This window comes from Thermosynechococcus sp. PP555 (assembly GCF_031583225.1).
GTDB lineage: Bacteria > Cyanobacteriota > Cyanobacteriia > Thermosynechococcales > Thermosynechococcaceae > Thermosynechococcus.
Map to the genome: position 1 here is coordinate 2,128,714 of NZ_CP134168.1, position 57,671 is coordinate 2,186,384.

52 protein-coding genes, 3 tRNA genes and 1 CRISPR repeat array (2 of these 56 only partly in view) are annotated in these 57,671 nt (G+C 53.0%); of the genes, 29 read left to right on the forward strand and 26 right to left on the reverse strand.

The features are described 5' to 3' along the window. The 4 genes from RHH27_RS10525 to RHH27_RS10540 form a co-directional block, all read left to right on the forward strand. Nucleotides 1–1,077, forward strand: the 3' portion of a protein-coding gene (locus tag RHH27_RS10525) for a hypothetical protein (protein WP_310742738.1). 519 nt of this gene lie to the left of the window's left edge; the window shows 1,077 of its 1,596 coding nt (coding positions 520–1,596); the start codon falls outside the window, past its left edge; it ends in the stop codon at nt 1,075–1,077. Nucleotides 1,078–1,657: 580 nt separating this feature from the next. Continuing rightward, nucleotides 1,658–2,236 carry a hypothetical protein gene (locus RHH27_RS10530; protein ID WP_302678236.1) on the forward strand — a complete coding sequence of 193 codons (579 nt, stop codon included), beginning with the start codon at nt 1,658–1,660 and terminating at the stop codon, nt 2,234–2,236. Continuing rightward, the gene (locus RHH27_RS10535; RefSeq protein WP_302678237.1) at nt 2,220–2,510 is read left to right on the forward strand and encodes a hypothetical protein; all 291 of its coding nucleotides are present in this window, start codon (nt 2,220–2,222) and stop codon (nt 2,508–2,510) included. The genes RHH27_RS10530 and RHH27_RS10535 overlap by 17 nt, the downstream gene beginning before the upstream one ends. 28 nt (nt 2,511–2,538) lie before the next feature. Further along, a complete protein-coding gene (locus RHH27_RS10540) occupies nt 2,539–3,036 on the forward strand; it encodes a hypothetical protein (protein WP_302678238.1) in 498 nt (165 codons plus the stop codon). A gap of 1,301 nt (nt 3,037–4,337) precedes the next feature. Here RHH27_RS10540 and RHH27_RS10545 read toward each other — a convergent pair. The 4 genes from RHH27_RS10545 to RHH27_RS10560 all read right to left on the reverse strand — a co-directional run bounded on the left by RHH27_RS10545 (nt 4,338) and on the right by RHH27_RS10560 (nt 8,425). Continuing rightward, nucleotides 4,338–5,234, reverse strand: coding sequence for an LD-carboxypeptidase (locus RHH27_RS10545; protein ID WP_206200090.1), 897 nt, complete (start codon nt 5,232–5,234; stop codon nt 4,338–4,340). 1 nt (nt 5,235) lies between these two features. Beyond that, nucleotides 5,236–5,772, reverse strand: a complete 537-nt coding sequence (locus RHH27_RS10550; RefSeq protein ID WP_302678239.1) for a DUF2808 domain-containing protein — start codon at nt 5,770–5,772, stop codon at nt 5,236–5,238. A 3-nt stretch (nt 5,773–5,775) separates the two neighbouring features. Beyond that, nucleotides 5,776–6,297, reverse strand: coding sequence for a transcriptional repressor (locus tag RHH27_RS10555; RefSeq protein WP_206200092.1), 522 nt, complete (start codon nt 6,295–6,297; stop codon nt 5,776–5,778). Nucleotides 6,298–6,493: 196 nt separating this feature from the next. Then, nucleotides 6,494–8,425 (reverse strand): transglycosylase domain-containing protein, encoded by a 1,932-nt coding sequence (locus tag RHH27_RS10560; RefSeq protein ID WP_399372871.1) that lies wholly within the window; start codon nt 8,423–8,425, stop codon nt 6,494–6,496. 175 nt (nt 8,426–8,600) lie between these two features. Between RHH27_RS10560 and tyrS the strand changes: the two genes are divergently transcribed. From tyrS to RHH27_RS10580, 4 genes are read left to right on the forward strand one after another with little or no spacing between them, the layout of a single operon-like run. After that, complete coding sequence (tyrS, locus tag RHH27_RS10565; RefSeq protein WP_206201686.1) at nt 8,601–9,827, forward strand: tyrosine--tRNA ligase; 1,227 nt, start codon at nt 8,601–8,603, stop codon at nt 9,825–9,827. 57 nt (nt 9,828–9,884) lie between these two features. Then, nucleotides 9,885–10,214 carry a hypothetical protein gene (locus RHH27_RS10570; protein ID WP_149819198.1) on the forward strand — a complete coding sequence of 110 codons (330 nt, stop codon included), beginning with the start codon at nt 9,885–9,887 and terminating at the stop codon, nt 10,212–10,214. Between the two features lie 8 nt (nt 10,215–10,222). Next, nucleotides 10,223–12,961 (forward strand): pitrilysin family protein, encoded by a 2,739-nt coding sequence (locus RHH27_RS10575; RefSeq protein ID WP_302678240.1) that lies wholly within the window; start codon nt 10,223–10,225, stop codon nt 12,959–12,961. Nucleotides 12,962–12,965: 4 nt separating this feature from the next. Then, nucleotides 12,966–13,688 (forward strand): cytochrome c biogenesis protein CcdA, encoded by a 723-nt coding sequence (locus RHH27_RS10580; RefSeq protein WP_206200096.1) that lies wholly within the window; start codon nt 12,966–12,968, stop codon nt 13,686–13,688. A 295-nt stretch (nt 13,689–13,983) separates the two neighbouring features. Next, a CRISPR array of direct repeats spans nt 13,984–16,036; the repeat unit is 36 nt; unit sequence GTGCTGGGATTCTTTCCCAGCCGAATTAATGGAAAC. Between the two features lie 57 nt (nt 16,037–16,093). Here the strand turns inward: RHH27_RS10580 and RHH27_RS10585 are convergent. Continuing rightward, a complete protein-coding gene (locus RHH27_RS10585; protein ID WP_302678241.1) occupies nt 16,094–17,314 on the reverse strand; it encodes a F420-0:Gamma-glutamyl ligase in 1,221 nt (406 codons plus the stop codon). A gap of 75 nt (nt 17,315–17,389) precedes the next feature. Here RHH27_RS10585 and RHH27_RS10590 point away from each other — a divergent pair, with 75 nt between their 5' ends. After that, nucleotides 17,390–18,166: a DUF1350 family protein gene (locus RHH27_RS10590; protein ID WP_302679163.1), complete on the forward strand. Its 777-nt coding sequence runs from the start codon at nt 17,390–17,392 to the stop codon at nt 18,164–18,166. Nucleotides 18,167–18,214: 48 nt separating this feature from the next. After that, the gene (gene trpB, locus RHH27_RS10595; protein WP_302678242.1) at nt 18,215–19,456 is read left to right on the forward strand and encodes a tryptophan synthase subunit beta; all 1,242 of its coding nucleotides are present in this window, start codon (nt 18,215–18,217) and stop codon (nt 19,454–19,456) included. 1 nt (nt 19,457) lies between these two features. Here trpB and asnS read toward each other — a convergent pair whose 3' ends face one another. From asnS to RHH27_RS10610, 3 genes are all read right to left on the reverse strand, one after another. Next, a complete protein-coding gene (gene asnS / locus RHH27_RS10600) occupies nt 19,458–20,846 on the reverse strand; it encodes an asparagine--tRNA ligase (protein ID WP_302678243.1) in 1,389 nt (462 codons plus the stop codon). Nucleotides 20,847–20,857: 11 nt separating this feature from the next. Next, nucleotides 20,858–23,170, reverse strand: coding sequence for an endonuclease MutS2 (locus RHH27_RS10605; protein WP_302678244.1), 2,313 nt, complete (start codon nt 23,168–23,170; stop codon nt 20,858–20,860). Between the two features lie 146 nt (nt 23,171–23,316). Then, the gene (locus RHH27_RS10610; protein ID WP_302678245.1) at nt 23,317–24,276 is read right to left on the reverse strand and encodes an FHA domain-containing protein; all 960 of its coding nucleotides are present in this window, start codon (nt 24,274–24,276) and stop codon (nt 23,317–23,319) included. A 195-nt stretch (nt 24,277–24,471) separates the two neighbouring features. On the opposite strand from RHH27_RS10610, the gene RHH27_RS10615 reads away from it, so the two are divergent. After that, entirely contained in the window at nt 24,472–24,948 is a 477-nt protein-coding gene (locus tag RHH27_RS10615) for a Dps family protein (protein WP_302678246.1), read from the forward strand. Here RHH27_RS10615 and RHH27_RS10620 read toward each other — a convergent pair. Together RHH27_RS10620 and RHH27_RS10625 are read right to left on the reverse strand one after the other, a co-directional pair. Further along, a complete protein-coding gene (locus RHH27_RS10620; protein WP_302677638.1) occupies nt 24,945–25,319 on the reverse strand; it encodes a hypothetical protein in 375 nt (124 codons plus the stop codon). The two genes, RHH27_RS10615 and RHH27_RS10620, sit on opposite strands and share 4 nt — an antisense overlap. Before the next feature lie 81 nt (nt 25,320–25,400). After that, a complete protein-coding gene (locus RHH27_RS10625; protein ID WP_310745001.1) occupies nt 25,401–28,568 on the reverse strand; it encodes an EAL domain-containing protein in 3,168 nt (1,055 codons plus the stop codon). A 372-nt stretch (nt 28,569–28,940) separates the two neighbouring features. Between RHH27_RS10625 and RHH27_RS10630 the strand changes: the two genes are divergently transcribed. The 3 genes from RHH27_RS10630 to mutL are packed head-to-tail and all read left to right on the forward strand — an operon-like array spanning nt 28,941 to nt 31,982. Beyond that, nucleotides 28,941–29,156, forward strand: a complete 216-nt coding sequence (locus tag RHH27_RS10630; RefSeq protein WP_206200107.1) for a DUF2555 domain-containing protein — start codon at nt 28,941–28,943, stop codon at nt 29,154–29,156. Further along, on the forward strand, nt 29,143–30,360 hold the full coding sequence (gene coaBC / locus RHH27_RS10635; protein WP_302678248.1) for a bifunctional phosphopantothenoylcysteine decarboxylase/phosphopantothenate--cysteine ligase CoaBC: 1,218 nt from the start codon (nt 29,143–29,145) through the stop codon (nt 30,358–30,360). Before RHH27_RS10630 ends, coaBC begins: the two co-directional genes overlap by 14 nt. Beyond that, nucleotides 30,348–31,982: a DNA mismatch repair endonuclease MutL gene (mutL, locus tag RHH27_RS10640; protein WP_302678249.1), complete on the forward strand. Its 1,635-nt coding sequence runs from the start codon at nt 30,348–30,350 to the stop codon at nt 31,980–31,982. The genes coaBC and mutL overlap by 13 nt, the downstream gene beginning before the upstream one ends. Here the strand turns inward: mutL and RHH27_RS10645 are convergent. After that, nucleotides 31,979–32,470, reverse strand: coding sequence for an NADAR family protein (locus tag RHH27_RS10645; protein WP_302678250.1), 492 nt, complete (start codon nt 32,468–32,470; stop codon nt 31,979–31,981). The two genes, mutL and RHH27_RS10645, sit on opposite strands and share 4 nt — an antisense overlap. Before the next feature lie 239 nt (nt 32,471–32,709). On the opposite strand from RHH27_RS10645, the gene psb27 reads away from it, so the two are divergent. Further along, nucleotides 32,710–33,114: a photosystem II protein Psb27 gene (gene psb27, locus RHH27_RS10650; protein WP_206200110.1), complete on the forward strand. Its 405-nt coding sequence runs from the start codon at nt 32,710–32,712 to the stop codon at nt 33,112–33,114. Nucleotides 33,115–33,119: 5 nt separating this feature from the next. After that, nucleotides 33,120–33,830: a M15 family metallopeptidase gene (locus RHH27_RS10655; protein ID WP_302678251.1), complete on the forward strand. Its 711-nt coding sequence runs from the start codon at nt 33,120–33,122 to the stop codon at nt 33,828–33,830. A gap of 14 nt (nt 33,831–33,844) precedes the next feature. On the opposite strand, the gene rpmB is transcribed toward RHH27_RS10655, so the two are convergent. The 6 genes from rpmB to RHH27_RS10685 form a co-directional block, all read right to left on the reverse strand. Then, nucleotides 33,845–34,081 (reverse strand): 50S ribosomal protein L28, encoded by a 237-nt coding sequence (rpmB, locus tag RHH27_RS10660; protein ID WP_149819231.1) that lies wholly within the window; start codon nt 34,079–34,081, stop codon nt 33,845–33,847. 80 nt (nt 34,082–34,161) lie between these two features. After that, on the reverse strand, nt 34,162–34,800 hold the full coding sequence (locus tag RHH27_RS10665; protein ID WP_149819234.1) for an LON peptidase substrate-binding domain-containing protein: 639 nt from the start codon (nt 34,798–34,800) through the stop codon (nt 34,162–34,164). 59 nt (nt 34,801–34,859) lie between these two features. Beyond that, a tRNA-Leu gene (locus RHH27_RS10670) sits at nt 34,860–34,943 on the reverse strand. Between the two features lie 62 nt (nt 34,944–35,005). Next, the gene (locus tag RHH27_RS10675) at nt 35,006–35,452 is read right to left on the reverse strand and encodes a hypothetical protein (protein WP_206200112.1); all 447 of its coding nucleotides are present in this window, start codon (nt 35,450–35,452) and stop codon (nt 35,006–35,008) included. Nucleotides 35,453–35,568: 116 nt separating this feature from the next. Beyond that, a complete protein-coding gene (pcrA, locus tag RHH27_RS10680; RefSeq protein ID WP_302678252.1) occupies nt 35,569–37,890 on the reverse strand; it encodes a DNA helicase PcrA in 2,322 nt (773 codons plus the stop codon). 353 nt (nt 37,891–38,243) lie between these two features. Further along, a complete protein-coding gene (locus RHH27_RS10685) occupies nt 38,244–40,613 on the reverse strand; it encodes a dynamin-like GTPase family protein (RefSeq protein ID WP_302678253.1) in 2,370 nt (789 codons plus the stop codon). 155 nt (nt 40,614–40,768) lie between these two features. Between RHH27_RS10685 and menB the strand changes: the two genes are divergently transcribed. The 8 genes from menB (at nt 40,769) to RHH27_RS10725 (ending at nt 49,179) form a co-directional block, all read left to right on the forward strand. Further along, nucleotides 40,769–41,605: a 1,4-dihydroxy-2-naphthoyl-CoA synthase gene (gene menB / locus RHH27_RS10690; RefSeq protein WP_302678254.1), complete on the forward strand. Its 837-nt coding sequence runs from the start codon at nt 40,769–40,771 to the stop codon at nt 41,603–41,605. Between the two features lie 42 nt (nt 41,606–41,647). Further along, a complete protein-coding gene (locus tag RHH27_RS10695) occupies nt 41,648–41,896 on the forward strand; it encodes a Ycf34 family protein (RefSeq protein ID WP_149819240.1) in 249 nt (82 codons plus the stop codon). Nucleotides 41,897–42,051: 155 nt separating this feature from the next. After that, on the forward strand, nt 42,052–43,371 hold the full coding sequence (locus RHH27_RS10700; protein WP_302678255.1) for a TrkA family potassium uptake protein: 1,320 nt from the start codon (nt 42,052–42,054) through the stop codon (nt 43,369–43,371). A gap of 4 nt (nt 43,372–43,375) precedes the next feature. Further along, nucleotides 43,376–43,900: an SRPBCC family protein gene (locus tag RHH27_RS10705; RefSeq protein ID WP_302677624.1), complete on the forward strand. Its 525-nt coding sequence runs from the start codon at nt 43,376–43,378 to the stop codon at nt 43,898–43,900. 9 nt (nt 43,901–43,909) lie between these two features. Further along, entirely contained in the window at nt 43,910–44,671 is a 762-nt protein-coding gene (locus RHH27_RS10710) for a hypothetical protein (protein WP_302678256.1), read from the forward strand. A 95-nt stretch (nt 44,672–44,766) separates the two neighbouring features. Further along, the gene (clpB, locus tag RHH27_RS10715) at nt 44,767–47,478 is read left to right on the forward strand and encodes an ATP-dependent chaperone ClpB (RefSeq protein ID WP_302678257.1); all 2,712 of its coding nucleotides are present in this window, start codon (nt 44,767–44,769) and stop codon (nt 47,476–47,478) included. Continuing rightward, nucleotides 47,475–48,347: a ParA family protein gene (locus RHH27_RS10720; RefSeq protein ID WP_302678258.1), complete on the forward strand. Its 873-nt coding sequence runs from the start codon at nt 47,475–47,477 to the stop codon at nt 48,345–48,347. The genes clpB and RHH27_RS10720 overlap by 4 nt, the downstream gene beginning before the upstream one ends. A 40-nt stretch (nt 48,348–48,387) precedes the next feature. After that, a complete protein-coding gene (locus tag RHH27_RS10725; RefSeq protein WP_310438029.1) occupies nt 48,388–49,179 on the forward strand; it encodes a ParB N-terminal domain-containing protein in 792 nt (263 codons plus the stop codon). Here the strand turns inward: RHH27_RS10725 and RHH27_RS10730 are convergent. Next, on the reverse strand, nt 49,176–49,415 hold the full coding sequence (locus RHH27_RS10730) for a hypothetical protein (protein WP_302678260.1): 240 nt from the start codon (nt 49,413–49,415) through the stop codon (nt 49,176–49,178). The two genes, RHH27_RS10725 and RHH27_RS10730, sit on opposite strands and share 4 nt — an antisense overlap. A 140-nt stretch (nt 49,416–49,555) precedes the next feature. Between RHH27_RS10730 and RHH27_RS10735 the strand changes: the two genes are divergently transcribed. Next, nucleotides 49,556–49,768, forward strand: coding sequence for a hypothetical protein (locus RHH27_RS10735; protein ID WP_310742742.1), 213 nt, complete (start codon nt 49,556–49,558; stop codon nt 49,766–49,768). A 25-nt stretch (nt 49,769–49,793) separates the two neighbouring features. Here RHH27_RS10735 and RHH27_RS10740 read toward each other — a convergent pair whose 3' ends face one another. Then, complete coding sequence (locus RHH27_RS10740) at nt 49,794–50,324, reverse strand: DUF192 domain-containing protein (RefSeq protein WP_302678262.1); 531 nt, start codon at nt 50,322–50,324, stop codon at nt 49,794–49,796. Beyond that, entirely contained in the window at nt 50,305–50,994 is a 690-nt protein-coding gene (nblR, locus tag RHH27_RS10745) for a response regulator transcription factor NblR (RefSeq protein ID WP_149819255.1), read from the reverse strand. The genes RHH27_RS10740 and nblR overlap by 20 nt, the downstream gene beginning before the upstream one ends. A 65-nt stretch (nt 50,995–51,059) precedes the next feature. Between nblR and RHH27_RS10750 the strand changes: the two genes are divergently transcribed. From RHH27_RS10750 to frr, 3 genes are all read left to right on the forward strand, one after another. Further along, nucleotides 51,060–51,133 (forward strand) — tRNA-Arg (locus RHH27_RS10750). A gap of 52 nt (nt 51,134–51,185) precedes the next feature. Beyond that, nucleotides 51,186–51,914 carry a UMP kinase gene (gene pyrH / locus RHH27_RS10755; protein ID WP_302678263.1) on the forward strand — a complete coding sequence of 243 codons (729 nt, stop codon included), beginning with the start codon at nt 51,186–51,188 and terminating at the stop codon, nt 51,912–51,914. Beyond that, the gene (gene frr, locus RHH27_RS10760) at nt 51,901–52,449 is read left to right on the forward strand and encodes a ribosome recycling factor (RefSeq protein ID WP_149819259.1); all 549 of its coding nucleotides are present in this window, start codon (nt 51,901–51,903) and stop codon (nt 52,447–52,449) included. Before pyrH ends, frr begins: the two co-directional genes overlap by 14 nt. Nucleotide 52,450: 1 nt before the next feature. Here the strand turns inward: frr and RHH27_RS10765 are convergent, their stop codons facing one another. The 3 genes from RHH27_RS10765 to RHH27_RS10775 are packed head-to-tail and all read right to left on the reverse strand — an operon-like array spanning nt 52,451 to nt 55,077. After that, nucleotides 52,451–53,089, reverse strand: coding sequence for a histidine phosphatase family protein (locus RHH27_RS10765; RefSeq protein ID WP_206200125.1), 639 nt, complete (start codon nt 53,087–53,089; stop codon nt 52,451–52,453). A 52-nt stretch (nt 53,090–53,141) separates the two neighbouring features. Then, nucleotides 53,142–54,311: a SpoIID/LytB domain-containing protein gene (locus RHH27_RS10770; protein WP_302678264.1), complete on the reverse strand. Its 1,170-nt coding sequence runs from the start codon at nt 54,309–54,311 to the stop codon at nt 53,142–53,144. Nucleotides 54,312–54,348: 37 nt separating this feature from the next. Then, nucleotides 54,349–55,077 carry an HpsJ family protein gene (locus tag RHH27_RS10775; protein WP_302678265.1) on the reverse strand — a complete coding sequence of 243 codons (729 nt, stop codon included), beginning with the start codon at nt 55,075–55,077 and terminating at the stop codon, nt 54,349–54,351. Between the two features lie 214 nt (nt 55,078–55,291). Between RHH27_RS10775 and glmU the strand changes: the two genes are divergently transcribed. Continuing rightward, the gene (gene glmU / locus RHH27_RS10780; RefSeq protein WP_302677618.1) at nt 55,292–56,641 is read left to right on the forward strand and encodes a bifunctional UDP-N-acetylglucosamine diphosphorylase/glucosamine-1-phosphate N-acetyltransferase GlmU; all 1,350 of its coding nucleotides are present in this window, start codon (nt 55,292–55,294) and stop codon (nt 56,639–56,641) included. On the opposite strand, the gene RHH27_RS10785 is transcribed toward glmU, so the two are convergent. The 3 genes from RHH27_RS10785 to pyrF all read right to left on the reverse strand — a co-directional run. Beyond that, a complete protein-coding gene (locus RHH27_RS10785; protein ID WP_206200129.1) occupies nt 56,638–56,970 on the reverse strand; it encodes a hypothetical protein in 333 nt (110 codons plus the stop codon). The genes glmU and RHH27_RS10785 overlap by 4 nt on opposite strands. A gap of 54 nt (nt 56,971–57,024) precedes the next feature. Then, a tRNA-Val gene (locus RHH27_RS10790) sits at nt 57,025–57,096 on the reverse strand. A 53-nt stretch (nt 57,097–57,149) separates the two neighbouring features. After that, nucleotides 57,150–57,671, reverse strand: the 3' portion of a protein-coding gene (gene pyrF, locus RHH27_RS10795) for an orotidine-5'-phosphate decarboxylase (RefSeq protein WP_302678266.1). Its footprint extends 183 nt past the window's final position; 522 of the gene's 705 nt are visible here — the last part of the coding sequence; the start codon falls outside the window, past its right edge — the gene reads right to left on this strand; it ends in the stop codon at nt 57,150–57,152.

The window sequence follows — 57,671 nt, forward strand, 5'->3', positions numbered from 1 at the left end:
GCCTACTTCGCTTTTGTTAAGCTTTACCAGTCAAATCGCGCCTTATTTCATTTGTGGCGGGATTTGGCCGGCACTGCCTTAGATAGCGTCGTGCCTGGTCAGCTAAGTTGGACAGAATATGTAAAACAGAGACAAGCCGACGGAGGCTACCTTTCGTTTGCGGGGTTTATCGAAGAGTCCGTTGAGACGTTAAATCCAGTAGCTGCTGCCTTTTTCGAGGAATTTTTCGAGGAAGTTTTCGAGGGGTGCTTTGAAGCCTTGTACGTAGTCGGTGGGTCTGCCGAAGCTTGGATTGCCGAGCAAAGAGTGCAGCAGCAAATCCAGGCACAGCAAAAGGTTGTGCAAGTGATTCCCAACCGCGAAATAGAGAAGGAATCTGTGATCCTAGCGGGCGATACCCAAAGCCTTAAACCCGCCATTACCTCCGTCTTGGCAACCTATCAGCTCGTTGAAAACCGCGATGTGGGGGCGATAGTTGGCCAGCCAGTGCCGGATTATCTTGCGGCTAACCCGCAAAGTCTCCGGATAATCATCGAGATGATGAGTGTTCCTGAGCCACCTTGGACAGATCTACAAAGGGGCGGCCGTCGAGCCAAGCGCGTCACTATCGCCGTCCCAGATTTGGACAGAACCAAACTGGACTGGGAAAAAATAAAATTCGCCGTTGGGGGCGAGAATGGTTACCTCTATGGGCGCTTTCGCGCCACTGCTTTTCTAAGCAACGGTCGGCAAATGGCTGTTTATTGCGCTAGCGAAGAGGAGGCTGAGCAGTTAATGGCTAGGCTCCTGACCCTATCCCAAGCTGAGCTGCTGCGGCTCTCAATAACTGAAGAAAAGCGAGAGGGTGAATTAGCAAAGCGGCCTGGGCTTCTGAAGCAAGTAGTTCGGGTGTATCCGGCCTACTTCACGATCCTCAATCGCCGCGAGTACTTTGCCCCTAGGGAGGGGGAGACCCGCCAAAGTCTGCGCCAAAACTACCAAGATCGGAAGGTTAGAATTCCGCTTTACCCTAAGCAAAAGCCTGATTGGGCCGATCAGGCGATCGCGGATCTTTTGCGCTTTGGGACTGTTCGTTAAATTTTTTTAAGACTAGGGGTTAGGCAATCAGGTGAGGCTGTGAGTGTTTTGGAGAGTTGCCTAACCCATAGGGGGGCACAGTTTTTTTTTGGGGCGCGCCGGCACTAGGTTCTGCTTGCCGAACCCCAATTGATTTCAGTTGCAGGGGCAGTTACTGATGGTGGTGTCGAGTTCTGTACTGAACCATGCCCGCAGATTTAACCTTTAGCCAGCTTGCCAGTGCGTTGCCTTCTGGTAGCGTCTTAGAAGACCAAAACTACGGGGTAGTCCTAATCCCTTCCGCGATTTCCGGCGATACCATCGATGAGCTTAGCGATAGCGGTGTTGTGGAGACGCTATTTAAGCTTATCCGCGCCGCAGGCTCAGCTCAGACGGCCGCTAATCAAAATGCGCCCGCGGGCCAGCGGCTCAATGCGTTTCCGCCCCTAGTGCCTTCGACTCCCACAATTGCTGCGGACGGGCAAATCCGCACTCGAATGACCGCTAGCATTGTCGCGGAGATGCCGGTAGACCCGAATGCGGCAGTCGGGCCACAACAGTAATCTGAATTTGGCTTAGTTGGGTTAGGAGGGAGTCCGCTATGGGACGGATCAAGAGGGCTTGGTATTACCAGAGAAAAGCTGATGCTGCTGAACGTCGGGAGCAGGCCTTGCGAAACCGGCAGCCCAGTGAGAAGCCTTATGCCCCACTGGAAAACAGGAAAGAGGCAGTCTATGCTTCGTGCCTGTTGACTAAAGCGGGCAGCAACAACTCTAGAAGCTCACTAGTCTTTAAAGTCAAGTATCCAGAAGTGGGTGGACTTACTGCCGTAAAGCTGGGCCTGTTCGAAGTTTCCGAGTATAAGGAAGCCCCCTCCGTGCGCAAGTCGGCTATTTACCCGACTACCGTTCGCTGGTACCAAGGAACCGCCACTCCCACTCGCAAAAGAACACAGTGGGGGACTTCTTGGATCCAATACTACGAAAACGCTCAGGGAGGAAACCAATCGCACTATTCTTCTCCTATTTCGGCCAAACAAAGCCACGTAACTCCTGCAGAGCAAATTGCAACATTTAACTCGATCTTTGAGGGTGCGGACAAACAAGCCCTCTTGGGCGGCAAGAATGGCCGAGCTTATCTCATTATGGAAAGGCTACGCGGCTATGGAACCTCAATTTAATGACCAGGGTATTGACTTAGAAGAGGCTTGGCGGCTCGAACACTTATTTGCGGTTCCTGCTATCTGGTATCCCTGGATGAACGAAGAAGAGTGGGAAGAAGAAGTTCGAAGAATGCTAACTCGTTCTAAAGCTACCCACGATTTCATTGACGGCAAAATCGATCCGGAAGATTTCGCGTGCGTTCTGGCCGAGACCGGGGTGGCAGAGCCTTACGAGCTTGCAAGCCGCTGGGAGGAAGGCTTTTCGTTCCTAACTGCCTCTTATCTTCTCTGAAATTAATTTTGGTTAGGGTGAATTGACCGTGAGCGGGCCTTACGTAGCGAGTAACTGGCGCCGCGCCAACTGGCAGTTGCTCGCGCGAGTTAGCGGCGACGCGGGGTGGAGCGAATATCCCGACGAGAATGGAAGGCTTGGGGTTTACTCGTTTGCTACCGAAGCCAATATTTTGCTGGTGGGTGTTGGCTCGGTGCTTGCGAGACCACACTGGCAATACGGCGGGATGCTTCGGGGAGGCTATCCAATCGCCGGTCAGCGCGATCGCCAGTTCGGGACCTTTGCTGCCTTCGCGGAGTATAAGCTCTACCTACGGCAGTACCGCATTGTTTACCTGCCCCCTACCTATGACGGGACTTATGTTTGGGAGATTATTCCTCCTTACTGGTTCGGAGACTGCCAGTACGAGATCTATCAATGGGCTGGAGAGTATTTCGTACCAGATCAGGCTTACATCGATAACCCTCCAGACGTTGGGAGCCCGTTCTCTAATGGGGGCGGAACGGGATCGACTAATAGCGACTGATTTTGGAGAGGAAACGCATGGTAGTTGGATACTGGGAGCTACTTATGGAAGATCAAGTAATCGAGCTGCTAAAAATCCTCTCCAGACTGGATACGCGATTAGAGCAGCTAGACTCGGATCTGAACGAAATTAAAAACGATGCGAAGTTTAAGCAGCTACTCATAGTTATCCTCTTGAGCTCGATGCTCGGAGTTAACCTACTTAAAAGCTACACCTTTCAATCAGTAGAGGGTTTGTTAAACGATGGTTCACCTACTGTGCCTTCCAACAGAAATTCGCGATAACGGGCTAATTCGATGGAATCTTTGGCTAGTTAATGGCGATCGGCGGGTGGATCGGGTCAATGTGTATTCCGGTGCTCCTAGTGCTCAGATCCTGAACAGTGGTAGTTCTGACTATCCCGGGTCTTTAAGACCTATTCCGCCTGGGAAATACCGCCTCGGCCCAATAGAGTACCGTGCCGAGGGTTGGGGACCTGGAATTGGCCAATACTGGGTAGATCTGCTGCCTATAGCAGGCACCCGCACTTATGGCCGTTCCGGCTTTGGCTTGCATCTAGATAGCAATTACCACACGCCTAACGGTCGTGGCTCTGCCGGGTGTATTGTGACGCCCCACCAGCGCGATTTAGACCGCATACTAGGGTGGCTGCGGTCTCAAGCTCGGCCAACATACTTGGAAGTCCATCACACGCTAGATATAGGGGAAGTTAGGAGTAAATACACTGTGGATAGAGTCCGCAGGGCTTGGCTGGAGTTAATTAGCTGGTGCGAGGGAACGTCCGGCCCAGATGGATACCGAGTCTGCTTTACCGGTGTCAAGTTCGACGGGTTTCAAGACCACCCCCGAAAGGTTCACTGTGCAGGCAGATTGTGCAGTGACGCGGCGGGGAAGTACCAGTTCCTGTCTTCGACTTGGGATGAGTGTCGGAAAGCCCTACAGCTGCCGGACTTTTCTCCAGACAACCAAGATCAGGCTGCACTCTACCTAATTGATAGGAGAGGAGCCTTGGAAAATATCGATAAGCTCCAAGTAGCGAACGCCCTAGACAAGCTATCTTGGGAATGGGCTAGTTTGCCCAACAGTCGGGGAATTGGCCGTTATGGCCAACCTGTTAAGACCTTAGACCAAATCAACGCCAAGTTAAGTGAGCTGCTTAAGAAATAGCGACTCGGAAACTCCTGGGCAATCTTATCACCCAGATTTTCATTTCATTGTTTGCCCGCGATCGCCTTCTGCTTATGAGTGGGATTAGTTTTTACCAATCTCGGCACTGGCAGAGGTGGTATTTTGATTTTGGGTCAGAGCAATAGCCGCAAAGAGCCGCGATCGCCATCTAGCTCAGCTGCCACCCCCACCGGTAATGCAGCATTGACCCCCTCATGGCCAAAGGGCAAGTCACTGACAATGGGAAGCCCCAAATCCGCCAAGCGATCGCCCAAAACCTCAATCACGCGAAAATTGGGTTGGGTGGTGGGATCCTCACAGCGACTAAAACGACCGAGGGCAATCCCCTGAATCTGATGCAACACACCACTGCGGCGCCACTGCGTCAACATGCGGTCAATGCGATAGGGGGCTTCACCCACATCCTCTAGGGCTAAGATCACATTCTCAAAAGAAGGACAATCAGGCGTCCCCAGTAAATGAGTCGCGACTGTTAAATTCCCCACCAAAAGACGACCCTGCACCACACCGCCCCCCCAACCCGTTCCCAAGAGCGGCTCTAGGGGTTTGCCCCGCACCAGATCAAAAAGCCGCTGCTGACTCCAAAGGGGTTCTGCCGCCAGCGTGGTGAGTACTGGGCCATGGACACCGGCCACCCCTTGGTTAGCATAGCTCCACAGCAAAGCCGTAATATCCGAAAAACCAATCAGCCATTTCGGCGATACCGCTGGCCACTGCCACTGCTCCAACAGACGAGTCGCTCCAAATCCGCCCCGCCCGCAGAGAATACCCTTAATAGAATCATCTTGCAATAAGTGCCGCAGGCGATCGCGCCGCTGTTGATCGGCACCCGCAAGGTAGCCCCAGCCGGCAAAGGCCGCCTCATCGACAATCACCTCATAGCCCTGAGCTTGCCAACAGGCCACTCCCTGCCAAAAAGGTTCCCTTTGGCGGAGGACACCACTAGGAAAGGCGACGGCAAGGCGATCGCCCGGCTGAAGCGGCGGCGGTAATGTTGCAAAGACGGTCACGTTAGAAAAAATTAGAATTGCGGTAAAACTGCAAGCGCCCCGTGCCGATATTTTGACCTATGGCGCGATCTCCCCCCCGAGGAAAGGCTGTCACAGCAAAAAGATACGTCCCATCCCATTGGGGATTGCGCACAGGAGCAACCTCAACCCGCAGGTACCACCCCGGTGGCACAGGGGGATCAAAGGTCACTGTGAGCAGCGCTGAATGGCCATCAAAGGTCACCTTGCCCAAGGGAATCGGCTGGCGGGAGCGATCGCCGATAAAAGCACGGGTACGTTGGGGCAAAAAGTAAATCGTCTCAATGCCGGGCAGTTGTTGAATGTCGAGCCGGGCAAGGGGTTCGCCTGCGGTGGTCGGTATCTGCACAATGAAGTTGTAGGTGGTATTCGTTAGCCACACTTGAGGATAGCGGGTATTGGCTTCAACAAAAATGGGTGGCTGATCAAAGGCCACCCGACCATCGGGAAACTCAACCCCTAGGCTCTGAGGGGGCAAAGCAGCTATGCCAACAAGGGCGATCGCGAAGGGTCGTCGCATCCCTTATTTACCCCGCGAGGGGGGTTCTGTGCCGTGGGCGATCGCGCTACTACAGACCCAGTTTTCCGGCAGGCCGGGGTAACCGCGCCGCAACGCCTCTGGACAAATGGTATAGATCGTCAGTTGGCAATCAATCAATTGCACACCATACTTCTCCGTCTGCTTCAGAGCCTGCTTGAGAATCGTATCATTGTCGAACTCCATTGTGCGGTTGCATTGCACGCACACCATGTGGTGATGGTGGTGCGGAGACATTGTATTGAGTTCGTAGTGCTTGTGTCCCTCGGCCAGTTCCAACTCCCGCAGAATACCCATCCGTGACATCAACTTCACAGTGCGATAAACGGTGGATAAACTAATGGAGTGTCCCTGTTTACGCAACTCATGGTGCAGGTCTTCAGCACTCAGGTGGTTGCCCTTAGGCAGATTCTGGAAAATATTGAGAATGGTTTCTCGCTGTGGCGTCAACCGCCAGCCCTTCTCGTTCAGTTCTGCCTTTAAGGCTGCTGCTGTATAAAGTGGCATAGGAGATTCGCCTGATCTGCCGATATTTGGTTTGCATGATAGCCGACAACAAGTGTCATTTGCAACAACCACAGCTTATTGAGAATAATTACAATAGTTTTACTGAACTTTCTGCAAATGAGTTGCAACGCCCAAGCACAACCCAAGCAATCATCAATGGGTTCAATGGCGCAGAACCCAGTTCAAAAACCAATCCTTAATTTGTTTGCCGCTGCGGCTTGGGTCGCTGGAACTTCGACATCGGGGTAAAGTCTTCGACGGGCACATCCTTGAGTGCCTGACTCATGAAATCCCGCCAAATGGGTGCCATAAAGCCACCCCCCGTTGCCCCCTGCCCGAGGGGCGCATAGTTGTCATTCCCTGCCCAAACCGCGGCTGAGAGTTGCGGCACATAACCGACAAACCAAATATCCCGCTCAGAAGAGGTGGTGCCTGTTTTCCCTGCGGCGGGTCGGCCAATGTTGGCACCTGTGCCTGTCCCACTGGTGATCACACTTTTCATCGTGTCATTGATGGCTGCGGCCGCCCAAGGATCCAGCACCAGTTTGGGGCGAGGGGTGTGATCCAAGAGCAAATTGCCATTATTATCCGTAACTTGAATAATCGTCGTGGTGGGGGATTGCCAGCCATTGTTGGCGAATGTGGCATAGGCAGCGGCCATTTCCAAGGGCGTCAGATCCACCGCCCCCAGAGGTAGAGAAACCACAGGAAGCATGGGACTGGTAATGCCAAGGGTACGGCAAATTTCAATAACGCGCTCAATACCCACCTCTTGGCCAAGAACAATGGCAGGAATATTGCGGGACATGGCCAAAGCCATACGCATAGACATCCCACCCATAAAGGAGCCATCGTAATTTCGCGGCACATACCACCCACTGCCATCGCGATACCTAACGGGTGAGTCGTTAATTCCAGAATCGGGCGTATATTTGCCACTGGCATAGGCAGCATAAAAGACAAAGGGCTTAAAGGCAGACCCCGGCTGACGCATCGCTTGGGTGGCGCGATTAAACTGACTGCGGTTGTAGTCCACACCGCCGACAAGGGCTTTGACATAGTGCGTTCGTGGATCTACCGCCGCCAAAGCCAACTGATCGGCGCGCACACCACTGCCCCGTAGGGTTTGATAGCCGCGTTGGATTGCCTCTTCGGCCATTTTTTGCACCTTGACATCAAGGCTACTTTGTACCCGCATTCCCCCACGGATGACCGCTTCACGACCAAACTGGCGGGTCAACTCCTGTAACACAGCATCGGTAATCCAAGGACTGCGACTGCGCTGGAAGGAGGTAATTTCCCCCAGCTTGATCGGTTCTTGGGCAGCAGCAGCGGCCTCTTGGGGGGTGATCCAATCCAATTCCACCATCCGATCCAGCACCAATTGCTGCCGTTCTTTGGCGAGGTCAAAATCCACAAAGGGGCTATAGGCCTCGGGCGCTTGGATAATGCCAGCCATCATGGCAGCTTCGGCAAGCGTGAGATCAGCGGCATTTTTTTTGAAGTAGCTTTGGGCGGCGGTTTGTACGCCGTAAGTGTTATGTCCCCAATAGACTTGATTGAGGTACATCTCCAAAATTTCATCTTTGCTGAAGATCTGCTCGAGGCGCATGGCCAGGACAGCCTCAGCCACTTTACGACTAATGGAGCGATCTTGAGACAAAAAGAGATTTTTCACCAATTGCATCGTCAGGGTAGAGCCACCCTGTACGGTACGCCCCGAGGTGAGGTTGACCATTAAGGCACGGGAAATACCAATGGGATTAATACCGCGATGCTGATAGAAGCTACTGTCTTCGATCGCCATCACAGCCAGCTTCAAACTGGGCGAAATTTCGCTGAGGGGAACGACTTCGCGGTTTTCTTCATCGTGAAGGCTGACAAGGAGGGTGCCCTTAGCATCGTAAATGTGCGTCGTTTCACTGGGAATGTAGCCCCGCAGCGATCGCACATCCGGCAAATTCCGAAAGCTAATCGCCAAGCCCAGCAGCCCCCCGCCGATTGCCGCACAACCAAAGGTCATCCCGACAAGGAAGGTACGGTTAGCAATTCGCAGGACCCCACGCCAGAAGTTTTCATCTTGGGGGCGGGTTTGGGAGGGGTGTTTGCCAAGGGTAGTGGTGGACACGACAGTCGCTTCCTGACGCCAATTATTTTTTGCTTCGTATATGATTTTTTTATTGGGATAAAAGTAAGGGATAGCAAGATTGCCGCGCGATCGCAATTGATTGCTATCATAGCCATCCTAGACCAGAAAATGTCCTCGCCCAAATCGAATGCCCAATCCAATGCCCAATCAAGTGATGTCTTCAGACCTTGAGGCCACAATTGCACGGCTGCAGCGCGGCGTTGTCGAAACCTTTCCCCATGTCCCTGATTCCACCAAACCCGAAGAAAATCTCTGGGTCTATTTGCGGCAAATGGAGCGCCCGCTGCGAATTAAGCTTGGCATTGATCCCACGGGCAGCGAAATTCACCTCGGTCATAGCATTGTCCTGCGCAAGTTACGCCAGTTTCAGGATGCGGGGCACTGTGCCGTGCTGATTATTGGTGACTTTACGGCTCAAATTGGCGATCCCACAGGGAAGTCGGAGGTGCGCAAACAACTCACCCCTGAGGAGGTGGCAACCAATGTGCAAACCTACCTTGAGCAAGTGAAGCCCATTTTGGATTTTGAGACCCCCGGCCGCTTAGAAATTCGCTACAACTCGGAGTGGCTCGCCAAGCTGGACTTGCGGAAAATTCTCGAGCTACTGGGAACGATGACTGTTGGCCAAATGCTGGCCAAGGAGGGGTTTGCCGAACGCTACGCCAAGGAAACGCCCATTTTTCTCCATGAGTTTCTCTATCCATTGATGCAGGGCTATGATTCAGTGGCGGTGGCGGCAGATGTGGAACTGGGGGGTACCGATCAAAAATTTAACATTGCTGTGGGTCGCGATTTACAGCGCCATTTTCGCTTGCCCACCGTGCAATTTGGTCTGCTGATGCCGATTTTGGTGGGGACGGACGGAGTACAGAAAATGTCGAAGTCCCTTGGCAACTATGTGGCGCTTACGGAGTCGGCAGCCAGTATGTACTCCAAGCTGGAGAAAATTCCCGATGCCTTGGTGAACCAATACATTGAGTTGCTCACGGATTTGCCCTTGGACAGTTTACCCACCAATCCCCGCGATCGCCAGAAGGCCTTGGCCCTAGAAGTCGTGAGTCAGTACCATGGGCGCGATCTCGCCCTGCAAACCCAAGCGGAACTAGCCGCGATCGTCACCCAAGGACAAACGGCACAGGCGGGATCGATTCCAGAGTATTCCCTTGGGGAGTTTCAGTTCCCTGTGAAGCTGACTTATGTGCTCAGTCACACCAAACTCTGCCCCAGTAGCAGCGAAGCGCGGCGACAGATCCAAGGGGGTGGGGTGCGTCTCAACGGCGAAAAAATTACGGATGTGGACTTTACCCTCACGGCACCGGAACCCTATGTGAACCAAGTGCTGCAAGTGGGTAAGAAAAAATTCCTGCGCTTTGTACCTTAGGTGGCAGTTGGCATTCTCTGCCAGAATGAAGATGAGGTGGTGCAGAGAATGTGTAGGATGAGCGAGCAGGAATTTCAAGCCAAGGTACTCAGCGAGTTGCAGGCGCTGCGTGTAGATGTGGAGAAACTCGGCACCGATGTTGAAAAACTACAAACGGATGTCGAAAAGCTCCAAACTGATGTGCACAAACTGCAAGGGGATGTGAGTGAGTTAGCCACTCAGGTGAAAAATCAAGAGTACAAGTTTGAAGTTTATCAACGGGGAACCGATGCCATGGTGCGGATGGCAACAACGATCATTATTGCGGCGGCATCCGTTGTTGTTCTGGCGAGTCTTTCCCCGGCGATTACAGCACTTGTGAGCGCGATCGCCCACCAAGGGAATTAACTACAACGATGACCCTAGGGCTGGTTCCACAATTCGTTAAGATCTTCTTATTTATTGGCTTGATGCTCTTGAGTACCAGTTTGGCTGTGATTTTTCCCCTGAACCCCGTCGCAGGACTCAGTAGTGGTGTGACCAAAACCGTTTTAGACAATGGCCTCACGGTTCTGATTAAAGAGATTCCCACCGCCCCTGTGGTGAGTTTGCAGGTGTGGTATCGCGTGGGTTCGCGCCATGAGCCCAAGGGGGAAAATGGGATTGCCCACCAACTGGAGCATTTGATGTTTAAGGGCACCAAGAGCCGTCCCGTCCAGTTTGGTCAGTTGTTTTATGCCCTTGGCAGTTCTTCCAATGCCTTTACCAGCTACGACATGACCGCCTACCACCATACGGTGCGCGCTGACCAACTAGAACCACTGCTGATTCTCGAGGCGGATCGCCTGCGCAATACCCTGATGACCCCCGATGCCCTTGAGAGTGAAAAACGGGTGGTGATCTCGGAGCTGCAAGGCTATGAAAATAGTCCTGAATATCGCCTCAGTCGAGCCGTGATGGCCGCCCTCTATCCCCATCATCCCTACGGCTTGCCAGTGGGGGGAACGGCCAGTGATGTGGAGCAGTTTACGCTGCCAGCGGTGAAGAGTTTTTATCACCAGTACTATCGTCCTGATAATGCGGTTGTGGTGATTGCTGGCGATGTCCGTCCCCCAAGGGCACTGGAACTGGTCAAGAAAACCTTTGGGCAGATTCCTCGGCCAACCGACCCTCTAAAGTCTCCTTCATTACCGCCGCCAACGGCAGGTCAAGCCCAGCGAATTCGCCTCACAGAACCGGGAAGTGCGCCGCTATTACAGATTTTGGTACCCATTCCAGCGATGACCCATCCAGATCAGGCGGCCTTGGATGTGCTGGATATGCTCCTCAGTGGCGGACGCAGTTCGTACTTGTATCAGGAATTGATGGAAACGGGTCAAGCCAGTTCGGCCTACTCCTATGTGGCCGCGTTACAGGCGGGGGGCTGGTTTGAAATTGGCGCGATCGCGGCCCCGGAGCAATCCCTTGAGACCATTGAGCAGACCATTGGCCAGATTCTCAACCAGCTGGCAGAGCGTCCCTTGAGTGCCGCTGAACTGCAACGCGCCAAACAACAGCTCAAGGCCAACTTTATCCTGCGCAATCGCGACATTGATGCCCAAGCCAGTCAACTAGCCAACGATGAAACCCTGACGGGAGATTACCGCTTTAGCGATCGCCACCTTGCGGCCATTGAAAAAGTCACGGCTGCGGATGTTCAACGAGTGGTGCAAACCTACTTTGGGCGCGATCGCTGGATTGTGGGGGAATTTATTCCCAGTGAATTTGCCGATGTTGAGCTTTCAGGTCGGCCGGGTGCCCAAACCACCGCCCATAATCTTGTCGGTGAGCCTGTAGATCCGCAAACCATTGCCGCCTATTTACCCCAAGGGAGTGGGCAGGCTGCCCCTGAGGTCAAAAGCAACGGGGTGGAAACCTTTACCCTGAAAAATGGCCTGCGGGTGCTCTTACTCGTGGATCGCAGTACACCAACGATTACGCTGGCGGGGCGCATTGACGCTGGAACGGCCTACGATCTCTTGACCCAACCGGGGGTGGCTCACCTGACGGCTGCGAACCTGCTCAATGGCACGCGGCGCAAAAATGCCCTGACGCTGGCACAAACCCTTGAGGATCGTGGCATTAGCCTAGAATTCAGCGCCTTCCGCGATGGAGTGGATATTGAGGCCTATGCCTTGGCCAGTGAGCTACCCATCCTCTTGCAAACCCTTGGTGAAGTGCTTCAAGAAGCCACCTTCCCAGAGTCGGAGTTTCAGCTCAGCCGACAACGCTATCTCACGGCTCTGAGTCTTGAGGCGGATGATCCTGTGCGCTGGGGGCGCCGCGTCCTGCAAGAAACCCTCTATCCCGCCAATCATCCCCTGCATCCCTTTGCCACTCCTGAATCTGTACAAGCAATTCAACGCCCAGACCTGTTGAACTTTTATCGTGCCGCCTATACCCCCGATCACACGATTTTGACCCTCGTGGGAGATTTTGACCCTGTGGAGGTGCGATCGCGCCTCAATGAAATTTTTGGCTCGTGGCAACCCCAAACGGATCCCCTGTCCCTAACCTTTCCTGCAGTTTCACCGCCCGAGCAAACCCTCTTTAAGAATGCGGTGATTGCCGGTAAGAGCCAAGCGATTACCTATCTGGGGACGCCGGGGATCGATCGCCGCGATCCTCGCTTCTACGCAGCGATGCTGATGAATCACATCCTAGGGGGAGACACGCTGGCCAGTCGCTTGGGCACAGAGATTCGCGATCGCCAAGGGTTGACCTATGGCATCTACAGCTTCTTTAGTGCCAGTCGTCAAGCAGGGCCTTTTATCATTCAATTGCAAACCGCCCCTGAGGATACCGCCAAGGCCATTCAGGCCACCTTGCAACTTCTCAGGGATGCCCACCGCCAAGGATTCACCGCCGCCGAACTCGGAGCCGCCAAGCGCAGCCTCAGTAATACTTACCTTGTCGAATTGGCCAATGTGGATGTGGTGGCGCGGACGCTTGTAGGGAATGCCAGCGTGGATTTACCCCCAGAAGAACTCCAGCAGTTTAGCGATCGCCTGCAGCAGGTGACCTTGGATGAAGTTAATCACACTCTGCGGGATCTGATTGATCCAGAGCGACTGGTGATTGTCACTGCCGGTCCTAGTGTTTCCTTTAGCCCCTAGAACGATGGCCAGCTTAACCTTAGGACTTTACCACCTAGAACAGTGGGCCAACCAATGGGTGACGGCTCAACTGAGTGATCTCACCGTGATCAGTGTCGGTATTGTGTTTCTGGCGGGACTGCTCACAAGTCTGACTCCCTGCACCCTTTCGATGCTGCCAATTACTGTCGGGTACATCGCCGGCTACGCTACAAAGCAAAATAGCTCCGTCTTGCGCCAGTCTCTTGGGTTTGCCCTTGGCCTCGCAACCACCTTAACCCTGTTGGGGATGATTGCTGCTGTTGCTGGTCGCATCTATGGTCAGGTGGGCTGGGGGTTAACGATCGTGGTGAGCTTGGTGGCGATCGCCATGGGCTTAAATTTGCTCAATGCCTTGCCCCTGAGCTTTCCCCGCAGTCGCTTCCTAGAGGAACTGCCGGCTCGGGTTCCTGCGGGGTTGCAAGCTTATACCCTAGGGGCAACATTTGGCCTTGTGGCAGCACCCTGTAGTACGCCGGTCTTGGCAACGCTGCTGGCATGGGTGGCCACAACCCAAAAGCTAGTGGCGGGGGCTGGTCTGCTGTTGGCCTATACAACAGGGTATGTCGCGCCGCTGATTTTAGTCGGAGTATTTAGCGGTGCCTTGCAAAGGCTCTTGGCACTGCGGCAGTGGTCGAGTTGGATTACCCCTGTGAGCGGTGTGCTCCTCATTGCTTTTGGCGTCATTGCTTTAGCCATTCGTCTTTAGTGCTCAAGCCAAAGGGGCAGTGGTTGGCCGATGGCGGTAGCCATGCAAGCACCTCTGGACAAAAATATCCTCTCAGCTCGGCAATTTTCTCAAACCCAGTCTCCACAACGCTTTGAGCAATTTCTAACAGATTTGGAGGTGCTTGAATTTTCCCGAAATTCAGTTCCAGAGTGACTTTCACGTCCTGTGACCCTACGGATCTAAAAATTTTACAAAAACAAAAAAATGATCCCGTCTAGGTGCTTGAAAATGACCTGTGCTATAGTAGTCGTAGAGCACCTTCTAGGAGGGTGCCGTGCTGGGATTCTTTCCCAGCCGAATTAATGGAAACGCATTTTGGCTAAAGATTCAATAAGTCGCCAGTTTGTGCTGGGATTCTTTCCCAGCCGAATTAATGGAAACCTAGTCGTACACTTTTAGAAGTTTTGCCACTACCACGTGCTGGGATTCTTTCCCAGCCGAATTAATGGAAACATCTTTCTTTGGATACCCGTTTTGTAGTTAAAGCAAGTGCTGGGATTCTTTCCCAGCCGAATTAATGGAAACGATACCGCTTGCAGGAAGATCAATTACAGATCTCATAGTGCTGGGATTCTTTCCCAGCCGAATTAATGGAAACTCGGGGATTGTGTACCCCGCAAGGAATTCCCGCTCGGAAGTGCTGGGATTCTTTCCCAGCCGAATTAATGGAAACTCGTGGAATAGGTATCGAAAAGAGTTTGAGTTATTGTGTGCTGGGATTCTTTCCCAGCCGAATTAATGGAAACCAACCTCTGAATATTTGAAATACGCAAAGAAAGAAGATGTGCTGGGATTCTTTCCCAGCCGAATTAATGGAAACAACCAATATCCACTTGATTAAGTCTTCTTCGGGCGGCGGGGGGTGCTGGGATTCTTTCCCAGCCGAATTAATGGAAACTATAGAAAAGAAAATATCACATGTAATTGTAAAATGTGGTGCTGGGATTCTTTCCCAGCCGAATTAATGGAAACGCATCTGTATACCAATTAATCACCGCCTCGCGTTTGTGCTGGGATTCTTTCCCAGCCGAATTAATGGAAACTTAATCACCGCGTCTGTTGTGAGATTCAAAATATGTGCTGGGATTCTTTCCCAGCCGAATTAATGGAAACATTAATAGGCACAAAAAAATCCCCCCTCCCTTGGCGTGCTGGGATTCTTTCCCAGCCGAATTAATGGAAACAAGAAATGGGCAAAAAATTTTCAGAAAAGTTTAATGTGCTGGGATTCTTTCCCAGCCGAATTAATGGAAACTCGGGGATTGTGTACCCCGCAAGAAATTCACGCTGTGCTGGGATTCTTTCCCAGCCGAATTAATGGAAACTAGATACTTTTGAAAGTCTTTATCAAGATTTTTTTGGTGCTGGGATTCTTTCCCAGCCGAATTAATGGAAACTGATACACGCGGAAGAACAGTGCTAATAAACTGGGGGTGCTGGGATTCTTTCCCAGCCGAATTAATGGAAACGAGACCCATAAGTAATTTCCTCTTGAGTAAACTACGTGCTGGGATTCTTTCCCAGCCGAATTAATGGAAACGAACGTCTAGATAAACATGATTGTTTTCAATGATTTTTGTGCTGGGATTCTTTCCCAGCCGAATTAATGGAAACCTAGGTTTCCAGTTTTCAGGGATTTGTCCCTGAGCAAGTGCTGGGATTCTTTCCCAGCCGAATTAATGGAAACGGGTAAAGTAAAAGCAATTCATCGTAAATTTCTTGATGGTGCTGGGATTCTTTCCCAGCCGAATTAATGGAAACTGCCTTCAAGAAAGCGATAATTGTAAAATCGAATGTGCTGGGATTCTTTCCCAGCCGAATTAATGGAAACGGGTAAAGTAAAAGCAATTCATCGTAAATTTCTTGATGGTGCTGGGATTCTTTCCCAGCTGAATTAATGGAAACAGTTTATCGTGATAAAAGATATCTAGTTCTGAGCTGTGCTGGGATTCTTTCCCAGCCGAATTAATGGAAACGTGTTTGACCGCCCATAGCGGTCAGCAAAAGATAGTGCTGGGATTCTTTCCCAGCCGAATTAATGGAAACTACTCAACTAAAGCGGTAAAATCCCGCTGAACGTGCTGGGATTCTTTCCCAGCCGAATTAATGGAAACAAATGCTGGCTGATTATGTAGATATTGCAACTAAGCGTGCTGGGATTCTTTCCCAGCCGAATTAATGGAAACGTCTGAGCATTTTTTCACATCGCCTTTATAAGTAAGTGCTGGGATTCTTTCCCAGCCGAATTAATGGAAACACGATCTCGCGCCGCCTTCAAATCCCGCTCAATTGTGCTGGGATTCTTTCCCAGCCGAATTAATGGAAACCCGCAATGTTTTAAAGAAACAGAATTATATTTTTCTTCGCAATGTTGGCCATAAGAGCTAATGCATCTTGTCTAGGAAACCCTCAGTCGAGCTCGGAGAAACACCGCAAGGCCGGATTAAGACAATGGGTGTTTGCTCATCGGCATTACCGGCGGGGTTTTTCTTCAGAGCAGTCGTGAGGAAGTGAGGGGAGACTCCTTGGCTAGCGGCAAGCACCTTGACTGCCCCTAGGTCGTTAACATCCACAATGGCGATGCCCAAACCCGTTTTTGCTGCTAGATCCTCCACGACGGCTTGGGGGTTAACAGGTCCCATAACAATAAATTGATCGTAGGGGGGCAGAGTACCTGTCACATCGTCAATGAGGCGGGCTTGTTCGCCAGCCAATTGATAAAATCCGCCCTTGTGGCCAAAGACTTTGGCGATCGCCCCCCCCAAAAAGGCCAAGAGTACCCGTAGCGCTCCCACTTCCTCCACTAGCGCTTGCATGCCACAGGCGGTGGCCAAACTTGAGGTGGGCAAGAAAAACTGACACACCCGCGTTGCTACCCACCCCGGTTGCATTTGTGCCGGATCCTTGAGGCGACCTTGGATAATGGCAAGGGGTGTTTCCCCAATGGCAACAATGTCTCCAGGTTGGGCATGGGGCATCACATAGCGATTGAGCACCTCTAGGGGAATATCCAACGGCGTCAGTAAATGGGTGCGAATGGGGAGTACCTGACATCTCTCCGCCTGTCGCCACACACCTGTATCTCCCGTGGCCGGAAACTTGAGGGGGATAAATTCATGGTGGGTTTTGGCAAAGCGACCGTGGGGGCCATAGGCAATGTAGTGAATCTTGACCCAAGCAGCCTTGACCTCGCTCACGCCAATTCCCTGCAAATCCACACAAATCTCGACATTCGTTTGCTTGGTGGACTTGACGATATAGGCAAACCAATAGCCATCGGCACGGGGGGGAAACTCTGGCTCCGGGTGGCGGGGGATGACCTGCACATCCGTCTGAATCATATCGACACGGCCATCGGACAATAGCACCACCTCTGCCCGTAAGTCTGGCACCATCACCTCAAGGCCACGGTGGGGGTTGCTCAGTCCCAATAGCCCGACAAAACGGTAGTGGGTTGGCTCATAGATTTCCAGATTCCAAGTGGCACCGATCACTTCAAGGGGATGGGCTGGCCGCCGCCGATACCGCCATTCCAAGGCCAAGAAGATCAAAGCCGCAATGGCTCCGAGGACTGCTGCACCACTGCCAACGATCGTCTGAATCATTTCTTGGGCTCTCCCACCGCATCTCTTGTATTCGCTAGATTACTAGCAGTGAGGTATCTTTTGGAGTCATTGATTTTGCAGTGGCAAGAAGTTCGCGGCAATTGGTTGTATATTCCCCCGCGCCCCTTGGGGTGGATTCACTTTCTCGGCGGCGCCTTTGTGGCCACCGCACCCCAAGTAACCTACCGCCGTCTGTTGGAGCATCTTGCCGAAGCCGGCTATGGCATTATTGCCACGCCCTTTGTGAACACCTTTGACCATGGGGCGATCGCCCTCGATGTGCTAAATAAACTCGACTATGCCCTTGATTGGTTGATCTATCGCCGAGGCTACCCAGCGGCATTGCCCATCTATGGTTTGGGACACAGTATGGGCTGCAAGCTCCACCTGCTGATCAATAGCCTCTACGATGGCGATCGCGCCGGCAATCTCTTCATGGCCTTCAACAACTACCCCGCCAGTCAATCCATTCCTTGGATAGAAAACCTTGCCCCCGTGGGTGTCGAATTCAGTCCCAGCCCGACAGAAACCGAAAAACTGATTCAAGAGCGCTATCCTGTGCGCCGTAATCTCTTGATCCGTTTCCAAGAGGACGATATTGACCAAACAGCCCGCCTGCGCAGTCTCCTCAGAGCCAAATTTGGCGATATGGTCACTGCCTTGAAGCTACCGGGGAATCACCTCACCCCCCTCAGCCAAGGACTCAAGTGGCAAGTCGGCGCAGAATTTTCTCCCCTAGATGCCGTCGGCCAGTGGATCAAGCAAAGTCTCTTTCCCGAAATGCAGATTCTGGAGGAGTGTCTGTTGGAGTGGCTCAATCCCCTAGGCACTGCCCGCCGTTCCCGCCCGTAGCGTGGCACAATCACATAAGGAACCCTTGATGAAAAAAGGACTTTGCCCGTGACTGTTGCCCCCTCTGCTGCCCTCAGTGCTGCTGCTCGCCCCGATTCCCGCGGTCGCTTTGGTCGCTTTGGTGGCAAGTACGTTCCCGAAACCTTGATGCCCGCCCTCAGTGAATTGGAGGCGGCCTTTGCCCACTATCGCCAAGACCCTGATTTTCAAGCCGAATTGCAGCAACTTCTGCAAGACTATGTGGGTCGTCCTAGTCCCCTCTACTTTGCCGAACGCCTCAGTGCCCACTATGCCCATGATCAAGCCCAACCCCAGATCTATCTAAAACGGGAAGACCTCAACCATACGGGTGCCCACAAAATCAACAATGCCCTCGGTCAAGTGCTCCTTGCCAAGCGCATGGGCAAACAGCGCATTATTGCGGAAACGGGTGCTGGTCAGCATGGGGTAGCCACGGCAACCGTCTGTGCCCGCTTTGGCCTCCAATGTGTGATTTACATGGGGGTACAGGATATGGAGCGGCAGCGGTTAAACGTGCTGCGGATGCGTCTATTGGGAGCAGAAGTGGCGCCCGTCAGTGCCGGTACAGGAACCCTGAAAGATGCCACCTCCGAAGCGATTCGCGATTGGGTGACGAATGTTGAAACCACCCATTACATCTTGGGTTCAGTGGCGGGGCCCCATCCCTACCCGATGCTGGTGCGGGAATTCCATGCCGTCATTGGGGCAGAAACGCGGCGGCAGTGCCTTGAGAAATGGGGCGGGCTGCCCGATATTTTGCTCGCCTGTGTTGGCGGCGGCTCCAATGCCATGGGACTCTTCCATGAGTTTGTTGAGGAACCGCAGGTGCGCTTAATTGGTGTTGAAGCTGCGGGTCAAGGGGTGGACACGGGTCACCATGCTGCCACCCTCACCAAAGGGGAAGTGGGGGTACTCCACGGTGCCATGAGCTATCTCTTGCAGGATGCCGATGGTCAGGTGGTTGAGGCCCACTCCATCAGTGCCGGTTTAGACTATCCGGGCGTGGGGCCAGAGCATAGCTACCTCAAGGACATTGGTCGGGCAGAATACTACAGTGTCACTGATGCTGAGGCCGTGGCTGCCTGTGTGCGCCTAGCTCAGTTGGAGGGAATTCTCCCTGCCCTCGAAACCGCCCATGCCTTGGCCTATCTGGAAACGCTATGCCCGCAATTGACAGGGCAGCCGCGCATTGTCATTAACTGTTCAGGACGCGGCGACAAGGACGTGGAAACGATTGGCCGCTATTTTGAGGCACAGCAAGCCCCCTGAGCTAGAACTCCGCATTCCCCGGTGTACGCGGAAAGGGAATGACATCGCGGATATTGTCCATGCCCGTCATAAACTGCACCAACCGTTCAAATCCTAAACCAAAGCCGGCATGGGGGACACTGCCATAACGGCGTAAATCCAAGTACCACCAGTAGGGGGCAGGGTCTAGGCCTTGGCTCACAATTCGCTCCTGCAGCACGTCAAAGCGCTCTTCCCGCTGGGAGCCACCAATGATCTCGCCAATTTTGGGGGCGAGGACATCCATTGCTGCTACAGTTTTGCCATCGTCATTGAGGCGCATATAGAAGGCTTTGATGGCAGCGGGATAATCATAAACAATCACGGGGCGCTGGCAGTATTCCTCAGCAAGGTAGCGCTCATGCTCCGATTGCAGGTCTAGCCCCCAAGCCACGGGAAATTCAAAGGCGCGGCCACTTTTTTCTAGGACTTGAATGGCTTCTGTGTAACTAAGGCGGGCAAAGGGTTGAGTTGCCATCTGTTCGGCGGTGGCCATGACGCTATTGTCAATGCGCTCCTGAAAGAAGGCCATATCCTCACTGCAGTGGTCAAGGACATGGCGAAAGACAAACTGCAAAAAGGCCTCCGCCAGTTCCATATCTCCCATCAGCTCACAGAAGGCCATCTCTGGCTCCACCATCCAAAACTCGGCAAGGTGACGCGAGGTATTGGAGTTTTCAGCGCGGAAGGTGGGACCAAAGGTATAGACATTGGTAAAGGCTGTGGCCATAATTTCTGCCTCCAGTTGGCCACTGACGGTGAGGTAGGCACGACGACCAAAAAAGTCTTGACTGAAGTCAATATTCCCCTCTGGGGTTTTGGGTGGCTGCGCTAAATCCAGGGTGGTGACGGTAAAGAGTTCCCCAGCCCCTTCGCAGTCACTGGCGGTAATGATCGGGGTGTGTACCCACAGGAATCCCCGCTCCTGAAAGAACTGGTGAATGGCAGTGGCACAGGCATTGCGCACGCGCATCACCGCGCCTAGGGTATTGGTTCGCGGTCGGAGATGACCAATGGTGCGTAGAAATTCAAAGCTGTGGCGTTTCTTTTGCAGGGGATAAGTTTCTGGATCGGCACCGCCCCAAAGGTGAATCTGCTGGGCATGGAGTTCAATGGTTTGGTTTTTGCCGGGAGAACGCACCAGTTCGCCACTGAATTCTGCGGCAGCCCCTGTGGTCAGGTCTTTAATGGCTGGCGTTGCTGCTGCCACGGTGTTGGGAATGACCACCTGCAATCCGGCTAGGGTTGAGCCATCGTTGACGTTGACAAACGTACATTCCTTGAGTTCGCGTTTGGTGCGCACCCAGCCCTTGACGGTGACGCGATCGCCCACTTGACCTTGATGAAGAATGTCCTTAATCCGCTGCTGCATGGGTCTTGTTCCTATAACTGCACAATGGTTACTCCCCGGCCACCCTCTTCAGGAGGCGCAAGGTGATAGCTTTGAACGCTGGGGTGCTGATCTAAAAATTGATGCACAAACTGGCGGAGGGCACCACTGCCGTGGCCGTGGATAATCCAAACCGTTCCCTGCTGGCGGTTGAGAAATTCCTCTAGGAGAGGTTCCGCCTCATGGGTGCGCTTGCCCCGCAGATCGAGGGTACGGCTCTCTGTGCGAATGGCGGGTGCTGGGGTGCGAGAAGGGGGTGGGGGGGGAGCTTGAGCTGGGTCGGACTTGGGTTTAGATGGTGTGCGTACCGGTTCGCCCTTGAGGGACTCTACGGCGTGGGGCGGCACAGTAAATTTCACGGAACCCACTTGGACGACAATATCCCCCTGCTGGCTGACACTGAGGACTTCGCCCACCTGTTGCCATTGGGGCAAGCGAACGCGATCGCCCGGTTGAGGAATAAAGCCAACGGGCGGAGGTGGTGGTAAGTAAGTTTTCTCAATCTGATGCAGCGCCGTTTGGGCAGCTTGTACCTGTTCGGGACTGTTGGCGCGTTGCAGTTGAGCAATGACTTTGGCAATTTCCTGCTGTGCTCTACGAAGAGCTGTGCGTACCTCTTCTTCCAATTGTTGACGAAGTTGCTGCTGGCGTTGTCGCAGTTCCTGCGCTTTGGTGGCAATTTCTTGGTAGAGGGCTTCAGTATCGCGAAGCAGGGTTGCCGCAGCGGTGGTTTTCGACTCCTGCACTTGGCGTTGTGCCACTAGCCCGCTAATCATCTCGTTGACACTGTTGCTGTCACCGCTTAAAAAGGCCTTGGCACCTTCAACAATACTGGGATGTAGCCCCAACCGCTGGGCGATCGCTAGGGCATTAGACTGTCCCGGTATGCCCCACAGCAGCCGATAGGTCGGGGCAAGGGTGGTCTCATCAAACTCAACGGCGGCATTTTCAAAGCGGCTGTCCTGATACTTGAGGGCTTTGAGTTCGCCATAGTGGGTGGTGGCAAAGGTGAGACTGGCGTGGTCTGCCAGATAGCGCAACAGGGCGATCGCTAGGGCTGTACCCTCACTGGGATCCGTGCCGGCCCCCACTTCATCGAGGAGCACCAACGTATTGCCCCCTGTCATCTCGAGCTCTGTGAGAATATCGCGGATATTGCAGATATGACTGGAAAAGGTGGACAGGTTTTGGGTCAGGGACTGCTCATCCCCAATGTCTGCCCAAATCCCTGTAAACCAGGGCAACTCTATGGGCGCTGCCGCTGGCACATACAACCCTGCTTTTGCCATCAGTGCTGCCAAGCCCAAGGCCTTCAAGGTTGCTGTTTTGCCGCCGGTGTTGGGGCCAGTGATTGTCACCACCTTGGTGGGGGGGGGCAATTCAATGTCAATGGGCACCACGGTCTGTCCTTGCTCATGGTGCTCTTGCCACACCAAGAGGGGATGCCGCAACGCCTTCAGGTGCAGCCGCGTGTCACTGACAAACTGGGGTGGGTTGCCCTGCAACCAGAGACTATAGTGGGCACGGGCGACCGCCATATCGAGGGTGGTCAGCACATCGAGCAGATACCACAAATCATCACTAATCGTGGCCAACTGATCCGAGAGGGCTTGGCAAATGGTGCGTTCGGCCTCAGCCTCTTGATGGGTAAGTTGTTGCAGGCGGTTTTGCAGGTCAATGGTTTCTTGCGGCTCAATGTAGAGCGTGGCACCACTGGCGGAGAGATCGTGGACAATTCCCGGCATCTGGTCTTTGTGGGTGGCTTTGACTGCCAACACATAGCGATCGCGCCGTTGGGTGACCACCGCCTCTTGAATGGCACTGGCTCGCTGCTGCAGAATCTGCTGCAGTTGCTGCTGGATCTGGGCACGGCACTGCCGTTGCTGCTGGCGAATCTCAGCCAATTCTGGACTGGCGCGATCGCTCACTTGCCCTTGATCAGTAATACAGCGGTAGATTTCTTGAGCCACCTCAGGATAGGTGCGAATGCCGGCCACCAGTTGCTGAAGCGCCGTGAGTTGCGCGTGTTCCTCAATTTGACGCCGCTGTTGCCGCGCCGCACTCAACAGGTGGGCGATCGCCAGTAGCTCCATTCCCTGCAAACAGCCTTGGCGATCCAGCCGCGCCAGCGCCGGTTCAATATCTGTGACTTGGCTAAAATCGAGGTGCACTTGGTGCACCGTTTCCAGGGTAATCACCTCAGTGGTTTGAGCCAACAGCACTTGACTGGCTGCTTGGGTGCCCCCTAGAATCTCTCCCCCCTGCAGCTGGCGCATCCCCCGTTTGGTAGCAGCAAACGTTGCCAACTGCTGACAGAGACGCGGCCACTCCAGCCGCCCTAGGGATTTGTCTAGTGCACTAACTTGTGACGTGAGAACAACCAATGTTCGCTATCTGCTGAAAACACTACTTTCACTGACTGTAGCACTGCTCACCAATCCGTGCAGCGGTTCTAGAGAACCATCCCCGACGACATCTCCGCATCCACGGCATCCTGCAGTTTCAGCAGGGTACTGGTGAGGGCTTCAGGATTGAAGTAGGTCCATTCGATGGCTTGGGCGATCGTTTGCAATCGCTCGGTAATACTCGTGAGATCTCCAAACAGATTTTCGCGCGGCAAGCCCGCAAAGAGTGCCATCGCGCCTTGGTTGACCGCCCACTTGCACTCCGATTCATGGACACGGGTGCGCAGGCCACTGAGGAGAATGACATTCATTTCTGGATAGCGCTGGCGATACTGGCGACAAAAATCGTAGGGATTGGTTTTTGGCATTCCCAAATCGAGGAGCAAGAGGCTGACTTTGCAGTTGAGGGACTCCACATGGGCAATAATTTTTTCTAACTCAAAGTGGGATGTTGCCCAAATCGTCGAAATCCCTTGGGAGTTCAATAATTCCCGCCACATTTCCCCTTGGGTACGCGAAGAGTGGGTCATCAAGACCGTGACTTGGCCATTACTCCCATGGGAATGATTGGTGTAGGGGTGGGGACTCGGCGCATCCCGCAGGTCAATGTACTCTAGTTCTGACTCACCAATGGAAATGCGATCGCCGTGTCTGAGGAGATGGGGAGCGTGGATACGGTTATTGCCGATAAATGTCCCGTTCATGCTTCTGAGGTCGGTCAGCCGATAGCGATGATCCGCCTGCCGCTCAATACAAAGGTGATGCCGCGAACACCAGCGATCGGGTAGGACAATATCACAATCTTTACTTCGACCAATTTGCCAAACGGGTAACTGATCCAACACAATTGAACGTTGCATGTAAACGGAGTGCAATAATAGTCGGGGTGTTGGTGCCGCTAGAATCAGCTCACTGGGACGCATGAACCCCCACTGCTGTTCACCAGAACGGCTGGGTGCTTGTAGGTGTGGAACGTAGGTATTGGGGCGATTGGCTGAGGCGTCCATAGCAGCAGCTAAAAAACACTAAAATCATCAAACTTATTTTTATGCTGCCTATCCTAGCGTTGATGAGCAGCGAGGGACTACCTCCATCTTAGATGTCAATAGAATGGCAATAGCACCCTCTAGGTTGCTAAAACGTACTCGTTATGAGTATGATAAATAGACAGGACAGTTCGATAACTGTCAAAGGAGACCACTATGACTGCAACAATCACACTAAAAGAGCAAGTGCTAGCCACCCTGAAACGGGAACAGGCCAATGCGGTTGTCCTGTATCTGAACTATAAAAAGTACCACTGGCTAACCTATGGCCCCTTGTTTCGGGAGTTGCACCTGCTGTTTGAAGAACAGGGAACAGAAGTCTTTGCCATGATTGATGAACTGGCTGAGCGTAGCTTGATGCTTGATGGCCAGCCAGTGGCAGACCCCGCAGACTATCTCAAAGTGGCAACGGTAACCCCCTCAACCGGCCAACTCACGGTCAAGCAAATGATTGAGGAGGCGATCGCTAACCATGAGCTGATCATTACCGAGATGCACCAAGATGCAGAAGTGGCCACTGAGGCGGGCGACATTGGTACGGCTGACCTCTACACCCGTTTGGTGCAAACCCACCAAAAACATCGCTGGTTCCTTAAGGAGTTTTTAGCCAAAGGCGATGGCTTGGTCAGTTAGTTGCGAATTGGGCCGTTGTAGTCAATGGTGGTGCGACCATCGGCAGCCACAGTAACGACAGTTTCGATACTGGGCAGGGATGCGGGCACGCCATTGCTGACTCGATGGCCCAAAATCCGAAACGTGTAGGAGCCGTCGGCATTGCGCACATAGGGGGCTTCACGGACAGGCCCATGCAGGGACTGATCGGCTCGATAGCGACTTAATCCGCCATTGACACGTTCTGCGGCTTGGCGGGCATAGTTGCGGGCGCGAACGAGCTCGACAATGTTGACAGGCTCAGGATTAGTTGCTTGGGCAATGGCAAAGGGGGCGATCGCTCCCCCAAGGGAAAGACTCAGCATGAGGCTAGCAATCAGCGGCTGGGTCATCAGGCTTCTCCACTCAGCGGTCTTTATCTAAGATAGCCAAGGGGCTTTGCTAACCCCTAGATAGCGGTCTTGATGCAACAATTATTTGCTTTCCGTTTGACAAGGCGTGACCCTCGCTTGTAGTAACTGGTGCGCTTGCTCCTCAGAGAGGGGTTTACCAAAGAGAAACCCCTGACCCCGCTGACAGCCCAACGCCTGCAAGCACTGCTTTTGGGAGAGATGTTCAATGCCTTCGGCAACCACTTCTAGTTGCAGGGCTCGGGCGAGGCTAATAATGGCACGAACAATTTCTAAATTTTGGAAATTGGTTTCGATGTCCCGGACAAAGGACTGGTCAATCTTTAGGGTATACAACGGCAGTTGGCTAAGGCGGCTGAGGGAGGAATAGCCAGTGCCAAAGTCATCAATGCCACAACGAATATCAAGGGCTTGGAGCGCCTCCAATTGCTCTTGGGCAAACCTTGAATCGGGCATGATCACTTCCTCGGTAATCTCCAGAATCACTTGCTGGCCGCGAATCCCATAGAGCGGCAACAGATGCTTGAGCAAAGGAACCATTTGGCCAGAATTAAAGAAAGCACTGGAAATATTGACACTGAGGGTGAAGTCGGCAGCCCGAGAACCCAGTGTCTGTTGCCATTGGTAGAGGTTGAAAATTGCCTTTTGCAGAACCCATTGATCCAGTTTTGTGGCTAGACCCAACCCCAGAGCCAAGGGCAAAAATTCTGCCGGACTGATCCAACCGTTTTCGGGATGCTGCCAACGAACTAATACTTCAAAACCAACAAGGCTGTCCTGACTGAGGCTGACAATGGGCTGGTAGAAGAGCGCTAGTTGCTCCTGCTCTAGGGCACGGCGAAATTCCTGTTCCCGTTGTAAGCGGGTGTAAACCGCTTGGTGGTGCTCCGATTCAAAGAGTTGCATACCGTTGCACCCTTGCCCCTTGGCAGCATACATGGCAATATCAGCATCCCGCAGCAGTTCACCGGCAGTGCGGTAACGAGAATTAACAATGGCGATGCCAATGCTGACGCTGACACTTACTTCAGTGCCCTTGAGCACATAGGGTTCACTAATGCAATGGCGCAGGCGATCGCCATACTCATAAATCTGCTGGAGACCCTCAATGTGTTCGAGGATGGCAATAAACTCGTCTCCCCCCAATCGGCCAACGGTGTCCTGCTGGCGCATACTCGACCGAAGGCGATGGGCAATTTCTAGAAGTAACTCGTCGCCGGCATCATGACCCAAGCTATCATTGATGACCTTAAACCGATCCAAATCCAAAAACAAAACGGCAAAGGGCGGAATGTCACCGCGGTGGTAGGCAGCCAGCAGTTGATCAATTTTTTCTGTGAGGAAGGTGCGATTGGGGAGATTCGTTAAACTATCCTGGCAAGCCAGTTGCCGCAATTTCTCCTCCGCTAGCTTGATGTTGGTGATGTCCAAGCAGGAACCAAGGTAGCCAATGCAAGTGCCGTCTTCGGCATAGCGGGGTGCCGCTTGCTTGAGTACCCAGCGATAGACACCTTGGCCATTGCGCAGGCGGTGCTCAATTTCATAGCTTTGCTGCTGCTCAACGGCAAGACGGATGGCCTGCTCTGTGCGCTCCCGATCCTCAGGATGGACAAGGTCTAACCAGTTCCAGCCAAGGATTTGGTCTAAGGAGGCGCCCAAGACGCGGCAAATGGTTTGGTTGGCAAACTCAATGGTGCCTTTGCTATCTGCCAGCCAGATCATCAAAGGTGAGGCATCGGCCATCTGGCGAAAACGGGTTTCACTTTCCACTAGGGCTAGCATGGCTTTTTTGCGTTGGGTGACATCCACCCCCACCGTGGTGATCAGGTAACTGCCATCCCCTTGAGGTTCAGCGGTGGCATTGAGGGAAATCCACACCTCATGGCCGTCGCGATGTTGAAAGCGATATTCGGTGTGGGCACAGCCTTCTTGGAGTAATTTCTCGCGAAACGGACGATGATAGGCTTCCCAGTCCTCGGAGGGAACCCGCGATCGCCAAAGATTCGGGTCTTCTTGAAAGTCAAAGGGGCTGTAGCCGAGAATGCGCAGGTGCCCTTGGGAGAGATACTCATAGCGCCAAGAGCCATCAGGAAAGAGCCGTATTTCACTGACAAAGGCATCAGCGCGATCCAACAGTTGATTGAGCTTTTCTTGGGCGGCGTGGAGTTCCCCATTGACTTTGTGCAAATCGAGGGTGCGGGCAATCACCTGCGCCTCAAGGTCCGTTCGCTGGGCTGCAAGTTGCTGGGTTAGCTGCCGTTGTCGCGTGACATCCACTGCCGTCAGTAAAATGAACTGTTGGTTGCTGTTGGGCAGTTGCAGCGGCAGGGAAACCATCTGCCAAATACGCTCTTGTTTGGCGCGAGTGCGGATGCACACATCCCCATGCTCAACCCGTGCCTGCGTTATAAGGCAGCGTTGGAATTCTGTGGCCGCCCACTGGCGTTGCGCTGCTTCAGGAAAGGCAATTGCCAACCACCCCTCCCATGTGAGAGTTTCCTCTGGGCTGCTGCCGGTTTGCTCTTGCCATGCCCGATTCATCAACCACAGTTGACCATCCGCCGCCACCAACGCCATCGGCAGCGGTGACAAAAGCAGGCTGTTGCGGAACACCTCGTCCATTTCAGTGTAGGCGCGCCAAAATGACTGCCGCTCCTGCTCTACTTGGTTCAGATGCTGAGCCTCAATAACTAAAAGAGTGACCAAAAAAGCGATGATACTGATGATCTGCACCTCTTGGGCTAAGCGCTCCGAAAGCCATAGGCGATCGTGGTGCACCCATTGAATTACCCAACCAATGAGGAGGGGACCAAGGATGATCCAAGGCAACAATCGCCGCAAAAGTAGGCCACCTATTTTTTGTGAACTGAAGTAACGCATCACCCCTCGGGAGGGATGCCATTCGATAAGGCAGAGGTTCAGCAGCCCAAGAAGAACACAGGCGAGGATTTGGCCAAGGATAGAGGTACTAAGAGACAGCGGCAATTGGTACAGACCGGCCAATACCTCAAGGAACAGCAGACAGGCACTTGTGATTGCCCCACCTTGGCCGAAAATCACTTGCCAACTTGACTCCCCCATGACCCCCCACAGGGCCACCCCTAGCCCTATAAAGGCCACAGGCCGTAGCAAACTGGTGTAGGCCGGCAAAGATAGAGCTTGCCACGGAGCAGTGATTTCCTGAGCATTGAAAACTGCTACGGCAATTGCCATCCCCATGAGAACAAGCACTAGGCCACAGAGCTGGGGGAGGCATGCTAATTCTCGATCTCTGCTCCTGGATCCCATGAGGGTGATGGCCAATGCGGTTAACCCAAGGGCGATGGCAGCAAAAACATCAATACCGACCAAGAGAGGCGAGTGGGAAGTGATGGCAGCGAGAACCCACTCTATAAAAACAGCTGTTGCTACCCCTAGACTCAACAGAGCAACCACTCGTAAGAATTGGGGATTGGTCATAGGCAGGGGTAAAACTGGCTAGGGACATCGTACCCCGCAGGGCAGTAGCTTTTTTAGTCTAGCTCCTCAATCTTGGGGTTGAGGCCAAGGGGTATGTAAACTAGTGTTGTAGGACAACTCTTTAGGCGTCCTGCAGGAGGGGGTATGCAAACAACTCACCACTACACTCAGGAGTATATCAATCACCTCACCCCCCAGGAGGTGGCTGCCTTGGCACGACGGCTTGAGGAGGATGATTACGATACACCCTTTGCTGCCCTTGAAGACTGGCATCTGCTGCGCTCCATTGCCTTTCAGCGGCCAGAGCTGGTAGAGCCTTATTTGTATCTTCTGGATTTAGAAGCCTTTGACGAGTCCTAGGGCAGTTCCCCATTTATTAGTGGGGGTGGGGGGTGGCATTGCTGCCTATAAAATCTGTGATGTGATCTCCACGCAAGTAAAGGCGGGGTGGCAAGTGTCTGCCATCCTTTCAGAGACCGCCTCGCAGTTCATTACGCCGTTGACCCTTTCGACCCTGTGCCGGCGATCGGTACTCACAGATGCGGATTTTTGGCATCCCCAAGCGCCGCGACCGCTACACATTGAACTGGCAGAAAAGGCAACGCTGATGTTGATTGCTCCCCTCACGGCCAATACGTTGGCAAAGCTGGTGCTGGGTTTGGCGGATAACCTACTGACCAGTACGGTGCTGGCCTCCCAAATACCCATCTTGGTGGCACCGGCCATGAACACGACCATGTGGGAGCAACCGACAGTACAGAGCCATTGGCAACAACTGCAACAACAGCCCCGTTATCATTGCTTACCCCCGGCCTATGGCCGCTTGGCCTGTGACAGCGTCGGTGTGGGGCGGATGGCGGAGACGCAGGAAATCATTGCCTATTTGGACTCCTTGGCCTATACCCACGGCAAACGAGACTTGGCGGGGAAACATCTGCTGATTACTGCCGGTGGCACCCGCGAGTATTGGGATACAGTGCGCTTCATTGGTAATCCGGCAACGGGGAAAATGGGGATCGCTCTGGCAAGGGCAGCCCTGCATCGCGGCGCCAAGGTGACTTTGATCTATGGGGCGATCGCCGAGCCGATCCCAGCCCAGGTACGCGCTATTGAAGCAATCAGTAGCGAAGCAATGTGCAAAGCTGTCCTTGAGGTGTGGCCAGAGGCCGATTGGCTGGTGATGGCTGCCGCCGTTGGCGATGTCCGCCCGGCCCAACAGTGGTCGGGAAAGCTCCCGAAATCGGAGTTGCCTACCGCCTTACCCCTGAGTCCGGTGCCCGATATTTTGCAAGCGGTGGCTCAGATGCGCCAACCCCACCAACGTCTGATTGGTTTTGCTGCCCAAACGGGGGATATTGTAACGCCCGCCCGCGAAAAGCTAGAACGCAAGGGCTTGGATTTGATAGTTGCCAATGCGGTGGATCAAGCCGATGGTGGCTTTGGCAGTAGCGAAAACGCAGCGGTGGTTCTGGATCGGCAGGGGCGATCGCGCGATCTTGCCAAGGTACCAAAGTTAATTCTGGCCCACCAAATTTTTGACGTTGCTCAAGAATGGCTGCCATGAGTGATGGCCTCACGGTTGTCCCCTTGCCGCTCCAAATGCAGCGGGCGATCGCTGCCGCTGAAACCCTCGACTCCCTCGCCACAGTGGTACAGGAGCTTGTGGAAAATGCGCTTGATGCCGGGGCGAGTCGCATTCACCTCCACTGGCGCCCTTCAGCATGGCATCTTGAGGTCACAGACAATGGCGAAGGGATTCGCTGGGCAGATCTCACCCAAGTGGCTCTCCCCTACACCAGCAGCAAGTTGCCCCCCAGCGGGGAATTGGCGGACATCACAACCTTGGGATTTCGCGGTCAAGCCCTCCGCAGTTTGGCGCAAATGGCACAGTTAACGATTTGCAGTCGCCATCGCGAGGCGGAGACCGGTTGGCAAGTGAGTTATGATGCCCAGGGTCAAGTGCGCAGCCAGCGTCCTCTGGGAATGGCCGTGGGGACTCGCGTGATTGTCGAGCAACTTTTTCAGGACTGGCCGCAACGTCAGCAGGGAGCAAATCCGAAACAGGTACAGCGGCGGCTTCAGGAAATCGCCCTGTGTTTTCCCCAAGTGGCTTGGCATCTCCTTAAGGATGGCAAGCGCTGGCACCACTGGCCGGCAGTGGCGTCTTTGGGCGATCGCCTGCTGCAACTCATCCCACAACTCCATCCCCAAGATCTGCGCCAAATGAGCGATGCCCAAATTGAACTGGTCTTGGCGCCGCCGGATCGCCACCATCGTCCCCGCCCTGATGGCTTAGGGGTGGCTGTCAATGGCCGTTGGGTGGAACTACACAGTGATCCCTCGTGGCAGCAGGTGATTCTTGAGGCCTTTGGTTGCGGCCTACCTCGGCAGCGCTTTCCCCTGTGTATTGCCCATCTCCATTTACCCCCAGCGGCGATTGATTGGTCAGCAGAACCCCAAAAGCGCACGATCTATCTACGGGAACCAGAGCAATGGCAAGCCCTCTTGGTAGAACGCATTGGCCAACTCCTTGCCTGCCCCTCAATCCCCCTGAGTGATGCCAGCAGCTATCAGGTGCTCAAGGCGGCTGAACCACCAAACCGCTATCGGACGCTGTTATCGCCCAATTCAGCTCAAGTTTCCTTGCCAAGCCTGAAAGTGGTTGGCCAATTGCACAACATGTACATTATTGTTGAGCACGCCGAAGGCATCTGGTTGATTGAGCAGCACATTGCCCATGAACGCGTGCTGTACGAGCAAATTGAAACAGATTGGCAGGTGGTGGAGCTAGAGCAGCCGGTGTTGGTGGACTCCCTCACGGAAACGCAAGTGCAACGCCTTCAAGACTGGGGGTTAGCGATTGCCCCCTTTGGGGTACAGGTTTGGGCAGTGCGCCGTGTGCCTGCTCTCTTGCGCGATCGCCCAGATGTCGTGGCGGCTCTTATTGAACTTAGCCAAGTGGCGGATCTGACCGCTGCTAAGGTGGCCGTTGCCTGTCGCAGTGCCATTCGTAACGGCACGCCCCTCACCCTTGCGGAAATGCAAACCCTTGTGGATCAGTGGTACCGCTGCCGTCAACCCCACACCTGCCCCCATGGTCGCCCCATCTGTCTGCAACTGCAAGAATCTAGCCTTGCCCGTTTTTTCCGTCGCCATTGGGTGGTGGGCAAAAGTCATGGCATCTAGCCAAATGAGCAATCCTGCAGAGGAGTGAAGGTGTGAAGATCTGCCCCTTGGCGCAGACACTGCCGCAGGTGCATCAGCAGCCGTCCCAAATAGTTACAGCCTTGGCGATCGCTACCACAGCCCCAATAGCGATCTACGGGCGAATCCTCCACCAATTCTTCATCCCCAGTTGCTAAGAGCAGTTCCCGTAGGTCGGGATGGCTGGTAAATTTGGCCACAAGGGCACGCCACATCACTGCCTGTTTTAGTTGATCCCACTGAGGATGCACGGGGTAACGACCACTGCGACCGAGTTGGGCAGCGGCTTCAGGAGTTGGGGCAGTGCGAATGGTATGACCAAAGGCTTCATGGGCAGTGCCAAAGAATTTATGGGCTTGGTAGTAGTGCTCCGCTGTTGGCCAGTAATAGCCCTCGAGGGTAAACCCGTGGGGAGAGAAATTGGAAAAACTGCCGTAGGCATCCTTGACGCGATAAAAGTAGATGGTCATTGCCAACCGCGTTCCTACACCCCTGTGATCAGCTAGCATTCATCATGGCTGAGATCATCATCCCCCAAATGCAACTCTTTTCACTAGGGATACAACCTGTTCAAAACAGTTCAATCTGAAAGATGACGAACCCCCTATCTTCGAAAGGGGCGATCGCCAAACTTGAGACTCTAGGGGCGGATCCTTGCTAAGATGAGCCTCATGGGTACGTTGAGACCGATTTTGTTTTGGGGTTTGCTATGAAACGTTTTTGGGCGATGGTTTGCGCACTTTTCCTGAGTGTGTCACTGCTCCTGACCAGCTGTGCTAATGTGCCCACGGGGCTAACGGGAAATTTCCGTGAAGATACCCTTGCGCTGATCAGTAGCCTGCGCGAAGCGATCGCCCTACCAGATAATGACCCCAACAAAAAGGCCGCCCAAGCAGAGGCTCGCAAAAAACTCAATGACTTCTTTGCCCTCTATCGTCGCGATGACTCCCTGCGATCGCTCTCTTCCTTTATGACGATGCAAACTGCCCTTAACTCCCTCGCGGGTCACTACAGTTCCTATCCCAATCGTCCCCTCCCGGAGAAGCTGAAAGCCCGCCTCGAACAAGAGTTTAAGCAAGTTGAACTCGCCCTTGATCGCGAAGCCAAGTCCTAGTCCCAATGGGGGATAAGCCCTATACCAAGATTCCTATTGCAGAGTGTGGGGAACCCCTAGCGCCTATTCCACCTACCTTTCTGCGGCTGCAACCCCATCCCTATCAAAGCCGAGGTGCCCCCTATGGCAAAGCCTCTCCCTTTTGGTTGCGGGTGGGGGTCATTGCTGCCCTTGAGCGCGCCCAAGCGTTCCTAGAACCTTACGGCTGGCAACTCGCAATTTTTGATGCCTACCGGCCAATTGCGGTACAGCAGTTCATGGTGGCGCATACCTTTGCTACCCTCTGTCAAGAACGGGGGTATGATGCGCAGCAACTTGAGCCAGCGATCGCCCGCGAGATTTGGCAACAGGTTGATCAATTTTGGGCGGTGCCCAGTTCAGACCCTCAGCAACCACCCCCCCACAGTACCGGTGCTGCTGTTGATCTCACCCTCGCTGACCCCGCAGGCCATCCTTTTGAGATGGGGGGTGTCATTGATGAAGTTTCTGAACGTTCCTTTCCCGATTTTTACGATCGCCATCCTGAGCAGGCTAATGCCGCCTGCTTTAGCCAACGCCGCAAAATTCTCTACCAAGCAATGCGCTATGCCGGTTTTCAGCGCCATCCTAACGAGTGGTGGCACTTTTCCCTTGGGGATCAGTTGTGGGCTTGGCAAACGCAGCAACAGACTGGCCAGCGGGACATCCTCGCTCGCTATGGCCGCGTGGATCTTTGAGTCTGGGCAATGCCTTAGAGCTTGTTGAGATTCAACCCCGCTTCTTTGGCAAATGCACTCAGGCCTTTGCGCTCAAGGGTTTTAATGGCTTTGGTAGAGAGGCGCAGCCGCACCCAACGGTTGCCTTCTGGCCACCATACCCGTTTCCATTGCAAATTCACTTCTTGCAGTTTTTTCGTCCGCCGGTGGGAGTGGGAAATGGCATAGGCGTTATTGGCTTTTTTTCCAGTTAGTTGACAAACACGGCTCATTGGTTTCCTCCCCAGCAAGGCAGATGGTGCAAAATAATCAGGATTTCTAGCCTAGCATATTCAATGGTGCAGGGCACTGCCTATTTGAAGGTCTCCTTAAGAACAGTCCGTGCGGCTAAGTGATTGCGGGTGGTGGTTAAAATTTCTGCTTCCCGCAGTAGGCGATCGTAGGTGGATTGTAGCTCTAGAAGACGTTGCTGCTCCTGAGCGACACCGCGAAAATTACTGGCAATCCAATAGGACAATTCAAGGGCAGCCGTGGGCACATCGGGGGGCAGCTCCATGGGTTGTTCCGTCAGTTTTGCTGAGAGGCGCACCACATCCTCAAGAAGTTGCCGCACTTCCTTGGCCAAGGGGCGCAGATCAATGCTGGTGGGTTCATCCTCAATCCACTCCACCAGTCCAACGCGGTAGGGTTTTTCGCGCACGTAGTCCAAGATGCGAAACCGCTGCTGACCCAAGGAATCAATGAGCATGCGGTCATCGGGAAGCCGTTCGTAGCGACGCACTTCCGCACAACAGCCCACCGTGGCTGGCCGTCCCGTTTGTGGATCCCACATCACGATGCCAAAGCGGCGATCGCTCTCAAGAATCGTATTCATCATGATGCGGTAGCGAAATTCAAAAATGTGGAGTGGCAGTGGTCGCCCCGGAAAGAGCACAACATCCGGCAAGGGAAAAATGGGGAGTTCGCGAACGGCAATGGACGAAAAAGCCATAATGACAGCGCACAGAAGCCAATGCTTCTATCGTACCGTACTTTGCAGGCTTCCTAGGATGCGGAACCGGGGACTTGAACCCCGAAGTCCTTGCGGACACTAGAACCTGAATCTAGCGCGTCTACCAATTCCGCCAGTTCCGCTCGTGATAGATTTGGTCAGCGGTCTTCTATTATCTTGGGTTTGGTGGAGTTCTGTCAACTCATTATTTCATCTTGCCTCGGAAGGTGAGCACAAAGGGCTGACCATCCAATTGACCATTGCCCGCCAAGTTGAGAATGGACTGCTGACCGCCATAACGGAGATTGAGGGTGCCATTGGCATCGGCCATACCAGAACTAGTCAAGCGAATCCGCAGATTGTAGGCATCCTGCTGAATGACGTTGCCAGAAAAGCCAATATAGTTGCCATCCGCCAGTTGCATATTGATATCCGCCACCTTTTGTGGATCAATGGCAATGCTCATAAACGTTACTTTTTGATTCGGGCGACCACTGATGCGAAATAGACCCTCGCCCATATCAGCATAGAAGGTGGTGCCTGCGGGTTGGGCTGGCTGAGCGACCATTGTGGGCATTTGGGGGGCGATCGCGTAGGTGTGCGCCCCAGCGCTGAGGGCAAGCAGCGTTGCTGCAATAATGCTCTTGCTCACGGGAAGTTCCTATAGGTTCATGCTTATCATGACGCTCAAAAAGCGTGAGTGGCACCCAAACAGCCGCATCCTGCAATAAGACTTCATATTGTTCAGCTCGGATCGGTTCGCTCGATTTATAGCCGCTCAAGGGGTGTCAGGCGGGGATCCACCACCCTTTGCCCGCGACGTGGGAAACGAATCACCAAGGAGAGCTCCGGGCCAGTATCAAAGACATGGGTAATTTCCCCTTCGCCATAGACAGGATGGAGAATGCGATCGCCCACCCGCCAACCAGAGGCAGCAGCCTTGCTCAACCGTGCGGGGGATAGCTTCGTGACAGCAGCCATTTTGGGTCGTCGTTGAACATTCCCTGTCAGCAGTTCTGGGGGTAGCTCTGTCAAAAATTGCGAAGGAATCGTATCTTCACTGCCACCGTAGCGGCGACGGCTTTGGGCAAAGGTGAGAAAGAGTTGTTCTTGGGCACGGGTGATGCCGACATAGCAAAGGCGGCGTTCTTCTTCGAGAGCCATGGGGTCGTTGAGACTGCGGAAGTTGGGAAAGAGTCCCTGCTCCATGCCCACCAAAAAGACAACGGGAAATTCTAGCCCCTTAGCGGCATGCAAGGTCATCAGGGAAACGACGCCCTCTCCCTCCTGCAAGGTATCCAAATCCGAGGCAAGGGCAGAACTGTTGAGAAAATCGCTGAGGCTTGCCCCCTCGTTTTCTTCGCTAAATTGCTGGGCAGCGTTAACCAATTCCATTAGGTTTTGCAGTCGCTCTAGGCTTTCGTCAGTGCCTTCGTTTTCGAGTTCGCGGCGGTAGCCTGTCTCTTCAATCACGGTTTTCACCAGTTCAGGCAATTCAATGTCGTCCACTAGCGATCGCAGGCGGGTCATGAGGGTCACAAACTGCTGCACGGCACGACTGGCTCGCCCGGCCAAGGGCGTCATGGATTCGGTATCGGCAATTAAATCCCACAGGGAAATGCCAAGGGTTTGCGCGGCGTCACTGAGGCGATCCAAACTGGTTTTGCCAATGCCGCGTCGTGGCACGTTGATAATTCGCCGCAGACTCACGGTGTCTTGGGGGTTTTGCACCAGCCGCAAATAAGCGAGAACATCCTTGACTTCCTTGCGCTCATAGAATTTGAGACCACCAACCACGGTGTAGGGAATGTTGGCACGCACTAAGGCCTCCTCAAAGGGGCGCGATTGGGCGTTGGTGCGGTAGAGAATGGCAAACCGTCCCCATTGGGGTTCGAGGGATTGACTGCCCAAGGCTTTGATGGTTTGGACAACAAAAGAGGCTTCATCGGTTTCAGTGTGGCAACACTCGCAGTAAATGGGAGCGCCTTCTCCTTTGGTGGGACGCAGCACTTTAGCAATGCGTTCGTTGTTGTGCTCAATGAGATGATTGGCGGCCTGCAAAATGTTGGCAACAGAGCGATAGTTTTCCTCTAGCTTGATCATTGTGCGGCTATCGTCATCGGGCAGGCGATCGCCAAAATCCTGCTGGAAATTCATCAGGATAGTGAAATCAGCGCAGCGAAAGGAATAAATGGACTGATCGACATCGCCGACGACAAAAATCGAGCGATCGCCCCAATTCTGAAACTGTTGCGGTGGCGTACCATTGGTGGCCAATAGCCGAATGAGATCGTATTGGGTGCGGTTGGTGTCTTGGTACTCATCCACCAGAATATGTTGGAATTGCTGATGCCAATACTCAAGGCGCTCGGGGTGCTGTTGTAGCAGCTGCACCGTTCGCAAAATCAAATCATCAAAGTCAAGGGCGTTATTCTGGGCAAGGGTTGCCTCATAGCGACGATAAACCTCGGCGGCCACCCGGCCAGCGGGCGATCGCTGTTCCTGCTCCAATTGATCGGGGCTTAGCCCTCGGTTTTTGGCATGGCTAATTTTGTAGCGGATACCGCGCGGATCATGCTGGCGCTCATCGAGATTGAGTTCCGCAGTGGCAATTTCCTTAATCAGGCTTTGCACATCTGACTCATCAAAAATGGTGAAATGCCGCGTCCAGCGATACCCTTGGGGATGTTGATAGGCCTCTATTTCCAAGCGCAGGAGTCGGGCACACAGGCTGTGGAACGTGCCAATCCAAAGGGGCTTCGTGTACGTTTGATAGACTCGCGATCGCACCCGCTGTTGTTCGAGGGGAGAGAGATCCAGCCAGTCCCGCCCGTAGAGTTGCTGAGCCACCTCTTGACCAAAGAGAGCTTCAATCCGCTCCTTCATTTCGCGGGCGGCCTTATTTGTAAACGTCACCGCCAAGATATTTTCTGGTGCCACCTGATGCTGGCGAATCAAATGGGCAATGCGATAGGTGAGCGTGCGAGTTTTCCCGGAACCAGCGCCTGCCACCACCAACATCGGGCCACAATAGTGCTCCACCGCCTGCCGTTGTGATGGATTCAGTCCTGCGAGAAAATCCCTACTCATTTGCTGCTACGCCCATTCGCCTAAAGTTTTATGATACCTGCTATAACCAGCCAACGGGTTGGCACCCCCATCCGCCAGTACTGCGGGCATCACGGCATCAGACGGCGATGGGTTGACACAAATTGATATTAAAGGGGATTTTGGATTATGAGTTGAGTAATTCCCGATGAGTTTTTACAAACAGCGCACATCACTGAAGCTGATCTCAAACTCGAAATTGCCATTCTACTATTCCAGCAGGGAAAAATTACTCTGGGCACGGCCCGCCAGCTCTTCTTCTTGATGAGTCAAGATAACACAATCACTGCGGCGGGGGTAGGCAACGCAGGTTAAGACGAATCCTGCATCAATACTCAAAGAATCAGGGGAAGTTTCTGGTGATCGCGCCCCTGTTGTTCGAGGCAGCGGTTAATGCCCGTCACCGCCTCGTTGTACATGGCAATCTTGGCCTCTAGTTCCTTCAGTTTGGCGGCATTGTGCTCAATGCTTTCAGCCGCTTCTTTTTCTAGGGTTTTGCCGAGGTGCTCCCGTGCCTGTTGCTGTTGCTGGAGAATCTCTTGGCTATGTTGCTTGGCGGCAGTGAGGAGAGGCTCTGTAATCGCGGTGGCGATCGCGGCTCGATAGGTCACTTCAATGGTTTTCTTGATCTTGTGAACAAAGTCCATTTTCAGGAGTTCCCGCAGTTCGGTTTCCGCCTCAAACATACTCGAAGCATCAAAGGTATTGCAGGCTTTGCGCAGCACCTCCCGCAGTTTCATCACCCCTTGGGTATCATGATAGAAATCCTCGCGCTCCCGCACATAGCGATCGCACTCAATGCGTGCCACCGTCGTAATACTAGTCAGTACCTCCTCCTCCAGCTTGGCCAACATTTGATCAATGCCGCTGTCATTCCCCAGTAGGCGAAAGAGTTCGCGATAGTAGGGCTGCTGGTAAATCTCCCGCCTCAACTGCTTAAAGAGATTTTTGATCACCTCTTGGGAAGACTCGACGAGGGTTTTCTTGAGACCATTGGCCAAGTAATAGAAGGCCTCCGCCAAAATCCCCATAACGGGAACAACGGAGTTGGTGGGATGACTATCAAGGGCCTGTTGATAAATAGTAGCCACGGAGAACTGGCGCAGGAGTTGCTCGAGGGAAGTGACAAGGTTGTTTTTCAGCCGTTTATAGTCCTGCTCTGCCTCTGGAGACTGGCCGCCCTTGATACGATTGAGAAACTGATCAATATGCCGATAAAACTCATCCCCGGCGATTTTCAGTTCTTGGCTAAGATCCAAAAGCTTCGTCTGCTTGAGGGCTTCAATGTCATTGGGTTGCTGTTTTAATTCATGGAGTTCTGGCTGATATAAATTGCTGAGGTTAATGCAGACATTTTGCAGATCGCTAACCAATTGCTCCAATAGTTGCGGGTATTTTTCCTCCCGTAGATAGCGGCTGATGTCACTGCAGAAAATTTCCACTTCGCTATCTTTAATCATGTGTTGGATTAGTTCGTGGCCATAGCGTTGCAAAATGAGTTCATAGCTCTCAAGGGGTGTTTTGTCTGTGTCCAGTTGAATGCGAAACTTGCTGGGCAGTTTGTAGGAGAAAATACAGTAGCGCAGAAACTCGGAGATAAATTTCGGGGCATCGGTGCGTTGTTTGAGCTTGCTGATTTCATTGGCAAAGAGAGAGTCTAGCCCATAGCGATCGCGATCGCTACATTTGAGCAACTGACTACCATAGAAGCCCAAGAGGCCACTGGTGCGATAAACGCGATCCGGGGGTGAGTAAAAGGACTTGGCGATCGTATTGTTGACCTTCTCGCGCAAATCGGCATCAAACCACGTTTGATCAATGCGGTTAATGATATGAAACACGCGATCGCGCAGCCCCGGATTGTTCTTGATATTTTCCAGTAGCTCAATTTCCTCCTGAATAATTTCCCCAGAGGCAGCAATTTGATAAACAACAATCACGGCTGAAGCTTCTGGATCATTGATACAGCGATAGGCTAGCTCAGCGTGCTCCTTGATCGGTGCATCAATGCCGGGGGTGTCAATCAAAACATTTCCCCCTGCCAAGAGTGGGTGATGGCAGTAGTACTCAATTTTTTTGAGAACGGCGCTATTGGGGCCCTGACGGGCATATTCTGATGCTTCCGCGATCGTGCCAAAGCCCAAGCCATCCATGGAGAAGGAATTATTGACCGTGGGATGAATGTGGGCAGCATTTTGTTGGCGACCTTGGAGCAGCAATTTTAGACCATTGGCTTCCCGTGCCCGTTGGGATCGCCCCTCACCCCCCTCCTGTTCAATAATTTGGTTGGCAAACTGAATCGCCTCTTGAATCGAGCTGGGATTATTAATATCAATGTTGCCTCCTAACCGCAGGCGATCGCCAATATCCGTGACTTGTTTTTGAATTTCCCCCTCGGTGTAAAACGTCAAAACAGCTCGCTCGCGATCGGGTTCAGCATAGGCGACACGGCAAATGGTTCCCGTTGCGTGACCTTGGGCACTGTAGAGGAGTTCGCGCTCCAATAGTGCATTGATCAGCATTGATTTGCCAGCACTAAAAGGCCCTGCAAAAACAATCTCAAATGTCGGCGAAACCGCCTTGCGCAGGGAAGTTTGAACTGGCGTAATATCAAAGGAGCGCAGCTTGGGTTCCGCATTCAATAGGTCAAGGAGGCGATCACAATCCGCTTGCAAATTGGGGCAGGTGTTGAGGAGGTCGCTCATAGCAAAGAAGCACAAACTATTGTCAGCAACAGCCTAACATAGCTCTCCTAGCCTCCCCTAGGTGGTGGATGTTAATTTTTTTTGCGATTTTGCTCCCCTCTAAACCCGAGAACCCCTCAGGTTACAATGAGAATCCATCTTACCCATCACACTCTATGGACAGCGTCCACTGGCAGCAGGTTCACTACTACACTGACATCCTCTACCACAAAACGACGGGCATTGCCAAAATTACGATTAACCGTCCCCACAAGCGCAATGCCTTTCGTCCCCAAACTATTGTGGAAATGAGTCAGGCCTTTGAGGATGCCCGCAACGATCCCACGATTGGCGTTGTCTTGCTCACCGGGGCAGGCCCCCACACCGATGGTAAGTATGCCTTTTGTGCGGGTGGTGACCAACGTATTCGGGGTGAGGCAGGCTATCTGGATGATCAGGGAGTAGCACGGCTGAATGTGCTGGATCTGCAACGGCAAATTCGCTCCCTGCCAAAGGTGGTGATTGCCCTTGTGGCCGGCTATGCCATTGGCGGTGGCCATGTGCTGCACTTGGTCTGTGACCTCACCATTGCTGCTGAGAATGCCATTTTTGGTCAAACGGGGCCACGGGTGGGTAGTTTTGATGCGGGGTTTGGTGCGAGTTATCTTGCCCGCATTGTCGGCCAGAAAAAAGCCCGTGAAATTTGGTTTCTCTGTCGGCAATATACGGCTCAGGAAGCCTTAGCGATGGGTCTAGTCAATGCTGTTGTCCCCGTTGAGGAACTGGAGGCTGAGGGGATCCGCTGGGCGCAAGAGATTCTCACCAAAAGTCCCTTGGCCATTCGCTGCTTGAAGGCGGCCTTTAATGCCGATTGTGATGGTCAAGCCGGCCTACAGGAATTAGCCGGCAATGCAACCTTGCTGTACTACCTCACTGAAGAGAGTGCCGAGGGCAAAAACGCCTTTTTGGAAAAACGTCCCCCCAACTTTCAGCAGTTCCCTTGGCGCCCCTAAGGGATGCGCTAGAGTAGGAGCATGTGGCATTGGGAGAGTTCCATGTGTATCTGTGTTAACTGCGCCCTTGTGGATCGCTGTACCACATACTATGCCGTTGAGGAGCAGCACCAACAGCCCCATCTGACCCTCACGCCAGACTTTGACCCAATTGAGCCGACGATCAATATCAACATCCGTACCCAAGGGGAAGAGATTCTATTGGAGTGGGATGTGGTTGGTTGTGCCAGTTTCGTCGAAGAACAGGGACGGTGGGCAAAACTGCGTCCGGGAGAATTGATTCCCACCTAAATCTGATGGTTAGCCGGCAAATCGCGGCAATTTGATGTTCTCTTCTAGCGGCACTCATGGGACAAAGCCGGCTAAGACAACAGCTTGATCTATTTCTGCACGCACCACAGGTAGAAATCAGCCTGTTGGTTTTGATCCTCATATGGGTACTTTTAGTGGTGGTCGATCTTTTCTGGGTACAGCCCGGCCACCCTAATTTTTTTCTGATCTTGGCGGATTTGCCCCTACGGCTGTGCTTTGTTGTTGAGTTATGCCTACGCCTTGCGATCGCCCGCAAAAAGCAACGATTTTTCCGCCACTACTGGCTTGATCTAGTCGCGATTTTACCGATGCCGCCCCAGTGGCCCCTGTTTCGTCTGCTGCCCCTTTTGCGCCTACCCCGTGCCTCGATTTTGATCAATCGCAACCTACACTACATTTCTCCCCAGATTTCTGGTCTCTACGGTGCCCAAATTTCAGCACTGTTAATCATTGTGTTGATCATGCTCTTTGGGGGACTGGCTTTTTATATTATCGAAGGAACCTCAAACCCAGACATCGAGACCCTTGGGGATGCCCTGTGGTACAGCTTCTTTTCCTTAGTGTCCGCCGAACCCATTGGTGCCTATCCCAAAACCCATGCCGGGCGGATCATTACCCTAGTGGTGGTTTTGTCGGGGCTGACCTTGTTTGCAGTGTTTACAGGGGTGGTGTCTGCCTTCATGGTGCAGCGGTTGCAATCAGTCATGAGCATTAAGAACTTTGACTTGGATGAGTTGCGCAACCACATTATTCTCTGTGGCTGGAATCGCAGTGCCCCCCTAGTGTTGCAGGAGTTGCAAACCGATCCCCAAACCCGCCATGCACCGATTGTCATTGTTGCTGAACTGGAACAGTTGCCCTTGAGTGAGTTGCGGAGAGTAGATCAAAATCGCCTCTACTTTTATTCGGGAGACTATACCCGCATTGACGTTTTAGAGAAGGTGCAGATTTACCACGCCTCCCGTGCCATTCTCTTGGCGGATACCAGCCAGCCCCGCAGTGATCAAGACCGCGATGCCCGAACGGTTCTCGCTGCACTGACCATGGAAAAACTCAATCCAACGATTTACACCTGTGCCCAGCTTTTGGATCGCAATAATAATGTGCAACTTCAGGCGGCAGGGGTGGAAGATGTGGTGGTGGCTGATGAAATGGCGGGTCATCTCATTGGCAATGCGGTGCGCAATCAAGGGGCGATGGATGTCTTTGCCGAACTCCTAACGGTACAGGTGGGCAATCAATTTTATCGGCTGCCTTTGCCGTCAACGCTGGCAGGCAAAACCTTTTGGTATGCGCAACGACACCTCAAGGAGCAGTACGATGCCCTCTTAGTCGCTGTGGAACGTCGCATTGAGGGGCGTCGCCAGACGGAGATTAACCCACCAATGGACTATGAGCTGCAAGGGGGGGACTATGTGGTTGTGATTGCGCGGCAGTATCCACAGTGGGGATAGGGTGATGGAAATTGCCTCCCAAGTAGAGCTGCCCTTTCCCCGCGAGCACGTCTATCGTACCTATCGCGATCGCCTGCCTGAGTTAGTCAACTGGATGCCCAATGTGCGTAAAATTGAGGTGCAAGAGCGCAGGGAACAGCCTGAGATCTTAGAGATGGTTCTGGTCTGGCATGGGGGTGGCGAAATTCCGGCAGCGGCTCGGGCACTGCTGAGTGAGGCAATGCTCTCGTGGACGGACTACACCCATTGGGACGATCGCCACTATCTCACCCGCTGGCGCATTGCACCCCATGCCTTTACCGAGGCCATTGACTGCCAAGGGGAAAATCAATTCATTGCTGTGGGTGACTCAACAATTATCACTAGCCGAGGTCATCTACGCATTGATCCAAAACGCATTCCGGGGGTACCCTCCTTCCTAGCTGGCATGATTGCTCGCGCTGTGGAGGAGTATCTCGGCCAACGCATCGAACCCAATTTTCAGCAGTTGGCAGCCAGTGTCGCAGGATTTTTGCGTGCTCAAGGATAACAATCAGCGATGAAAATCTTGGAGCAAACGGACTATCGCTTGCGCTTGCGGGAACGCCCTTTGCTGAGTTGGTTTATGGGTGGGGTGTTTGCTCTTGTACCTACGTTGATGCTCAGCTTCTTTCCTGTTGCAGAAATTCACTGCCAACGCCAAACCCTACCCTATGAATGTATTGCCACCACAACCTCCTTCGTGAGCCAAGAGCGGGTGAAAATTCCGCTTCCTCTACTGCGACAGGCAAAGTTGGAGGACTACATTGACAGCGAAGGCGATCGCATGTACCGCGTTGTTCTTGAAATAGCGGGCAACTCAACCATATTAGGCGTTGCCTCCTCGGAGCCGGGCGATCGCGCCGCCATGGTGCAGCAAATTAATCAGTTCTTAGCCAATCCCAATCAAACCGAACTTTCAGCGCGTGTGGACGATCGCTGGCTCATTGGGATCATTGCGGGGGTGTTCTTTCTGGTAGGGATGAGTTTCATTTCTTTCGCATCCGTCTTAACACTGGATTTGGATCGGGGCAGTGGCACCTTGACGATTCTCCATGCAAATTTTTTCCGCCGCACTCAGAAGGAATTGCGCTTGCAGGACATCAAAGAAGTGGCTATTGAGGAGTTGGTGGATTCTAATGGCGATCGCTTCTATCGCGTCGTGGTGCACCTCACTTCTGGCGAGACAGTTCCCCTGCGGCAGTACTACAGTAGCGGCTATGACAGCAAGAAAAAACTCGCTAATCTCCTGCGGCGGTTTCTCTATCTGCCACCTCTATAAGTCGTCCTGCGGGTGTGGCGGTGGCCTGTTGATTACACTGAAGATGATGGCATAATGCATTCACGGTCGGTGGGGTTTTGCCCTCAATTATCACTATGCAACCAACGGATCCAACAAAGTTTACTGATAAAGCATGGGAAGCCATTGTTAAGTCCCAAGATGTGGCACGGGAATATCGCAGCCAATATCTGGAAACAGAGCACTTGATGATTGCCCTCCTGCGGGAAGAGGGACTGGGGCAACTGATCTTTGAACGGGCTGATATTGACACTGAATGGGTTCTCAAGCGACTGATGGACTTTGCCAAACAGCAACCCCGCGTGCCAACGGGAAGCGAACTCTACTGTGGCCGCAGCTTGGATGCTCTCCTTGATGAAGCCAATCGTCTGCGCCAAGAGCAAGAGGATCAGTTTATTTCGATTGAGCATCTTGTCCTCGCATTTGTGGGCGATCGCCGTATTGGTCAACGTCTGTTCCGCGCTTTGAATTGCGATCGCGAGCAGTTGGCGGCCACCGTCAAAGCCATTCGCGGCGCCCAAAAAGTCTTAGACCAAAACCCCGAAAATAAATACGCTGCCCTTGAAAAGTACGGTCGCGATCTCACCGAAGCAGCCCGCCAAGGTAAACTAGATCCGGTCATTGGCCGCGATGAGGAAATCCGCCGCGTCATTCAAGTGCTCTCGCGCCGCACTAAGAATAATCCCGTGCTCATCGGCGAACCTGGAGTTGGGAAAACGGCGATTGCCGAAGGTCTTGCCCAGCGGATTATCAATGGGGATGTACCAGAATCGCTAAAAAATCGGCGGTTGATTTCCCTTGATCTGGGGAGTCTGGTGGCGGGTGCCAAGTTTCGCGGTGACTTTGAAGATCGCCTCAAGGCGGTTCTCCATGAAGTGACCCATTCCGACGGTCAAATTGTTCTCTTTATTGATGAATTGCACACCGTGGTTGGTGCGGGTGCCAATCAAAACGCCTCGATGGATGCCAGCAACCTCCTGAAGCCGATGTTGGCGCGGGGCGAACTGCGCTGTATTGGTGCCACCACCCTAGACGAGTACCGCAAGCATATTGAGAAGGATGCTGCCCTCGAGCGTCGCTTCCAGCAGGTGTATATTGGCCAGCCCAGTGTTGAGGATACGATCTCAATTTTGCGGGGTCTCAAGGATCGCTACGAAATTCACCACAACGTCAAAATTACTGACTCGGCATTGGTGGCAGCGGCGATGCTTTCGGATCGCTATATTAGCGATCGCTTTTTGCCCGACAAGGCCATTGATCTCGTGGATGAAGCGGCGGCCAAACTGAAAATGGAAATCACCACCAAGCCCGCTGAACTCGAAGCCCTTGAGCGGCGCCTGCGGCAACTGGAGATGGAAAAACTCTCCCTCAAGCAGGAGGAAAGCCTACCCCTGAGCCAAGTGCCACTGCAAGCCACCCGCGATCGCCTGCAGCGCATCGAAGAGGAAATTGCCCAACTGCAACCGCGACAACAGGCCATGCAAGCCCGCTGGCAAGCCGAAAAAGACCTCCTAGAGCGCATCAACAGCCTCAAAGAAGAGGAAGATCAGGTAAAGCTGCAAATCGAGCAAGCGGAGCGGGACTACAACCTCAACAAAGCTGCTCAACTTAAATATGGTCGCCTCGAGACGCTGCAACGGGAATTGGAAAGCACCGAAGCACAACTTTTGGAACTTCAGGCCGAAGGTGGCACCTTTTTGCGCGATCAAGTCACCGAAGCCGACATTGCTGAAATTGTTGCCAAGTGGACGGGAATTCCGCTGCAAAAATTAATGGCCTCAGAACGGCAAAAACTCCTGCAACTGGAACAAGTTCTCCATCAGCGGGTGATTGGTCAAACCGATGCCGTGGCCGCCGTGGCCGCAGCGATTCGCCGAGCGCGAGCCGGCATGAAAGACCCTGCCCGTCCCATTGGTTCCTTTCTCTTTATGGGTCCCACGGGGGTGGGCAAAACAGAACTGGCCCGTGCTCTTGCCGAAGCCCTCTTTGATGATGAAAATGCCCTTGTGCGCATTGATATGTCGGAGTACATGGAAAAACACGCTGTCTCCCGCATGATTGGCGCACCACCGGGGTATGTCGGCTTTGACAGTGGCGGTCAACTGACGGAAGCGATTCGCCGTCGTCCCTATGCCGTGGTTCTGTTTGACGAGGTGGAAAAAGCCCATCCAGAAGTCTTTAATGTGCTCTTGCAGGTGCTCGATGATGGCCGCGTCACTGATTCCCAAGGGCGAACGGTGGACTTCCGCAATACCGTGATCATTATGACCAGCAACTTGGGCAGCGAGCATATTTTAGATTTGGCCGGGGATGACAGTCGCTATGAGGAAATGCGCCAACGGGTACTCCAAAGTGCGCAAAAGTATTTTCGCCCCGAATTTCTCAACCGCATTGATGACTTGATCCTCTTCCATGGCCTAGGGCGGGCTGAACTGGCACAGATTGCTCAAATTCAACTGCGACGGGTGGAGAAACTCCTTGCGGATCAAAAAATTCGCCTGCGCCTCACCCCGGCAGCGCTAGATCATTTGGTGGCGGTGGGCTTTGATCCAGTCTATGGGGCACGTCCTCTGAAACGCGCCATTCAACGGGAATTGGAGAACCCCCTCGCCGTGAAGATCCTTGAAGAGGTCTTTGCACCCGGCGATACGATTTTGGTAGATTTGGTCAATGGTGAGTTGACCTTTAGCCCTGCCAACCTCGCAGGTGCAGGCGATCGCGACACCGTCACCGCCTCCTCAGCCTTCAGTAACCGACTCGACAACCGACTCGACAGGAAAGAAGCGTGAAAGTTATTACCATTTATCACAACAAGGGTGGTGTGGGGAAAACTACTGTTGCTGTCAACTTAGCAGCTGCCTTTCGTTGTCGGGAAAAGCGGGTTTTGGTTATTGACATGGACTCTCAAGCCAATACGACCTTTGCCACTGGCTTAATGAGTTTTCTGTTTGAAGAGGAGGATACACTGCGGGATGCTCATATCTTCCATGTGCTCAGATATGCCGATGAGTATCCCATTGAAAAAGTGGTTAGGAAATCCCAGTCTTTTAATCACCCAGAGATTGATGTTGTCCCTGCCCATATTGATTTAGTGAGCATTGAAACCCGTGATCTCCTGAAGGAGATTGATGCCATTCATCTACAACTGCTTATGAAGTTAGAAGCACTCAAGGATGCCTACGATATTGTCATCATAGATGCACCGCCAGCTTGGGATCTCTACGCCGAAATTGCCCTGATTGCCTCAGATTATCTCATTATTCCCTCAGATTTTAAGCCCTTTGCCAATCAAGGCCTAAAGTACGTCATGTCGTTTGTGAAAGATATTAATCGACGATTTGCAGACTTGCGGGTCAAGTTGGGTAAAAAACCCTTAGATATTGTGGGAATTTTGCCCTCAAAAATTCATGGCCGAACTAAGAATTCAAGTAAGTTTATTGCTGTTCAAAAAGCAATTACGAATAAGTATCCTCTGAAAATTCTAGAGACAATTATCACCGAATCTGTTGACTTATCCAATAGCCTCAATCGCGTGACTGCCAGTGGCGATAGTGAAATACCAGCCCCCCAATCTATTTTTCGCTTTAAGCCCAATTCAAATTCTGCCCGTGAATTCAATGATTTGGTAGATGAACTCAATTGGATCACTCAGTCCTAGTCAACCCTAAAATGCAATGGTCAATAGCAAACGTATTCAATTGACAGCGATTGAACTGAGCCCTGACCTTGTGCCCGCAGATCAGGGAAGGATAGAGGAACTGGCTAGTTCAATTCTCAAAGCAGGTATCTGTTTTCCACCGCTAGTGGTGCGGCGTTTGGGCGATCGCTTAGCCTGTCATCGCTTCAAACTCTTGTCAGGTCATCAGCAGTATTATGCTGCCCAAAAAGCCAATCTTAAAGAAATCAATGCCCTGATTATTGAAGAAAATGATACGCCAGAAATAGAAACTGCAATTCTCAGTCAAATTCAGTCTAACTCCACAATTTCTGAAGTAACAGAAGCACAAAACCAAGAACAAACTACAGAGCCTTTAGCTTTTGACTCACCAGCGAGCAACTCCAACGGAAATCTTACCAAGACACTCCTTCAGCAGCTTCTAGAGCAAAATCAAGCTATTTTTCAGTCCCTAAAAGAAATGGAGGCAGCCCTAGTAAACATCAATGCCAAACTAGATAACTTACCACTGCCACAGGTGTCACCCCCCACACCAACAACAACACTATCAGGCTCCTCGGTAGATCGCAACCAACCTCAGTTAAAAATACGCTTGCTTAATCAAGGCTCCAGAGCCGAAATCCAACAGTGGCTTATAAATGCAGGAGTAGGTGAAACAAGCCGTCGAAAATATATCAAAGAGATTATTGAGTTTCGTACTCAATCTCCCTTTCAGTCTCTCATTCACCTTAAAGAAATTTTGAACCTGAGACCCCAGACCCTTACAAAACTCGAAAAGTGCCCCGTACCAGCAAGTTTGAGTTTTCTTCACTAGGCCGTGCCAGTTAACCATTGGCCACCGCATAATCCAACTGTTGCTCCCACAGCAAGGGCGATCGCTGGGTGCCATTTGAGGCGCGTAATTGCCACAAGGGAAAAGACCAAGAGCACGCTATTGAGAATGAGACTGACGGGCTGATTGAGGTGGACAATGGCAGGCGCAAGGTTAATGGCTGCTGACAACACCATACCCACCACCGCAGGATAATGAATGCCTGCTGCCTCAGCCAATGCAACTGATCGATGAAGACTTGTTTCAGTTTGCCCAAGAATTAGTGTAAAAAATGTGAAACAAACCTTGACAGAGTTTTGGTACTGATTTGAGCATACTAAGCATGCTAGTGGTAAAACTCTTTGCAAGGATTTGAAATATGCTTGACAAGATGTTTAAGGCACTGACACATCCCAAGACGATGGCCACTATTGGCATAGTGGGTCTAATTCTTACCGCGATTGAAGAAAAGAGAAGTAAAAATAGAGGAGATATAAAAGCTGCAGAAGAGGCTAAGAAACTACAGGAGTCTCTTATCAAGGTGACATCGCGAAGTTTAAGCAAGGTGTTTTGGGGCGATAACACTTTTTAAGGATTAATTAGCCTTGTAGCTTCAGCTATCTTCGAGTACTTTCGGGTTCAGTAGTAAACTGTATCTCTACAGGATCATTGACCTTAAGTCCCAGTTCAGCGGCGCGGCCACCTGCCAGTTCTAAAACGGCATCGACTGGAACCCCAGATTCGTAGGTGGGGCAGGGCAGGGTTTTGCAGGGGGGCGCTGCGGGGGCGATCGCTACCACTTTACCGTCCCTAAGAAAAATCAAGTCCAAGGAAATGAGACAGTTTTTCATCCAGAAGCTAGCCACTTGAGGCGGAGAGATGGGAAACAGCATCCCGCGATCGGGGGGTAACTCCGAACGAAACATCAAGCCCAACTGCTGCTGTGCCGGCGTGCGTGCCACTTCCAACTGAATCCATGTATCGTGAATGCGCGCCTTGGCCGTAATGGGTAGATATTGCGGAATGCCGCGAACCACTTGCGGGGGTGCGGCCGGATCCCCTTGGCTCAGACTTTGACAGCCCAGCAGTAACCCCAACGTGACCAATCCCAGAACCAGCCAGCGTAACTTAGGCTTCACGGAGAACATAGCCCACTCCTCGCACTGTGTGAATCAATCGTTTTTCGCCATCAGGTTCAATCTTCAACCGCAGATAGCGAATATACACTTCAATGACGTTGGATTCTCCCAAAAAGTCATAGCCCCAGACATTTTCTAAAATTTGCTCACGGGTAAGGACTTCGCGGGGATGCTCCATGAGAAACTTCAGTAGTTCATACTCCTTCATCGTTAGATCGATCGTGCGTCCATTGCGCTCCGCCCGCCGCGTCAAGAGATCAAGGGTCAAATTATCAAATCGCAACACCTCACTTTGGGTGACTGGCGGCTTCAGATAAAGCTGAATCATTTGCAAAAAGGGCTTGGGACTATAGGGCAGCAGTAGGTAATCATCGGCACCCGACTCCAGCACCGCCACCCGATCCTCTAGGCGATCGCTCTCCAGCATCAGTAGAATTGGCAAACTAATCCCCTGCTGGCGCAACCGCTGGCACAACTCCATACTGTTGAGCCGCCCCAAATAGCGATCCATGATGATCAGGGCAGGCTGCCATTCTGCGCAGGCCAAGTGACATTCCTTTTCCGTTGTTGCAATCACGGGGTCATAGCCTGCGGCTTGGAGGTCTTGCCCCATGCGCTGTGACAAGGGGTTGTCAGCGCAGACCAAAAGTAAACGTGAAGGGGGAGAATTTAGCTCCATCTCAATCATCCCTACTATGAAGATCTTACTTTCAGCTTATGCCTTGTGGGAAAATGTTCAAAAATGCGCCCGTAGCTCAGCGGAATAGAGCACTCGCCTTCTAAGCGATTGGTCGTTGGTTCGAGTCCAACCGGGCGCGTCTAACCTGCTATCGTTGATGGGGAGCGTATTGGAGTGCAAGAATCCTCGCAATGAGTCCTAAATATCGCCGCGTATTGCTCAAATTGAGCGGTGAAGCCCTCATGGGCAACCTGAACTACGGCATCGATCCAAAAGTGGTGCAGGCATTTGCCAGCGAAATTGCTCAGGTGGTGCAAGCGGGAGTTCAAACTGCCATTGTGGTGGGGGGTGGCAATATCTTTCGTGGTATGAAAGGGGCAGCGGCTGGCATGGATCGGGCGACCGCAGACTACATTGGTATGATTGCCACTGTCATGAATGCCCTGACCCTGCAGGATGCCCTCGAACAGATCAATGTCCCTACGCGGGTGCAAACTGCCATTGCCATGCAGGAGGTGGCCGAACCCTACATTCGTCGCCGTGCCATTCGCCATCTGGAAAAGGGACGGGTGGTCATCTTTGGAGCCGGGTCAGGAAATCCCTTTTTTACCACTGACACAACAGCCGCCCTGCGAGCTGCCGAAATTGATGCCGAAGTGATTTTCAAAGCCACTAAAGTCGATGGCGTCTATGATGCCGATCCCCACAAAAATCCGAATGCGCGTCGCTACCGCAGTCTTACCTACACCCATGCCCTCACCCATAACTTGGCGGTGATGGACAGTACAGCGATCGCCCTGTGTAAAGATAATGATATCCCCATCATTGTGTTTAGTTTAGAAACGGCCGGTAATATCTACCGCGCCTTGACTGGGGAACCCATTGGTACGATGGTTGGAGGCTCCTGTGAAATTAGCTGATGTCGAAGAGCGGATGCAAAAATCGGTTGAAGCAACCCAGCATGACTTTAATAGTATCCGCACGGGTCGCGCCAACGCGGCGTTATTAGACCGGGTAATGGTGGATTACTACGGCACGGAAACCCCCTTGCGCTCCTTGGCCAACATCTCTACCCCCGATGCAACCACGATTTTGATTCAGCCCTACGATCGCTCCACATTGGCCAGCATTGAAAAAGCCATTCAACTCTCTGACTTAGGATTGACGCCCAACAACGATGGCTCCAGCGTCCGCCTCAATATTCCGCCCTTGACCACAGAGCGACGCAAAGAACTGGTGAAAACTGCCGCCAAAATTGCCGAAGGGGGCAAAGTTGCCATTCGCAACATCCGTCGTGATGCCATTGATCACATCAAAAAAGAGGGTAAAGCCGGCGAACTCACTGAAGATGAAGTGAAAGACTTGCAAGAGAAAGTGCAAAAGCTCACCGATAAATACATCGGTAAAATTGATGCCCTGCTCGCCGAGAAAGAAAAGGACATTATGACCGTATAGGCTAGGTGCCCGGCAAGTGCCGCAGTTCGGGACTCAGGTGCGATCGCTCCGCAAGGGCAAGGAGCAATGGCCCACGGGAGGTATATTCGACAATACTGACACTGGCTACTGGGGCAGCAATGCGATCGCGAAATCGTCCCACATCAATACCCAGAAGACCACAGAGCATAATCCGAATGGTGGCCTTGTGGGAAACCAGCAGAACATTGCCGTCGGGATACTCCCGCTCAATTTCTAAGAGAACGGCATTACTGCGGTAGTAGATGTCAATCCCCCGCTCACCCCCTGTGGGCGCATTCCAGCCCGGATCCGCCAGCCAGCGCACATAATCATCGTGGAACTTGGCATTCACCTCTTCCGGGGAGAGGCCTTCCCACTGACCATAGTAAATTTCCCGCAGACCATCGCGAACCTGCATTTGAAGACCCACGCGATCGCACAAAAACTGTGCCGTGGTTCGAGTGCGCAACGTTGGACTGACAAAGACGGCTTGCCAAGGCAACTGAGCATAGTGTTCGGCAAAGGCCTCAGCCATCGCTAGACCGGCATCCGTTAAGGGTGGATCCAGTTCTCCACAGTAGGCATTGGCGCGACTAAAGCTAGTTTGCCCGTGGCGCAAGAAATAGAGTGTTAAGACCACAACCTTCACCCCATACCGCTAGGGGCAGCATAGTCGAGGGGCACAAAGCTCGTCAACGCTGAGTCGTGTCCAATACACTCAATGTAACGCCTTGGTAATAATGCCCCAAAATTTGGTCGTAGGTGTAGCCCTGTAATGCCATACCGTAAGCCCCCCATTGACTCATGCCCAAGCCATGACCGTGACCCCGGCCAGTAATTGTAAAGGCCACTGGCACACTTTGCCCCCTTTGACTGGCCACGTTGCCATACTCTGGCGTAATCGTCAGTAGGGTACTGCGCAATCCCAACACCCGCCGTAGTTCACTACCTGAAATGGTGCGGCTACCTGCTGTGCCCACCACTTGCACTGCCATGACTCGCCCTTGGGGAGTCAATTGCAAGGGGCGAAAGCCAACGATGGTACCAATACCGGGGAGGCGTTGTTGCAGTTGTGCCGCCGTGAAACGCACCGTCCACTGAAAGTTGGGGGAGATTTGGTCAAAGTCAGGGGTACCGCGCAGGTAGGGAACGGCATTTTGCCAAATGTGCTCTGAATTTTCGGTGTGACCCCCTGAGGAGGCATGGAAGACGGCTTCAATGATTTGGCCATTGTAGGTGAGCACTTGACCGCGTGTGGCGGCAACGGCAGCTAGGGTACTGGCGGTTTCTGAACTGACCCCCGGATACACCTGATGGGTGACGGTGGCACCGACATCAAAAAGACTACCGGGACGACGGCGTTCGCGATCGCGCCGAAAGAGAACAAAGGAACGGGAGGCCACCGCTTGAGCTTTGAGGGCTTCCAGCGGCCAAGAGGGATACATTTCCTTGCCCACGACACTGGGCAGATACTCCTCTAAATCCACGAGGTTGATGGCGATAATCCCCTCACTGGTACTCACCAATTGCAACCGCCCGCGATACCAGCGATCGCCCACCCGCACGAGGCCATGGTCTCGAGGTTCGAGGAAAACTTGCCGCCCCTGCACACCCCCTGCTTGTACCCCCGCCCCCGTGAGCACAGCCGTAATATTCTGCTGCGGTGCCACTGTCAGCACCCGACCCGCCTCATCCCGTAATTGTGCTGGGGTGGAGCTACTGATTGTTACTTGGCGTACCCGATCTAAAACCGCGACCCGCAATTCCACTGCTGCGGCCGTCAGTTGGAGCAGCAGGCTGATCAAGCAGCCGAGACCCAGCGACTGCGACAGAAGACGCCAACGTACAATGAGGTAAAGCATATTCTACTCCTCAGGTAGGCGGCAATGGTGACGATGCCTAGCGGTGTTCGCGCAGACCACTCCAACCAATGGTAATAAAGCCCACTGCCAATAGAAAACTACGAAGTCCTACCCTGAGACGATTCAGAAAGGCTTCCTGTTGCGCCCGATTCACCGCTTCCTGTTGTTGGTTGCGGATGCGCTCCCGTGCCTGACCCGCTTGTTTATCAAGGGCTTGGGGGTCTTTTTGTAACTGCTCGAGAATCGCCTGTTGATCGGGGGGCAGTTGATTGCTTTTCAGGAGTTGCTCCAGTTGACCGCTACTGGCCAATTGTTTAATTTGCTGCTGTTCCTGCTCAACCCGAATTTCTGCCTGTGCCGCCTCTTGATTGATTTGGTTGACCGCCTGTTCCGTAATTTGCCCCGTAATCGATAGGTAGAGGGGAATCCCCAGCAGGCAGAGCAATCCTAGCAAACTCGAGAGGACAAAGACCCAAAATCGCCAATCCTTGAGGGCAGGTTCCCCCGGCTCCGGCTGCGTCGTACTGCCAGAAACCGCTTGAATCCAAAAGCCAGTGTAGATAAAGACAAACCCAATCAAGGGGGTGGCACCGCGCTCAATGAATTGGTTAACGACCGTGAGTTGCCACTGGCTATTATTGAACTGGGGAGTAATAAAGAGAATGCTCCACTCGACCAAAAAGGTGAGGAGCAGGATGATTCCCACCAATTTTAGGAACTGAGCCGCCAAGGGGACAGGTCGCTTGGTTGATTTTGAAGCAGTCATGGACTGTGAGTGACTCGTCAACTACTGCATCAACCTTACTGGATTTTGGGGTCGTTGATGCATCTTGGACGCATTGACTCGCCTGTGGTGCTGCTATCTTTGGCTACCGCAACCTTGGTATACTCCAATTGTGCATGGCGCTGATGCGGCTGGGCTGCTTCTCCCCAGTATTGCTCGTTTGCCATCCCTTTGCGCATTGAGGCACAACAAATCCATGGTCATTGTGGCAGTCTTAGCGGCAGGACGAGGCACACGGATGAAATCCTCGCTGCCAAAAGTTCTCCATCCCCTAGGTGGGCGATCGCTGGTGGGCTGGGTTTTGCACCAAGTTCAATCTCTGCAACCGCAACGGCAGTTTGTGATCATTGGTTATGGAGGCGACACAGTGCGGGCTGCCTTAGCGGATCAACCCCACGTGGAGTTTGTCGAGCAGCGGGAACAACTGGGAACGGGTCATGCGGTACAGCAGCTTTTGCCGTACCTCAAGGACTATGAAGGCCATCTTTTGGTACTCAATGGCGATGTGCCCCTCTTGCGTGGGGAGACGCTGGCGAAGTTGCTTGCAGTCCACCAGAAACACAACAATGCGGCCACGATTTTAACGGCACAAATTCCCAACCCCCAAGGCTATGGCCGTGTGATTTGTGACAGTCAGAATATCTTGAAGCAAATTATTGAAGACCGTGACTGCACCACAGCCCAAAAGCAAAACCGCCGCATCAATGCTGGGGTGTATTGTTTCCACTGGCCCCAACTGGCTGCTGTGTTGCCCCATCTCCAATCCAACAATGATCAGCAGGAATACTACCTCACCGATGCCGTCAATGCCCTCAGTCCTGTGATGGCGGTAGATGTGGAAGACTATGAGGAAATTTTGGGCGTTAACGATCGCGTGCAGTTGGCGGCAGCCTATCAAGTGCTGCAAAATCGCATCAAAACTGCTTGGATGCAGGCGGGGGTGACCCTGATTGATCCGGCCAGCATTACCATTGAGGACACCGTGGAGCTGGCTCCCGATGTGGTGATTGAACCCCAAACTCACCTGCGCGGCCAAACCCGTATTGGCAGTGGTAGCATCATTGGCCCCGGCACTTTGATTGAAAACAGTGTGATTGGCGAACGGGTAACGGCTCGCTATGCCGTGATTAGCGACAGTGAGATTGGCCATGATACCCAAGTGGGGCCTTTTGCCCACATCCGCCAGCAAAGCCTGGTTGCCGATCACTGCCGCATTGGTAACTTTGTCGAGCTAAAAAAAGCGCAGTTGGGCAGTGACACCAAGGCCTCTCATCTGTCCTACCTAGGCGATGCCACCTTGGGCGATCGCGTCAATATCGGGGCAGGAACCATTACCGCCAACTACGACGGCGTGCGCAAGCACCCCACCCATATCGGTAGCGGCACCAAGACCGGGGCTAACAGTGTTTTAGTGGCTCCGGTAACCCTCGGCGAAAATGTTACGGTGGCGGCGGGTTCAACGGTGACAGAAGATGTACCGGCTAATGCCCTTGTCATTGCCCGCTGTCGTCAAGTGGTCAAGCCCAACTGGCACCCCAAAGCCTAGCCCGCCCCACAGCAGGGTTCAATGCCCAGCCGCCGCAGGAGCAGATCACTCACCGCATTAGCAACCGCAAACTCGCTATAGAAGCTTTGGGAAAAATCAAACTCTTGCAACTCCGTGACCAGAGCCAAGAGAATGCCGCCAAGATCATGCTCCCCTTCCAGCCGCTGACGGCGGTACACTTGGGCGGCTCGCTGGGCGATCGCTCGATTCACAGCTTCTGGCAAATACTCGGTGTTGAGCCAATCGAGAAGAGCTGCCTCCAACCATGCCGCATCCGCAGTGCAGTCACCACAAGGGGGAAGCTGAATCGGCGGAATCGGGGTACTCATGGCAGAGTCCTAAACTCGTCTGATTATGTTCATCTTATAACTTGAACTAAGCAATGGGCGATACTGGATTCGAACCAGTGACCCCTTCCGTGTGAAGGAAGTGCGCTACCACTGTGCTAATCGCCCTAGTTCAGACAATTCTTAATCATATCTTGGATTGCAGGTTTTTGTAAATTGCCTTAAACAACGCTGCGGCAAATTTCATCAAAGGTTGCGGCGGGATCCGCTGCTTGTAAAATCGGACGGCCAATTACAAGGTAAGAGGCACCAGCAGCAAAGGCGGCATTGGGCGTCAGCGATCGCGCTTGATCCCCTGTGGCAGTACCAAGGGGGCGAATCCCCGGACAAATTCTCAAGAACTCCTCTCCGCAGCGTTGTTTTACCCGTGCCGCCTCCTGAGGAGAGCAGACAATGCCCGCCAGTCCCGCTTGATGGGCTAGATCAGCCATGCGTTCAACATAGGTGGCCGGATCAAGGGGAATCTGGAGTTCTTGCTGCAGGGTGTTTGCGTCAATGCTGGTGAGCAAGGTCACCCCAATGAGTTGGGTGGCGCTTCCCCCTAGAGCCGCCTGCGCGCTTTTCAGACCCGCTAATCCCGTTGCCGCATGGATAGTCACAAAGTCCACGCCATAGGGGGCGATCGCCCGGGCTGCGGCGGCCACCGTATTGGGAATATCGTGGAGCTTCAAATCGAGAAAGAT

Bases quoted from the DNA above. Each gene is read 5' to 3' on its own strand.
- glmU (WP_302677618.1), top strand. From the start codon at position 55,292: ATGGTCATTGTGGCAGTCTTAGCGGCAGGACGAGGCACACGGATGAAA.
- RHH27_RS10535 (WP_302678237.1), top strand. From the start codon at position 2,220: ATGGAACCTCAATTTAATGACCAGGGTATTGACTTAGAAGAGGCTTGG.
- RHH27_RS10775 (WP_302678265.1), bottom strand. From the start codon at position 55,077: ATGACTGCTTCAAAATCAACCAAGCGACCTGTCCCCTTGGCGGCTCAG.
- RHH27_RS10665 (WP_149819234.1), bottom strand. From the start codon at position 34,800: ATGGCTTTTTCGTCCATTGCCGTTCGCGAACTCCCCATTTTTCCCTTG.
- RHH27_RS10530 (WP_302678236.1), top strand. From the start codon at position 1,658: ATGGGACGGATCAAGAGGGCTTGGTATTACCAGAGAAAAGCTGATGCT.
- RHH27_RS10785 (WP_206200129.1), bottom strand. From the start codon at position 56,970: ATGAGTACCCCGATTCCGCCGATTCAGCTTCCCCCTTGTGGTGACTGC.
- RHH27_RS10585 (WP_302678241.1), bottom strand. From the start codon at position 17,314: ATGATTCAGACGATCGTTGGCAGTGGTGCAGCAGTCCTCGGAGCCATT.
- RHH27_RS10615 (WP_302678246.1), top strand. From the start codon at position 24,472: ATGACTGCAACAATCACACTAAAAGAGCAAGTGCTAGCCACCCTGAAA.
- psb27 (WP_206200110.1), top strand. From the start codon at position 32,710: ATGAAACGTTTTTGGGCGATGGTTTGCGCACTTTTCCTGAGTGTGTCA.
- RHH27_RS10570 (WP_149819198.1), top strand. From the start codon at position 9,885: ATGAGCGAGCAGGAATTTCAAGCCAAGGTACTCAGCGAGTTGCAGGCG.
- RHH27_RS10695 (WP_149819240.1), top strand. From the start codon at position 41,648: ATGTGTATCTGTGTTAACTGCGCCCTTGTGGATCGCTGTACCACATAC.
- mutL (WP_302678249.1), top strand. From the start codon at position 30,348: ATGGCTGCCATGAGTGATGGCCTCACGGTTGTCCCCTTGCCGCTCCAA.
- RHH27_RS10610 (WP_302678245.1), bottom strand. From the start codon at position 24,276: ATGGACGCCTCAGCCAATCGCCCCAATACCTACGTTCCACACCTACAA.
- RHH27_RS10550 (WP_302678239.1), bottom strand. From the start codon at position 5,772: ATGCGACGACCCTTCGCGATCGCCCTTGTTGGCATAGCTGCTTTGCCC.
- rpmB (WP_149819231.1), bottom strand. From the start codon at position 34,081: ATGAGCCGTGTTTGTCAACTAACTGGAAAAAAAGCCAATAACGCCTAT.
- RHH27_RS10620 (WP_302677638.1), bottom strand. From the start codon at position 25,319: ATGACCCAGCCGCTGATTGCTAGCCTCATGCTGAGTCTTTCCCTTGGG.
- pyrH (WP_302678263.1), top strand. From the start codon at position 51,186: ATGAGTCCTAAATATCGCCGCGTATTGCTCAAATTGAGCGGTGAAGCC.
- RHH27_RS10770 (WP_302678264.1), bottom strand. From the start codon at position 54,311: ATGCTTTACCTCATTGTACGTTGGCGTCTTCTGTCGCAGTCGCTGGGT.
- nblR (WP_149819255.1), bottom strand. From the start codon at position 50,994: ATGGAGCTAAATTCTCCCCCTTCACGTTTACTTTTGGTCTGCGCTGAC.
- RHH27_RS10555 (WP_206200092.1), bottom strand. From the start codon at position 6,297: ATGCCACTTTATACAGCAGCAGCCTTAAAGGCAGAACTGAACGAGAAG.
- RHH27_RS10655 (WP_302678251.1), top strand. From the start codon at position 33,120: ATGGGGGATAAGCCCTATACCAAGATTCCTATTGCAGAGTGTGGGGAA.
- RHH27_RS10580 (WP_206200096.1), top strand. From the start codon at position 12,966: ATGGCCAGCTTAACCTTAGGACTTTACCACCTAGAACAGTGGGCCAAC.
- RHH27_RS10735 (WP_310742742.1), top strand. From the start codon at position 49,556: ATGCTTGACAAGATGTTTAAGGCACTGACACATCCCAAGACGATGGCC.
- pcrA (WP_302678252.1), bottom strand. From the start codon at position 37,890: ATGAGTAGGGATTTTCTCGCAGGACTGAATCCATCACAACGGCAGGCG.
- tyrS (WP_206201686.1), top strand. From the start codon at position 8,601: ATGTCTTCAGACCTTGAGGCCACAATTGCACGGCTGCAGCGCGGCGTT.
- RHH27_RS10705 (WP_302677624.1), top strand. From the start codon at position 43,376: ATGGAAATTGCCTCCCAAGTAGAGCTGCCCTTTCCCCGCGAGCACGTC.
- RHH27_RS10685 (WP_302678253.1), bottom strand. From the start codon at position 40,613: ATGAGCGACCTCCTCAACACCTGCCCCAATTTGCAAGCGGATTGTGAT.
- asnS (WP_302678243.1), bottom strand. From the start codon at position 20,846: ATGCAGCAGCGGATTAAGGACATTCTTCATCAAGGTCAAGTGGGCGAT.
- RHH27_RS10740 (WP_302678262.1), bottom strand. From the start codon at position 50,324: ATGTTCTCCGTGAAGCCTAAGTTACGCTGGCTGGTTCTGGGATTGGTC.
- RHH27_RS10630 (WP_206200107.1), top strand. From the start codon at position 28,941: ATGCAAACAACTCACCACTACACTCAGGAGTATATCAATCACCTCACC.
- clpB (WP_302678257.1), top strand. From the start codon at position 44,767: ATGCAACCAACGGATCCAACAAAGTTTACTGATAAAGCATGGGAAGCC.
- RHH27_RS10575 (WP_302678240.1), top strand. From the start codon at position 10,223: ATGACCCTAGGGCTGGTTCCACAATTCGTTAAGATCTTCTTATTTATT.
- menB (WP_302678254.1), top strand. From the start codon at position 40,769: ATGGACAGCGTCCACTGGCAGCAGGTTCACTACTACACTGACATCCTC.
- RHH27_RS10710 (WP_302678256.1), top strand. From the start codon at position 43,910: ATGAAAATCTTGGAGCAAACGGACTATCGCTTGCGCTTGCGGGAACGC.
- RHH27_RS10645 (WP_302678250.1), bottom strand. From the start codon at position 32,470: ATGACCATCTACTTTTATCGCGTCAAGGATGCCTACGGCAGTTTTTCC.